This window comes from Salinigranum marinum (genome assembly GCF_024228675.1).
Lineage (GTDB): Archaea > Halobacteriota > Halobacteria > Halobacteriales > Haloferacaceae > Salinigranum > Salinigranum marinum.
Window position 1 is genome coordinate 57,672 of sequence record NZ_CP100462.1, and the last position, 56,973, is coordinate 114,644.

The following is a 56,973-nucleotide window of genomic DNA, read 5'->3' on the forward strand; positions in this document are numbered from 1 at the left end:
GGACCATCGCCGGGCGAACACACACGGTGAGCGCTGATAATCGTGACGGTCCCGCGACAATTGTCGCGGTGGATCGCGCGACGGGCGAGCCCGCACGGAGAACAGACGGTATAAGAGGCTGTGGGGACTGCGCCGAACCATGCAGGTCGGCTCCCGTCAGTGCGTGCTCAACCCCCAGAGCGGGACGGCCGACCACGCCGACTACGTCCGTCGGCTGATGGGTGCGCGCGGCTTCGCGGTCGACGAGACCGAGAGCAAGGCCCACGCGATCGAACTCGGTCGCGAGGCCGGTCGGGACGGCGTCTCGACGCTCGCCGTCTGCGGCGGCGACGGCACTGTCAACGACGTCCTCAGAGGTGTGTACGAGGTCGGTGCCGTCGAGGAGATCACCCTCGCCGTCGTCCCGACCGGCACGGCGAACCTCCTCGCGGGGACGGTCGGGATCCGCGGCGTCGACCACGGCATCGAGGTGGCCGACACCGGCTCCGTGCGGGGCGTCGACCTCGGCGTCGCGGCCGACCACCCGTTCGTCGTCTCGGCGATCGCGGGGCTCCCGGCCGACGCCAGCACCGCGACTTCCGACGCGCTGAAAGAGCGGTTCGGCACGCTCGCGTTTCTCCTGTCGGGCGCACGCGAGACGCTGGCGTTCGACGGCCTCGACATCCACGTCTCGACCGACGGCGAGACGGTCTTCGACGGGTCAGCGCTGTCGGTGCTCGTCGGCAACGCCCGGAAGTTCGTCGAGGAGGGCGGGCAGGCCGCCATGGAGGACGGCCGCTTCGACGTCGCCGTCGTCGAGGAGATGCCGCCGCCGACCGCCGTCGCCGAAGCGGTCGCCCACCGGCTGCTCGCCAGGGGGACCGAGGGCGTCACGCACCTCCGCGCGGGATCGGTGACGATCGAGAGCGCGGAGCCGATCACGTTCAGCCTCGACGGCGAACTGAAACGACACGACCGCCTCTCGCTGTGCGTCCGCCCGGGGGCGCTCGACCTCCGCGTCGGCAAGGGATACGAGCCGACCCCGTAGCGACCGCGCGGACACACGCACACGGGGACTACCGAGTTCACTCTCCCGTGGCTCCCGGCTCCACGCGGCTCCCGAGTTCACTCTCCCGTGGCCCGACTTCACGGCCCCGGCTCCCATGCGCCACGTGGCCGTCGTCCGGCGACCCCACTGACTCGATCCATCCGTGTCTGGCGGCAAAGGAGTCCGACAGCGGGCCGATTATCAGCCGGAGCGGCGAACCGGAAGCAGTGACAGAGAGCGCCGAGCGCGCGTCAGTGACGGCGGCGTCGACCGACCGCGGGGCCCGCGACCGATGGCTCCTCGTCGCCGGGGCGAGCCTCGTCTCCGTCGCCCTCGGCGCGTACGAGATCTCGCCGGCCAGCGTGACGCCGCTCATCCGCGAGTCGACGGGTGTGGGCCCGGCGGGCGCGGGACTGGTGGTGAGCGCCATGTTCGGGACGGCGGTGGTCGCGAGCCTGCCGGTCGGGGCGGTGCTCGACCGGGTGGACTCCCGGCGCGCGGTGGCGGTCGCCGTCGCCTCGCTGTTCGTCGCCGGCGCGTGGGGCTGGTTCGCCGGCGAACGCGGCGACTACGGCTCGCTGTTGGCTTCGCGGGTGCTCGGCGGGATCGGCTACGTCGTCGTCTGGAACGCCGCGATCGACATGGTGAGCGAGGCCGTCGCCCCGGAGCGACGAGCGACCGCCGTCGGTGTCTTCACCGCCAGCGGCCCCGTCGGCTTCGCGCTGGGCCAGAGCACCGCCCCGTTGATCGCCGCGCGCTTCGGCTGGCCGGCCATCTTCGTCGCGTTCAACGGGCTCTCGCTCGTCGGACTGGCGCTGTTCTGGCCGACCAGCCGGGGACTCGGCGCGGTCGGCGGCGAGGACCCGCCAACGCTGGCTGAACTCGGCGGTGTCCTCCGCCTGCGAGCCGTCTGGCTCGTCGGCAGTCTCGGGTTTCTCGGCTACTCGATCTACCTGTTCGTCAACAGCTGGGCTCCCTCGTACCTCGTCGAGACGCAGGGGCTCTCGCTCGGCGTCAGTGGCCTGCTCGTCGCGGTGTTCCCCGCGATCGGGATCCTCTCACGGGTCAGCAGCGGCCTGGTCTCCGACCGGCTGTTCGACGGCCGGCGCCGCCCGGTCGTCGTCGCCTCGTTCGTCGTCGCGACCCCGCTGGTGGCGAGTTTCGCCGTGGTCGAGTCGGTGGCGCTGCTCGTCGCCGTGCTGCTCGTCGCTGGGTTCGCGATCCAGCTGACCCTGGGGCTGTCGTTCGCGTACGCCCGCGAACTCGTCGCGTCGCGGGTCGGCGCGACGGCGGTGGCGTTCCAGACGAGCGTCGGTCTCGCGGGGGCGTTCGTCGCCCCGATCGCGGGCGGCGCGCTCATCGAGACGTGGGGGTACGTGGCGGCGTTCGCCGCCGCGAGCGTGCTCGCCGGCCTCGGCGTCGTACTCGCGTGGCGCGCGCCCGAGCCGTGACGGGAGCGCGGACACCGACGCCGGCCCACCGGCCGCTGCGCTCGCGAGGTGCGTATCGTCGCCGACTCGACGCCCCCTCGGCCCCGACAGTCTTTTGCTCGGTCCACCGCTAGCCCGGTCATCAGATGTCCTCCAGGACCGTCGTCGCGTTCGCCCTCGTGGTTCTCGTCGGGTCGACCCTGGCCGGAACGGCCGCGGCCGTCCCCGACGCACGGCTCACCGTCTCCGACGTCACCGTCACGCCGGGGACGCCCGTCACCGACGCGCCCGTCACGGTCTCGGTGACAGTGTCGAACGGCGGCGGCAGTCCCCAGGCGGTCGCCGTCGACGAGGTCCAGCTCGTCGAGGGCGACGACGTGATCGCCCGGAGCCTCGAACCTGGCTCGCTCTCCGCGGGCGGAACGCTCACCGTCCCGCTGACGACGAGCTTTTCGGAGCCCGGCGAGCGCTCGCTCTCCGTCCACGTCCGCGGCCGCGACGAGGACGGCGACACCGTCGACGTCCGCCGGCCACTGTCAGTCGCGGTCGAGGCGGCCCCGCCGCTGGTCGAACTCGACACGACCGAACTGGTCGCCGGGAGCGAGACCCAGACGCCGGTCGTGGTGTCGAACCCCACGACTGAGCCGGTGCGAAACGTCGTCGTCTCGCTGTCGACCGACAACGGCGAAGCGGTCGTCGACCGCCGGACGGTCGCCTCGCTCGCGGCGGGTGCCGAACAGCAGCTCAACTTCAGCGTTCGCGCCGCGACCCCCGGTGCGGCGACGCTCGCCGTCGAGGTCGGCTACACCACCGGGAGCGGCACCCGCGCGACCGAGACATACGACCACCCCGTCACGGTCGAGGAGCTGGTGGACGACGTGGGCGTGCGGGTCGCAACCGCACCCACGAGTGAGGAGTCCCAACAGCCGGCAGCCGGCCAGCTCGGCGTGTTGCTCGGGGGCAACACGGGCGGGGCGACCCAGCAGACCGACGACGACGAGGAGTCCTCGAGCGTGGCGGTGACGGTGACGAACTTCGGGAACGCGCCGATCACCGACGTGGTGGCGACCCCGCACGTTGGCGAGACGACGCTCGCCCGCGTCGGCGTCCCCGGCCCGCTCGCCCCCGGCGAGGAGCAGCGCGTGACCGTCCCCCTCGACCGCGCGCCCGGCGGCGACCTCGTCGTCGACGTCTCCTACGACGTCGGCTCGGGCACGTCGAACGCCACCGGCCGGTTCGACTTCCGCCCGCAGGCGGGCGCGGTCCGGATCACCGGCGTCGACATCGGGGTCGACGACAACGGCACCGTCCAGGTGTCGGGCAACGCCGGCAACGTCGGCCGCGGGAGCGTCACCGGGCTGGTCGTCGCGGTGGGCGACGCGCCGGACGTCGAGCCCGCGTACCCACAGCGCGACTACTTCGTCGGCACCGTCGAGGGGAGCGAGTTCGCCCCCTTCGAGCTCACGGCGAACGTGGGCCCCAACGCCTCGTCGATCCCCGTCGTGGTGACGTACGCCGTCGACGGCGACATCCGGGAAGAAACGGTGTCGCTCCCGCTGTCCGACGAAATCACCGGTGAGCAACGGTCCGACCGGAGCCTGCCGCTGTCGGTGTGGCTCGGGGTCGTCGGCGTCGCGATGGCGGCGGCGGCGGCCGTGGTGATCCGAACCCGATGACCCGCTCGCCCCCGCTCGACCTCGCGGGCGTCACCAAGCGGTACGACAGCGGAAGCGAGACCATCGAGGCGCTGTCGGACGTGGACCTCGCCGTCGCCGCCGGGGAGTTCCTCGCCGTGGTCGGTCCCTCGGGCTCGGGGAAGTCGACGATGCTGAACGTGCTCGGCCTGCTCGACGCGCCCACCGAGGGCGTCGTCCGCCTGCACGGCCGGGACGTCACGACGCTGTCGGACCGCGAACTCACGGACGCCCGCCGGACGGCCATCGGCTTCGTCTTCCAGGACTTCCACCTCGTGCCGACGCTCACGGCCGCGGAGAACGTCGAACTCCCGACGCTGTTCGCCCACGATCCCGAGGGGATGGCCCGCGCACGCGACCTGCTCCGGCGGGTGGGACTCGGCGACCGCCTCGACCACCGACCCAAAGAGCTGAGCGGCGGCCAGCAACAGCGCGTCGCCATCGCCCGCGCGCTCGTCAACGAGCCCGCGGTCGTCCTCGCGGACGAACCCACCGGCAACCTCGACCGGGAGACGGGTCGCGCCGTCCTCGAAGAGCTCCGGGAGATCTGCGACGAGGGCGTCGCCGTCGTCGGCGTGACGCACGACCCGCTCGTCACCGAGTACGCCGACCGGGTCGTCGAACTCGTCGACGGCCACCTCCGGGTGGTCGGCGAGGACGACGACTCCGTCGCCGGCACCGACGCCACGAACCTGGCGGGGGTCGTCGACCACGGGGGGATCGACACCGATGGGGGCGATGACCCACGCGATCCCACGCCCGAGCCGGGCGACGGACGCCGCGAGGGGACTGACGCCGCGGACGACCGCGTCCAGCGGGGAGACGAACCGTGAGCCGACTCGCGGCGTTCGAGCGGCGCGTCCCGGCCGTCCTGCTGGCGCGACGGAACCTCGCACGGACCCGTCTCCGGTCGGGGCTCGCGGCGCTCGGCATCCTCATCGGCGTCTTCGCCGTCGCCACCCTGGGGATCTTCGGGACCGTCCTCGAACTGTCGGCGACGAACGAACTCGGCGGTATCGGCAACCAGGTGATCGTGAGCCCCAACGCCGACTCCGGGCTCGAGACGCTCACCTCGCGCGACGTGCAGGCGGTCGAGCGCGTCGCGGAGGGCCGCGGGGAGGTGGTGCCGCTGAAGACCGACGGGACGGTCGTCCGGAGCGGCGGCGACAGCACGTTCGCCCAGCTGTACGGCCTCGGCCGGCCGCGGGCGCTGTTCGAGGCCGAGTCGGGAACCCTCCCCGAGACCCACCGCCAGGGGGCCATCGTCGGCCGCGAGGTCGCCGCGCGGCTCGACCTCCAGGTGGGGTCGGTGCTCGAGATTGAGTCCAACCGCTACCGGGTGATCGCCGTCCTCGCCGAGTCCGACAGCATCTCGCCGATCCGTCCGGACAACGCCGTGGTGCTCCCCCCCGAAGTGTTCGTCCAGCCGTCGTTCGATCAGGTGGTCGTCCAGGCCGACTCGGGCGCTGACGCCCAGGCGATCGCGGCGGGGGTCGACGAGCGGCTGAACGCCCGCGAACGGCGCGTGTCGGTGTTCGAGCTGGGGAGCGTCCTCGAACGGATCAACGAGTTCTTCGCCCTGCTCAACGGCTTCCTGATCGGCCTCGCGGCCGTCTCGCTCGTCGTCGCCGGCGTGAGTATCTTCAACGTGATGTTGATGAGCGTGAACGAGCGCCGCGCGGAGATCGGCGTGCTCCGCGCCGTCGGTGTCCACCGCCGCGAGGTGCTCTCGATGCTCGTCGTCGAGGCCGGCCTCCTCGGCGTCGTCGGCGGCTTCCTCGGCGTCGTGTTGAGCGCGCTCGTCACCCTCGGGCTCTGGGCGTTCGTCGACCAGATCGCCCTCGACGTGATCCTCGTCCCGCGCAACGGCCTCACGCTCCTCGGTGCGTTCGCCTTCGGTGTCGTCGTGAGCCTGCTCTCGGGGGCGTACCCCGCGTGGAAGGCGGCGTCGGAACGGCCCGTCGACGCCCTCCGCTCGTGAGCCAGCGGGGGGTCGCCGGCCTCAGCTCCCGTCGCGCTCGGTCCCTGAGTCGTCGTTTTCGACGTCGACGCCGGTGAACTCGAACCGGGCTCCGCCACCATCGCCGTCGCGGAGAGAGACGTTCCAGCCGTGGGCCTCGGCGACCTGTGCGACGATCGAGAGGCCGAAGCCGGTCCCGTCCTCGGCGGTCGAGTAGCCGCTCTCGAACACCTGCTCGCGCTCGCCGGCGGGGATCCCCGGACCGTCGTCCACGACGGCGAAACCGTCGGCGAGCGGTTCGACGCGTACCGTGACGCCGTCGCTCTCGTCCCCGTCCTCGCTTCCGTCCGTGGCGTCGGCCGACGGTCGACTGCTCGTGGAGCCGTGCTCCACGCTGTTCCGGAACAGGTTCGCGAACAGCTGTCGGAGTCGGCTCTCGTCGGCCACCACCGTCCGGTCGGCGTCGACGACGAGCGTCGCGCCGTCCGTCTCGGTCGTCCGCCAGGCGCGGTCGGCGACCGCCGACAGCGAGACCGGCTCAGGGTCGTCGATCGTCTCGCCCGCCCGGGCCAGCGACAGCAGGTCGTCGACCAGGCGGTCCATCCGGTCGATCGCGCGCTGGGCGCGCGCGAAGTGTTCCGCGTCGCCGGTCTCGGCGGCCAGTTCGAGCGACCCCTCGATCACGTTTATCGGGTTGCGGAGGTCGTGGGAGACGACCGCCGCGAACTGCTCCAACTGGGCGTTCTGCCGTCGGAGCCGATCGGTCGTCCGTCGGCGGGCGAGATCCACGCTCACCCACCGGCTCATGAGGTCGACGAGCGTCACCTCCCACTCCGAGAAGGGCTCCGCGCGAGGGGTGTCGTCGTAGAAACAGAACGTGCCGTACACCTCCCCGTCGACGGAGACTGGCGCGCCGAGGTAGCAGACGATCCCCCAGTCAGTGAAGCCCACACGGTCGGTGAGTTCGGGGGCGTCCCGGGCGACGTCCGCGAGCACCAGCGTCCGCTCGGCCGCGACCGCGCGCTCGCAGTTCGTGGCCGACAGCGACACGCTCTCGCCGGCCCGCACCGCGTCGTCGTCCGCCCGAACCACCTCGAAGACGTACTCCTCGCCGTCGATCGACGAGAGCGTCCCGTAGCTCGTTCCGAGTACCCGTCGACCGACGTCGAGCAGCGCCTCGACCCGGTCGGTGAACGACAGCTCGCGGTCCGCCATGATCTCGTACGTCTCGCGCAGCACCGCCTCGCGCTCGCCGACGTCGTGCAGCCGCGGCTCCGTGGTGGCCTCCCGACCGACGCAGACGACGAGGTCAGAGCCGTCCGTGTCGACGGTGCGGTCCGCCAGCCGGCCGACGCTGAGCTCGTACGGGAGCCGCTCGTCGTCGGCCGTCAGGAGCGTCACGGTCACCTCGACCGCCTCGCGCCCCGGTTCGCGGGCCGCGTCGAGCGCCTCACGAACCCGTTTTCGGTCACCCACCACGACCAGTTCCGGCAGCGTCGTCTCCGCCAGTACGTCGTCGTCGTAGCCGGTCACCCCACCGGCCGCGTCGTTCCACGCGACGAGCGTCGCTCGCCCGTCGACGGCGAAGACGGGGTCGTCGAGCACGTCGAACGCCGAGAGCAGTGAGCCCTGAGTCACGGTGCGTCGTCCCCCCGGTTTCCGGTCGCCGGAGTCGTCGCGAGGTAGCGTGTCCGCCGACATAAGTCCGTGGACGACCCCCGCCGACTGTGAAGGCCCGCCACGGTGTCGTCCGACAGCTGTGCGTGTTCGACCCACGATTGCACCGAGCTACTTATGGGTTCGGTCCAGTTCTCGCCCGGGGAGAACAGTCGAACCATCCATCGTCGTTCCGGCCCACGTTCACGTGTATGACACGTCCACGACTCGACTCCAGGCGTCGGTTCCTCCAAGTGGCGGGCGCGGCCGCGGTCGCCAGCGTCGCCGGCTGTGCGGGCGGTGGCGGCGGTGGCGGTGGTGGCGACGAGCCCGAAACCGAAGCCGCGACCGAAGCCGAACCCGAAACCGAGAGCGGTGACGGGGACGGTGGGCAGGCGACGGAGACGGAGGCCGGAGGGAGCGCCGGTTCGGTCCCCGACGAGTACGCCACGGCGACCGCCCAGGACGGCACCGAGCGCAACCCCGACAGCGTCGCGACGCAGGAGGCGGTGATGTACCAGTCCGAGCCGAAGGACGGCCAGCAGTGTTCGGGCTGTGCCTTCTACATCCCCGACAAGAACGGCGACGGCCTCGGCGCCTGTGCGGTCGTCGAGGGGACGATCGAGCCGCAGGCGTGGTGTTCGAGCTACGTCGCGTACGAGGGCTGAGCGCGGGCGGACAGCCGGGACAGCTTAGCGTCTCGGCGCCGTTTCGACACGTGATGCACGAACGGCTCCCCGAGGAACGGGCGGGTGTGGCGGACGTCGACCTCTCGGACCGAACGGTGTTCGTCACGGGTTCGACGAGCGGCATCGGCCGCGAGACGGCGCTGGCGCTCGGTCGACTGGGCGCGACCGTGCTCGTCCACGGCCGCGACCGCGAGAAGGGGCGAGCGACGGTCGACGCGCTGAGCGAGACGGGCGCGACTGCGAGCTTTTACGCCGCGGACTTCGCCGACCTCGACGCCGTTCGCGAACTGGCGGCGCGGGTTCGCGCGGCGCACTCGGTCGACGTGCTCGTGAACAACGCGGGCGGATACTTCCCCCGGAGCGGCACCGTCGGCGGGCTCGACTACACGTTCGTCGTCAACCACTTCGCCCCGTTCGCGCTCACGCTGGGACTCCTCGACGACCTCGGCGGCGCGAGCCGGCGACACGGCACGCCGGGACGCGTCGTGACCGTCTCGTCGGAGGCACACCGCGGCGGCCGGATCGATCTTAACCGGCTCCGGGCGGGCGACTCGTTCGGCGGCTGGAGCGGTTACAGCGCGTCGAAGCTCGCGAACGTGCTGTTCGCCTTCGAGCTCGCCCGGCGGGTCGACGACACGACCTCGAACTGCCTGCATCCGGGCGTCGTCCCCGGGAGCGGCTTCTTCCGAGCGGTGCCGTTCCCGCTCGAAGCGGCATCGGGACTGTTCGGCCTGGTTCCCGGCGTCGACACCGTCCGCGAGGCCGCCGCGACCTCGGTGTATCTCGCGGCCGCGCCCGAGGTGGCCGACACCACCGGGGCGTACTTCGACGACTGCGCCGAGCGTCGGGCCGCCCGGACGGCGTCCGATCGCGGGCTCGCGCGTCGGCTCTTCGAGTTCAGCGCCGAGGTGACCGGTGTTCCGGGCGATCGGGTCCCCACACTCCCGACCGACTGACCCGCTCAGCCGCCCGTCGACGGGTCGAAGTAGACGCTGATCGACGCCGGCGTGACGACGACGGTACACTCCTCGAACTGGAACGCGATCTTGAGCCCGTCGCGCCGACCGATGGGCCCGTTGAGGAGGTCGTCGAGCGCTTCGGGATCGACCTGCGCCGACAGCGGTTCGAGATCGAGCGGTTGCCGTTTGAGCGCCGTCGACACCGCGTGGACGATCGCCATCGCGCTCGGTTCGTCGCCGTCGAGACGGACGGTGTGGACACCGCTGTCGGACGCGTCCTTGGCCGATGGTCGGTCGCCGTCGTCGTGTGAGTTCATCGATCGGTATGCCCTGGTCCCTCCGACGCCGGCCCGCACCACGGGCGACCCTCGGGCCCCGTCGGCCGGGTTGATGCTACGACTGACACCAGCCACCGATATCAACTTACCCCCTCACGGTGACGGGAGCCGACGCCCGGGCGAGGATCGTTCGTGGGGGGGGCAAGCGGGCGGTCGGCGCGTCGTCAGTCGTCGGTGTCCGTGCGCGCGACGCGCACAGCGGCTGGGGTCGCCGCCACGGCACAGCCGGCGAACTCGAACGTGACGACGGGGGTGTCGCCGGACGCGTTCGCCCGGCCGACGAGCGCGTCGAGCGCCTCCGGATCAAGCCGGTCGAAGAGCGGTTCGAGGTCGAGCGGGGAACAGCCGAGGGACGTGGCAACCGCCGAGACGACCGTGTGGCTGCACGGGTCGGCCGGGTCACGGTCGTACAGACGGGTCTCACGGGGCAAGTCGGAGTCCGCCTCGGTCGGGTCAGCGCCGTCCATCCCGACCGCCCGTCCGAGTCGTTCGGTCCCCCCGCCCGGGTCCTCGGGTCGGCGGCGGACCCTCCCGTCCGGAGGGGTGTGCGAGGACGACCCGCCGGCTGGCGGGACACGACACGTCGACGGCGACCCGGGTGACGCGTTCGGCTTGCATACGTGCTCCCGTCACTGGATGGGTGGAACCCTTCTAACCGCGACACCTCATATATCAAGTGATACTGACCGTAGCGGCGCGACGAACGTTCTCTGGTCAGGCCCCGCCCGGCCCCTCGCCGGCCCGGAGATACTCCTCCAACAGCGTCGGGAACTCCCGCCCGCGGAGGTAGCGGAGGCCGAAGTCGTCGGCCCACGAGATGATGCCGGTGTCCTCGGTGACCACGCCCGCGTCGAGTTCCCGCGCGAGCAACAGCAGATCGAAGTCCTCGCGGGAGTCGATGACGCCACGGCGCAGCGTGGTCCGGTACTCGTCGCGGAGGTCGGAGATGACCTGGTCGACCTCCGTCTTCCCCCCGGAGCCGTCGGCCGGCGCGTCCCGCGACTGCTCCGCCCGGCGGACGGCCTTCTCGGAGACGCGCAACCCCCGGTCGATCCGGTCTTCGAGTTCGTCGACGAACCGGTAGACGAGTTCGGCGGGGACGATCAGTTCCAAGCGCGCGGGGCTCTTGCGGATGACCCAGGTGTTCAGCTTCGAGAAGACCTCCTCGCTCGCGCCGCGAGATTCGAGCATCACGGTCAGTTCGTCGGCGACCGACGGCGGCATGTAACAGGAGATGTTGTGGCGGAGTTTCGCGGTCGCGACGCTGTCGAGCAGTCGCGAGACGGCTTCGTCGACGCCCTCGTCCGCGCGACGGATCTCCTCGGTGAGGAACAGTGACGTGTCGAGGACGAACCGCTGCTTGAGCGGGCTCTCGGGCATACCGCCGGTACGCACGCCGGCGTAAAGACCTTCGCGTCCGGACACCGGGAGCCACGGCCGCCGAGTTCCCCGGCCGGGAACCGCCGCGCCGCACAGCGACGGCTCAGTCGGAGGGGAGAGCCGTCGGGCTGCGGGCGTCGGCGATGACGGTTGCGAGGCGGTCGACCGGCGGCGACGTGAGCCACCGGTCGCCGACCGATGGATGCCGCCAGTCCGTCACCGTCGCCGACCCGGCGTCGTACTCCAACAGCCCCGCGGCGGCCATCCGCGGGAGGTGTGAGTGGTGGAGCTGGGCGGTGAGGGTGTCGACGACCGACGCCGGCTGTTCGACCGGCCGCTCGTCGGGGCCAGGGACGACTGCGGCGGCGACGTCCGACGCAGTGGGATCGCACGCCGAGACCGCCCGCGCGAGGTCGACGACGGGGACCGGTGGCTCCTCGCTGTCGAGAAGCGCGATCAGGAGCCGACGGGGCGGGTGGTGCTCGATCGCGACGCCGTGTCAGGAACCGACGACTACGACACGACGGAACCTCTTTGCACACGGGGGACGGCCATCCGGCCATGATAGACGAGACCATCGCGCGGATCCGCGAGATGCGGACCCACAGTGAGTCCGCGGTGGCGGTGGACGCGACGCTGGCGCTGGAGGAGCTCCTCGATCGGGAGTACGTCGGCGTCGAGGAGTTCGAGCGCGACCTCGAACGGAACGCGGGGGCGCTCCGTCGGTCGAACCTCTCGCACGCCCTGCTCCACACGGCGATGCAGGAGACGATCCGCGGCGTCGTCGGCGAGGCCGAGACGCTCGCCGAGGCGAAGGCCCAGCTCCGCGACACCATCGACCGCCTGGTCGACACGATCGAGCGCTCGAAACACGAGGCCGCGACCAACGGTGCCGAGCGGATCGCGGACGGCGAGACGATCCTCACCCACGAGAACTCGTCGACGGTGATGGAGACGCTCAGGCGGGCGCTCGACGACGGCAAGAAGCTGACGGTGTACGTCACCGAGACCCGGCCGCGATACATCGGGCGGCTCACCGTCCGCGAACTCGCCACGTGGGACGGCGTCGACGCCCACCTCGTCACCGACAGCGCGGCCGGCTACTTCATGCACGAGGCCGACCGCGTCCTCCTCGGGATGAACTGCCTCGTCGACGAGACCTACTACAACCGGATCGGGACCTTCCCGCTCTGTGCGGTCGCGTCGGTGCTCGACTGTCCCGTGACCGTCGTCGCCGCGAGCCGGAAGATCGTCGACGAGGGGTTCGTCTTCGAGAACGACATGCGCTCGCCGAGCGAGGTGCTGTCGGAACCGGCCGAGGGTTTCACCGTCGAGAACCCCGCGTACGACGCCACCCCCCTGGCGCTCGTCGACACCATCATCACCGAGTCCGGCTTCCTGTCGTTCTGACGCCCTCGACTCGTCACGCCGCCACGTCGTGAAACGCGACCGCGCCAGTCTCGGTGTCGTAAATCGCGACGGTGTTGTGTTCTGCTGGCACTGTCGGGAACTGCGCGCCCGGATTGAGGACGACGCAGCCGTCGACCTCGCGGTGGTCGCGTTCGTGGTGGTGACCGTAACAGACCAGGTCGTACGCGCCCGACGAGGCGAGGTCCTCGACGCGCTCGCGGGACTCGCCGTGGAGGACGGCGACGCGTGCGCCGTCGAACGTGAGTTCGGCGAGGCGACCGTGGAGTTCGCTGCCGTTGCCGAGCGCTCTGAAGCCGGCTTCGAGCCCGTCGAGTTCGCCGTCGTTGTTGCCGAGCACGCCGTGGACCTCGAACCCCTCGAAGAACGGAAGCACCGGCGGGGCGATGACGTCGCCACAGTGGACCAGCGTGTCGACGCCCTCGCGCTCGAAGACGGCGACGGCGCGCTCGACGCTCGCGACGTTGTCGTGCGTATCGGAGATGACGCCCAGTTTCATGCCCGGTCGTTCGACCGCCGCGCGTAAAACCGTGGCTCCGCACTCCCGCATTCCCGTGGTTCCGTACCGGACGACCACGGACGGGACTGTGCCGTCGTCGTCCCGTGGCTGTTCACGCCCGCATAAGTAACTCGTCTCCGGAAGAGCGGGATTTTACCAGGGGCGTAACTAACGCGATCGGTCGCGTACGACCCCCGTGAGTACTGAGACGAACACACCGGCGGATAGAAGCGCGATGGGCGTCGCCGAGCGCCCGACCAGTCCGTTCGAGGCGTGGTACGCGACCGAGGTGCCGTCGATCGTGACGGGGCTGCAGGCGTCGCGGGCCATCTCGGTGTCGACCGCCGAGGTCGCGTGGCGACTCATCGACGAGCGGTCCTACGAGCGGGCGCTGGCACTCGTCCTCGGTGAGGCGATCTGAACCGGTGAGGCGATCTGAACGGGCGACCGACACAGCGTCGGTCGCCCGTTCCCCTACATTATTACCTCCCTGTGTGCTCCTTTTCGCGTATGCAAACAGTCGTACTCGCGGCCGGGGAAGGGACCCGGATGCGGCCGTTGACGGCCTCACGCCCCAAACCGATGGTGCCGGTCGCGGACCGCCCGCTGGTCGCGCACACGATCGACGCCGCGGTCGACGCCGGTGCCTCTCACCTGGTATTGGTCGTCGGCTACGAGGCCGACGCCGTTCGATCGTACTTCGGCGACCACTACCGCGGCGTCCCCGTGACGTTCGCCGTCCAGACCGAACAGCGCGGCACCGCCGACGCGGTCCGGGTCGCGGCGGCCGAGCTCGACGACGGCCCGTTCGTCGTGCTCAACGGCGACGCGCTGTACGACACGCCCTCGCTGACGCGGCTGTACGAGTCGGGGCCGGCCGTCGGCTCGTATCGCGTCGACAACCCCTCCTCGTACGGCGTGCTCGTCACCGACGGCGATGGGAGCGACGGCGGGGGGATCCGCGTGACGGGCGTCATCGAGAAGCCGGCGGAGCCGCCGTCGAACCTGATCAACACGGGTGCGTACCACTTCCCGAGCGAGGCGCAGGCCTGGCTCGACGTGGGCGAGTCCGAGCGGGGAGAGCTCGAACTCACGGACGTGCTCGAACGGACCTGCGACGCGTTCGACGTCCGGGCGATCCCGTTCGAGCGCTGGCTCGACGTGGGCCGCCCGTGGGAGCTCCTGGCGGCGAACGAGTGGAAACTGGACGAACTCTCCCCTCGGGTCGACGGCACGGTGGCCGACGACGCGGTGTTGGAAGGGCCCGTCGTCGTCGAGGCGGGCGCGCGGGTCCGGTCGGGCGTCGTGATCGAGGGCCCCGCGCTGATCCGGGAGCACGCGACGGTCGGCCCGAACGCCTACGTCAGAGGGGCGACGGTCGTCGGCGAGGAGGCGAAGGTGGGTCACGCCGTCGAGGTGAAGAACTCTATCCTCATGGAAGGGGCGACGGTCGGCCACCTCTCGTACGTGGGCGACTCCGTCCTCGGCCGCGACGTCAACTTCGGTGCCGGCACGAAGGTGGCGAACCTCCGCCACGACGGGGCCGACGTGAAGCTCACGGTGAAAGGCGAGCGCGTCGCGACCGGCCGGCGTAAGCTCGGTGTCGTGGTCGGCGACGGCGTCAAGACAGGAATCAACGCCTCACTGAACGCCGGCGTCGTCCTCTCGGAGGGGTCGCACGTCGCCCCGGGGGAGGTCGTCACGCGGGACCGCTAGTCGTCCGTGTACAGCCGGAGGAACGTCTGGAAATCGTCGTCGTCGAACGAGAGCGTGAGATCGACGGTCCCGGCGTCGCGGTCGTAGCTCAACCGCCGGAGGTCGACGGCCTCTGCGACGAGCCGTAGCGCCGACGCGAGCGCCTCGTCCGGCGAGCCGTCCGCCGTGACGGCGATCTGGCCCCCGTCGACCGCGACGTAGAGCCCCCGCATCGTCGTGCGGTACGCCCCCTTCGCCTCGGAGACCAGCGGGTTACAGCGTTCGACGAGACCGAGCGTGTTCAGGCGATCGAGCCGGCGGTAGACGGTCGACTCGGAGACGCCACAGATCGTCGCGAGCTGTTCGACCGTCACGGGCGCGCCGGCGGCGGCGGTGAGGATCTCGCGGGAGACGGCGTCGCCGAGCGCGTCGAGCACGGCGGCCGCCTCCGCGTCCCCCCCGAAACCGGGCGTCTCGGTCGGATCACCGAACACCATCGTCCCTGTGAGCGCACCGGTCCGTCTTAGGTGATGTGGTCACCAGCTATGTCGGGCGGTGCGTCGGACCACCCGGGCGGCGCACCCTGTGAGCGAGCGGTCCGGTTCTACACTATGTCTGGGCTCCGCCGCCGTACGCGGGAGCCAGTGGACTGTGCGGCCCGCTCTCCGCAGCGCGTGAGTGTCCGCTCACTCGACGGTGACGCACTTCGCGAGGTTGCGCGGCCTGTCGATCGGCCGGTCGAGGAGGCTCGCCGCGTGGTACGCGACGAGCTGGAGCTGGACGTTGCCGAGGACGCCGGCCACGTCGGGGTGACTCTCGGGGATCGAGAGAACGTAGTCGGCGGCGTCGATGATCGGCCCCTCGCGGGCGCTCGTGACCGCCACGACGGGCGCGCCGCGCGCCTGGACCTCTTTCACGTTGTTGAGCGTCGCCTCGTCGCCGCGGCCGGTGAACACCGCGAAGACGGGCGTCGCGGCCGTCACGAGCGCGAGCGGTCCGTGTTTGAGGTCGGAGGCGGCGAAGCCCTCGGCGTGTTCGTAGGAGATCTCCTTGAACTTCAACGCGCCCTCGAGGGCGACCGGGTGGGCGAGCCCCCGTCCGATGAAGAAGTACGCGTCGCTGCCGGCGAGCGCGGCGGCGACGGCGGCGGCCTCGCTCGTGTCGAGTACCGCCTGGACCTCCCCTGAGAGCCGGGTGATCGCCGTCAGGAGCGCCTCGCTGTCGACGCTCCACCGGCCCGTGACGTCGTAGACGAGCCGTTCGGCCAACAGCGTGAGCGCCGTCACCTGCGAGGAGAACGTCTTGGTCGCCGCGACGCCGATCTCGGGGCCGGCCCGGAGGTAGAGCGTGTCGTCGCACTCGCGCGTCACGGAGGAACCGACGACGTTGGTCACCGCGAGCGTCCGCGCGCCGGCGCTCTTGGCGCGCCGGACCGCGTCGAGAGTGTCGGCCGTCTCGCCCGACTGCGTGACGGCGACGACGAGCGTCTCCGGCGAGAGCGGCGGGAGGAGTTCGGCGTACTCGCCCGCGACGGCCGCGCGGGCGTCGAACCCGTGCCGGAGCAACAGCGACGACGCGAACATCGCCGCGTGGTAGGAGGTGCCCATCGCGACGAGGTGGATCGCGTCGACGTCGGCGAACGCACCTTCGGAGAACTCCGCGAGGTCGACGCGTCCGTCGAGGGTGTTGACCCGGCCGCGGACCGTCTCGCGCAGCGACACCGGCTGTTCGTTGATCTCCTTCGCCATGAAGTGGTTGTAGCCGGCTTTCGTCGCGGTCTCGGGGTCCCAGTCGACCGTCTCGACGGCGCGGTCGACGGGGAAACCGGCCGTGTCCGAAAGCGCGTAGCCGTCGGGACGGATCACGAGGAAGTCACCGTCGTGGAGGTAGACCACGCGGTCGGTGAAGTCGATGAACGCGGGCACGTCGCTCGCGAGGAACCACTCCCCGTCACCGGGGCCGAACACCAGCGGCGACCCCATCCGGGTGGCGTAGATGGTCTCCTCGTCGCCGATCAGCGCGGCGATGGCGTAGGAGCCGTCGATCCGGGCGACCGCGTCGCGGAAGGCCGTCTCGGGCGTCGAGCCGAGCGCCAGTTCGGCCTCGATCAGGTGCGCGATGACCTCGGTGTCGGTCTCGCTGGTGAAGACGTGGCCGGCGGCTGCTAGCTCGCGACGGAGCGCGGCGTCGTTGTCGACGATACCGTTGTGGACGACGGCGATCTCGCCGGCGCAGTCGAGGTGCGGGTGTGCGTTGCGATCGGTAACGCCGCCGTGGGTGGCCCAGCGGGTGTGGCCGATCCCGATGGTGCCGTCGCGCACGCGCCCGCCATCGGTGTCGTTCTCGACGGCGTCGACCAGGGCGTCGACCTCGCCGACCCGCTTGACGACGCCGACGCCCTCACCGTCGCGTACGGCGATGCCGGCGGAGTCGTAGCCGCGGTATTCGAGTCGGCGCAGGCCGGTCAGCAGGGGGGTGACCACACCGTCCGGTACGAGACAGGCGGTGATCCCGCACATCAGGCGGTCACCTCGGCGGGGTCGCGGGCCGGATCAGTCACGATCGACCCCGCGCGGACGGTGGCGTCGGCGTCGACCTGGGAGCCCGGTTCCAGCGTGACGTTCGGGCCGATCACCGCGCGATCGGCGACGACGCTCCCGAGCCGGCGGTTCGCGTGCAGCGTCCCGCCGAGGCGCACGTCGACGAGCCCCCCCGGCGAGACGACGCCGTCACCCAGTTGGACGCCGGGACCGACGACCGAATCGCGGACGACCGCGCCCGCGCCGACCCGCGCGTCGGTCAGCAGGACCGACCGTTCGACGACGGCGTTCGGGCCGACGTGGACGTTCTCCTGCAGGCAGGTCCCGCCGCGGACGACCGCCCCGGGGCCGAGTTCGCAGTCGGGTCCGACGACGACGTGTCCCTCGACGACCGCGGTCGGGTGGATGCGCGCCGACGCATGGACCGAGTTCGTGCCGTCGCGGGCGAGCAGGGCCTCCGTCACGGTGAGCAGTTGCCACGGGTTCGACGGGTCGAGCCAGCCCTCCCCGACCAGCACGGAGGTCACCGGGCCGTCGAGGTGGTCGAGGGCGTCGGTCAGGCGGAGCTCGTCGCCCCACCGCGGCGTGCGGTCAAGCGCGGCGAACACCGAGCGGTCGAAGACGTACACACCCGCGTTCACGAGGTAGGTGTCGCTCTCTGTGGGGTGCTCGTCGATGTCGGCGATCCGGCCGTGGTCGACGACGACGACGCCGTACGCCTCGGGCGTCTCCGAGTGGGCGACCGCGACGGTCGCGACAGCGTCGGTCTCTACCCCCCGGGCGATCGTCGCTCGGACGGTGTCCGCGTCGACGACGTTGTCGCCGTTGACGACGAGGAAACGCTCACCGACGTGCGCTGCGGCCGCGAGGAGCGCGTGGCCGCTCCCGAGTCGGCGCTCCTGGCGGACGAACGCGAGATCGAGATCGGGGTAGCGCTTCGTCAGGTGCGTCTGGATGCGGTCGGCGCGGTGGCCGACGACGCAGACGATTCGTTCGACACCGGCCGCGACGAGCGCGTCGACGACGTACTCGACGACGGGCCGGTTCGCCACTGGGAGCATCGGCTTCGGCTGGTACTTCGTCAGCGGGCGGAGCCGGCGGCCCTCACCCGCGGCGAGGACGACTGCCTCCGCGATCACGGTCTCTCGCCCCCGGCGGAGGCGGCTGGAACGGCCAGGACGCTCGTATGCATACTGCAGAAAGCGGCCTGAACTGGTATTGTTATGGACGCTGGACCAGCGCAGCCGCCGACCGTTAGGCACTTCAACACCGTCGCGATGGTGGTGGCGAGCCGCACGTCGCGGTCGATCCGGGCGGTAGGATGGTCGTAACCGTCGCCGGTGTACGACTGGAGTGTCGGGGCCCGGACACCCAGCCGAGGCGTGTGGTGTCACTCGCCGTCGCCCCGACGAACGGGGATCGAAGGGCGGCCGGCGGACAGAATAAAACTCTCGTCGAACCGGACCGGATCAGGCCCGGGGAGCGGGACGGTTCGCCTCCAGGGCGGTGAGTGCGGCGAGCGTCCCCACACTGAGGAGCGCCCAGGCGACGTCGGGAACGAGCACGAAACCCGGGACGCCGGCGATCGACGCGACGACGCTCGCACCCAGCCCGCCGGCGATCACGAGGTCGCGCCCGGCGTGAGTCCGCCGGCCGGCCGTCGTGCCCGCCCCGTCCTCGAGGTAGACGTCGAGCTGGGACGCCTCGGGTCTGAGCGCGATATCACCACGGTTCTTGTCGAAGTCGACGACGCCCGCCGTGGCCATCTTCGGGAGGTGACACTGGTAGAGACCGATGTACACCCGCTTGCGCTGTTTGGACGACAGCGCGCCCAGTTCGACGCCGTTCTCCCTGGCAGCGATGTACTCGGCCATCTCGCCGAGCTTCGCCGTTCCCCCGTTCAGTTTCAGATACGCGAGTGCCTCCCGGCGGCGTCGGTTCTTCAGGATCTCGAAGAGCGTATTCTTCGAGAGGCCGGCGGCGGTGGTCGAACCGCCCGCTTCGGTCGGCTCGACCGACCTGGTGTTGGCTCCGTCGGTCGCGGTCGTCGGTCGGATCGGTTCGTTGGTATCAATAGCTGTCTGACTCATATCGTGTTCCCCCTCGGCAGACAAGACAACGCGACGCACACCCCCATGTGCAGTCAGGACGGGACCGACCGGGGTCCCGTCCTCGCGTCGTATACGCTCGTACCGCACGAGGTCGACTATACGTTCTCTCGGTGATAATAAATACGTTGCTGACGGTCGCAAGAACTGAATCGTGGGTCGTGCTGACCAGTAAGTTTAGCAGTATATCGTGATGAATTAACTGTCCCGGGCCCCGAGAACCGAGAGCCGGTGGGGAACCGAGCGAGCCGTCCCTGCTCCTCTCAATCCGTGCGATTCCGGCGGCCGGTTGGGTGAGGTGGCGATCGGAATCCGCGGGAAAGAGAGGGACCATCGCTGATCACCCCGTCCGACGTGACGGCACGCGGCGGCGGAGCCACGCGCCGGAGACGGCTTCAACTGTCGGAGCGGACGGCCGGGAGGTAGTCGTCGAGCGACAGCGCGAACGGTTCGGCGGTCGGGAGGTCGACCCAGAAGTACTCGAACCGCTGTCCGCGTTCGTCCCCGGAGCCGGTGACGACGTGGACCCACCGGTCCCGGCGCTCGTCGATCTCCGCGTGGTAGAAGTGGCGGACGTACTTCGTCGGCGGGCCGGGTCGGCGGGTCCAGACGTCCGAGACGACACGGCGCGGGTGGTCGACGGTGAGGCCGCTCTCCTCTGTGACCTCCCGCCGGAGTGCCGCCTCGAGCGACTCACCCGGCTCGACTGTCCCCTTGGGCACCTGCAGGCCGTCGGAGCCGGGGGCACGGAACACGAGCAGTTGGCTCCGGCCGCGGCGGGTGAGATACGCACACACCTTGGGCACGTACGTCGCCTCACGGCGGGGGTCCAGCGGCGGCGTCCGCGTGACGACAAGTGGGCTGTCGGTGTCCATACCGGTCTGTGGCGCGAGTGTCTCATAGTTACACCCGGTGTAACACGGTGCAGGTGTGGGTTACCGGCCGTTACACGGCTGCTAACGCGAGCGTGACGGCCGCTGGGGCGACGACTTACTCGACGAGCATCTCGTAGCCGCCCGTCTCCTCGTCCGACTCCCCGCGTTCGTCGAGGTACTGGAGCGTCACGAGCACCGACAGCCCGAGCGAGACGGCCAGCGCGACACCGGCCCACCCGAGCAGGGAGACGGCCGGAACCGCCAGCCAGACGCCGACGACGAGCAGCCAGCTCGCGACCGAGAACGCGAGGTAGTACCGGAGCCACCCCGGCGACTCTCCCGCTGTCTCCATCCAGAAAAAGCCCGACTCGCGGAGGTCGTTCGTGAGCACGACCGTCCGTTCGTCCTCGTCGTAGACGGCGATATCCGCCTCTTCGAGCTTCGGGAGGTGCGTCTGGTACAGCGATATGTAGACGCGCTGTCGCTCCTCGGACGTGATCTCCGACTCGGGCGTCCCGCTCTCGGCGGCAGCGATCTTCGTCGCGAGCTCCTTGAGGCTCAACTCCTCGTCCGCCTGTGAGAGGTAGTAGATGATGTAGCGGCGTCGGGAGTTGCTCAGTATCTGGAAGAGGTCGTCTTTTGATCGTGTCGTCATCGATGTAGTGTCCTTGATCGGCCCCGTTCTTCGATGAGAGGCGAGACGAGCGGGTGACATTGTTGATACCACACGTGATTTTAAAGCTTTGTTATCGGTGAGCTATCGGTAGCCTATCTGGAACACGCCGTCGCGACTGCTGGCGGCGATGCGAGTCGACATGGGGGCAGAGCGGTACGTCACGCGTCGAGAACGTCTCCGCGAGCGGGAAGCCCCGTCTTAAAGCCCGAATCGGAGATGTTCCCGGGTGGCTAACAAAACCGGTTGGGAGAGAGTGATATACAGAGAGACACATGAGTATGTTCGATCTGACAGGGTTCCAGCGAGACCTGCTGTACGTGATCGCCGGTGCGGACCGGCCATCGGGACAGCAGATCAAAGAATCGATCAGCGAGGACGTCGGCGAGGTCAACCACGGCCGCCTCTACCCGAACCTGGACACGCTCGTCGAGCGCGGATTCGTCAACAAAGGCCAACACGACCGTCGGACGAACTACTACCAGATATCCGACGAGGGGCGAACGGCGATCAGCGAGCGGCGCGAGTGGGAAGAGCGGTACGTCTCGTTCGACGAGTAACGCGCCTCGCTCCCCCGCCCACTTGTGTAAGAATAGCTGTACGTTCGACGAAATCTGCTCGCAACGCGTGCGAACTGGGGGCGCGGGGACACAAATCACTCTTCATTATGATACCATTAAAACGCGCTGAGAGTCCTCAAAACACGATTTTCTTCGATTTGCACACTTACCGAGCGGATCGTATGTTCGTCGGCTTCTAATTTTCTAACCGGACAATCAGGAGATCCAACTACTGTAACCACCGCAACACTTATTTTGTTAATCCCTCATTAGTGGAGTATGGCACGCGAACAGGCGCGGAAACAGACGCGTAGTACCAACCCAGTAAGTCGGCGAAACTACCTCCGGTTGAGTGGCGCACTCACCCTCGGCGTCGCCGGCGCGGCAGCGAGCGAGCGAGTCGAGAACTACGACGCGGGTCCGGGGAACGTCCTCTCGATCGTCGGAACGACCCCCGCACCGACTACCTACGAAGTGACGGTAAGCGATGAGATCGTCCCCGGACGGCACACGGACGCGCTGAGCGTCCTCGGGACGACCGGCCAGAGCGCGGAGGACGCGATCGGTGACGGCGTCCGGAGCTACCGGTTCAGCGGCGAGATCACGGACCTCAGACTCGACGACGGAGCGACCGTCTTCGTGAACGGCGCGCGGATCGCCCCCAAGGCGCTCGACCAGTAACGATCGCTTCTGTGCCACCACGCTCCGTGGTGGTGTGGGCCCGGACCGCCGAGCGGCGCGACCGACCACCATGTTTCGAGACCCAGAAAACGACGCCGCGACGACCGACCGGTCCGCGCGGATCAGTTCTCTGTGACCTGGGCACCCCGGACGCCCCGGTCGGTCGCGCTCGTGTCGACCGCGTTGAGTCGGCGTTCGGCCTCGTCGCGGTCGGCGGGGTAGCCGACGTCGATGCGCCACCCCTCCATCCGGATAGCGTCGATCGTCCGGCCCGATCGGAGCAGGAGTCCGATCGCGTCGGGGAGTTCGTACTCGCCGCGGGCCGACGGCTGGACGAGGTGACAGGCGTGGAAGATCGCCGGCGTGAACGTGTAAAAGCCCGTCATGACCAGGTTCGACGGCGGGTCAGCGGGCTTTTCGACCACCCCGACGACAGCGTCGTCCTCGTCGGTGAGACAGACGCCGTAACGCGAGGCTTCCGCCCAGGGGACCTCCTCGACGAGGACCGCGGCGTCGACGTCACCGCACCGCTGTCGGGCGACGACCGCCGCGAGGTTCGCCTCGAAGACGTTGTCGCCGAGCATCAGGACGAACGCCCCATCGACGTGTTCCTCGGCGGTGAGGAGCGCGTGGGCGAGCCCCAGTCGCTCGCGCTGGTAGGTGTACGTTACCGGGATCCCCTGGAACTCGTCACCCAGGTAGTCGATGACCTGTTCGGCCCGGTAGCCGACGACGACGACGAAACCATCGACGCCGAGCGCGGCGAGCTGTTCGAGACAGTGCACGAGAATGGGCTTCCCGGCGACTTCCACGAGTGCCTTCGGCCGCGTCTCGGTGAGCGGGCGGAGCCTGGTGCCTTCACCGGCGGCGAGCACAACGGCTTGCATGACCGACTGACGCGCCGACGAGACATTGTTATGCGACTGATACTCGCCGGGACCGGAACCGACACACGCGGCTCGTCGAAGCCCCGGAGCCGTCGCTCACGTATCGAAAGCGGGTGTTCCGGGGAAAGAAGCGCAATTCGTTGGCACGCGAACCAGCGCACGAGACCCGGAACGTCTGGTATGACGACGTATGCAGATATAAATGTTGTGCGAGCGGTGAGTGTCTGCCGTGACCGGTAACCAGCGGTGTCGGGGCCGAGCCGCGGGCGGTCAGCCCTCGAGTTCGACGGCCTCGTCGACGACCCCTTTCGCCACCGAGTGGAGCCGTTCGGCGGCGGCCGCGTCGCGGGCTTCGGCGGTGACGCGGACGAGCGGTTCGGTGCCGCTGGCTCGGACGAGGAACCAGCCGTCCTCGGCGTCGACGCGGATCCCGTCGAGCGTCAACACGTCGTCGTCCGTCTCCGTGAGCCGAGCCGACACCCGCTCCATGACCGCGCGCTTGCGGTCCGTCGGGACGTTCTCCCGGCGGGTCTCGTAGCTCGGCACGTCGGTCACGAGCGCCGAGAGTGGCCCCGAGTCGGCGACCAGCGCCGCCAGTTCCAAGGCGGCGAAGTGCGCGTCCGGACAGAGCGTCTCGGTCGGCCAGATCCACGCACCGCTTGGCTCACCCCCGAAGACGTACCCCGCCGTCGCGACCTGCTCGGCGACATGGACGTCGCCGACGCGGGTGTACGTCACCGTCCCGCCGGCGTCGCTCACGACGTCGCTCACCAGGAGGCTCGTGTCGACCGGAACCGCGACACTGCCACCACTCTCGGCGAGCGCCCGCCGCGCGAAGAGCGCTAGGAGCACGTCGCCGGGGACGAACGTCCCCTCGTCGGTGACGGCCATCATCCGGTCGGCGTCGCCGTCGTGGGCGACGCCGAGGTCGGCGTCGAGGGCCGCCACCGTCCGACAGAGGCCGCCGAGCGAGTCGGCGTTCGGCTCCGACTTCCGGGTTGGAAAGCGCCCGTCGGCCTGCGCGTTGAGCGTCGTCACCTCGGCGTCGAGCGCGACGAGCGCGTCGACGGTGGGGCGACCGGTCCCGTTGCCGAGGTCGACCACGACCGACAGCTCCTCGAACGACGGGAACCGCTCCGCGAGGTGGGCGACCTGCCGGTCGGCCGCCCCCTCGTGGCTCGTCTGTGTGCCCAACGTCCGGTACCCCTGGAGGTCGTACGCGCCGTCGTCGATCCGGCGCTCGACCGCGTCGGTCGCGGCCGCGTCGAACGCCTGACCGCTCGGCGTCCACAGTTTGAGTCCGTTGTCGGGCGCGGGGTTGTGCGAGGCGGTCACGCCGACCGCGGCGTCCGCGTCGAGCCAGCCGACGTGTCGGGCGAGCACCGGCGTCGACACGACCCCGAGTCGGACGACGTCCGCGCCGCACTCCCGGAGCCCCGCGCTGACGGCGTCGGCGAGGAGCGCACCGCTGTCGCGGACGTCGCGCCCCACGAGGACCCGCTCGGCGTCGGAGCCGACCGCACGGCCGACCCGCAGGGCCAACTCGGCCGTGATCTCCTCGCCGACGGTGCCGCGAACGCCGCTGGTTCCGAACATGTCTGGTACGGTGTAGACGAGACGAGTATAAGAGTCCGGGCGGTCGTTCACGCCGACCGATCGGGCGGCGTGGCGGACGCGCTAGTTCACCAGCACTTCGGCCGCCGAGATGGCCCGTTCGGCCTCGCTGTCGGCGACACCGTGGGGGCTGAACGCCGCCCGCTCGTACGCCGTGGTCAGCGCGCTGACGGCGTCGGCCACCTCGTAGCCGCCCTCGCGGACCGCACGCAGGAACTCGCGGTGGGTGACCCGTCGCGGAAGCGGGCGCTCCGCCGAGAGCTGTCTGCGGGCGGCGACGTAGGCGTACTCGGTCGCGAGCCGTGGGTTCGAGGCCGCGAGCGCGCTCCGGGCCGCCCGGAGATACACCCCCGGCGGTGTCGGATCCGTCGCGTCGGTCGGGTCCGGCCGGCCGCCCCGGAGGAGTTCCGCGGCCGCGGCGTCGCCGAGTCGCCGTCGACCGGCTACGCTGACCGGGCCGGTCCGGCGACGCCGGGAGGCGACGGCCACGAGCACGCCCAGCCCGACGACGACGAGGCCGACGGTCCCGGCGAGCAGGTCCGGAGAGACGCCGAGGTCGACGACCGGCAGGACCACGAGCACCTCGCCGACGCCGAGCGCCTCGCGGAGTCGGGCGACGGCCGGGACCTCCGCCGCCGGCTCCACGCGGGGCTCGGGAAGCCCGACCACCGCCGGCGCGCTCTCGGCGGGCGCGAGGTTGGTCGTCGGGGTGTCGAAGCCGGCGACGACACTGACGGTCGTGCGCACCCCGTCGCGGTCGGGGAGCGAGAGCGACGCCGCGAACGCGCCGTCGTCATCGGTCCGGGCCGTCTCGACGACCCCGCCGTCGACGCGGAGTTCGACCTGCTGGCCGGGGAGCGGCGTTCCGTCCGCCGTCGCGAGCGTCCCGGCGACGAGCAGCTCACGGCCGCGCGTCACCGTCTCGTCGAGCCGAACCCGCGTCGGCGTCGTCCGGACGGCCACGCTCGTCGCGGCCGCGGTCGGCGCGAGCGCCCGGTCGGCGTCGACGAGCACGACGCGGACGGGTTGGCTCCCACGGCGGATGTCGGGCGGGACCGTCGTCGTGAACCGGTAGGTGCCGTCGGTCCCGGTCTCGGCCGTCCCGAGACGGCGGTCGCCGACGACGACAAGCAGGCTCACGTTCGCCGCACCGACGAACTCCGTCGGGAGGGGCTCGCGCAACGCCGGCGGGAGCGGGATGGCCTCGACCGCGGTCTCGTTCACGACGACGGTCGCGTTTTCGGCGGTCAGCACGGAAGGATTCGTGACGGTCGCGAGGTCGGTCACGTTCACCGCGACCGTCACCGGTCCCGCCGTACTGACCGTCGAGAGGCCCGTCGTGTCTACCACCAGCGTCCGAGTGACGGGTGGCGTCGCGTTCGTCGCGGCCGCCATTCGTGCCTCGGCTTCGACCGCCGCCCGGAGCCTGTCGCGGAACACGTTGCCGTCGCGGGTCCGCTCCTGGAGGCGGGTCGCGTTCGGAACGTCCCCGCCGACGACCCCCGAGACGACGAGTTCGTCGCCGAAGCCGACGGTGGGCTGCGTCGCGACGGTGACCGTCGGCGTCTCCTGCCTGACGAAGAGCTCGACCGTCGTCCGGTCGCCGAGATACGCCGACTGCTCGTCGACGACGAAGCGCGCCTCGACCGTGACAGGCCCGTCGGGGACGGTCGTCGGGCGGTAGAGCACCGCGAACGTTCCGTTCGCGTCCGTCTCGACCGCAGAGCGCTGCCCGCCGACGGTGAGCCAGCCCGTCTCGTTCGAGAGCGGCGTGCCGTCGGCGGTGGTGACCCGCCCGAGCAGCCGGTACGGGGACGCGAACGACCCCGTGGTGTTCGGGACGCTGATCTCGAGTCGGGTGTCGACGAACTGCTGGTCGCGGACGGTCGACTGGAGCGCGCGCACACGGTCGGCCTGTCGGTCGACGAGCCGGACCGTCTCGTTCTGTCGGTCCCCGCCCATCGCCGTCATGAGCGTGTAGTTGGCGACGAGGTTGTCGCGGCTCTCGGCCACGGTTTCGGCCTGCAGTTCCATCTCGCGCGCCAGCCGTCGCGCGTGGAACGAGTCGGCGTCGCGCCTGGCTTCGAGGTAGTCCTCGCGGACGAGCCCGTAGCGCTCAACGGCGTCGATGTACCGGAGCTGTTCGTCGCGGACGACCGCGAAGCGCGCCGCGTCCTCCGGACGCGTCCCGACGTCGCCCCGGACGTCGTCGTACCGCTCGTAGAGACTCTCGTAGTCGGCTCCGAGGACGGCGCGGGCCTCGGGATACTCGCCGCGGTTGAGGAGGCGGGTGCTCCCCGCGAGCCGGTTCGACATCGACCCGACGAGGTAGGCGTCGACCGACTGGACGCTGCCGCGACCGAGCGCCGTCCGCGGGTCCTCGTGGTCGACGACGGGCACCGTCTCGTTCGGAGCCGTGCCGTTCGCTGCGGTCGTCTCGTTCACCGCCGGCGGGGCCACCTGTTCCCGACTGGTCGCGCCGGACGCGCCGGACGCGCCGGACGCGAGATCGCCGTTCGACGCGGGGTCGGACGCGAACGGTGCACCCGCCGCCGCGCCGACGGTCGATCCGACCAGCAGGACGCAGACGAACAGGGTCGCGAGGGCGGTCACCGACCGGGCGACGCCTCCGGAGTGACCGCTCGGCGTGGTGCCGGATGTCGTGCCGTTCGGGGCCGGGGTCACGGCTCGGCCGACCCGGCCGCGGTCGCGGTCTCGTTAGTCGCGGTCCCGTCGGTCGCGGGATCGGCCGGGAGTCGCGTCGTTCCGGCCGCGGTCGTGCCGCCGGCGGCGGTACCGAGCCCCGGCACCGGCCCGTCCAGCGGGTCAAGCACGTCCATCCAGAGGTGGACCGAGTCGTCCGCCGCCGCCTGCGAGACGGCGGTCGGCACGCGGTCGACGTAGAGGAGGTACGCGACGCGGACGTTGACGCCGGTCCACGCGGGCGTGAACTCGTGGCGGACGCCCCACGCGTCGCCGTCGGCGACGGTCGTCGTGTAGCGCTGGAACTCCTCCTGGCGGAGGACCTCGCCCGTGTCGAGGTCGACCTGTTGGGCGACGGCGACGACCGTGTAGGTCGTGTCGGTGCCGCGGTGGTTGTCGAGGCCGACGTACAGTCGGGCGGGCTCGCCCAGGGTGAGGCTGCTGGGGTAGTTGTCGGCCAGCAGGCTCCCGTCGTCCTGGACAGCGAGCACGTAGAACTCCGTGATGTCCTCGCCGCCGCGGGCGGTCGTCGTCGCGTAGCCGACGCTGCTGACGGCGACCACGACCGCGACGGCGACCACGACGACGAGCAGCCGGTCGGCCATCGTGCTCGCACGGAGCGGCGCGACGGTGAACTGATACCGGAGTCCGGGCGGGAGCGCGCGCCAGCGGACGGCGGCGACGGCCGTCGCGGCCAGGGTGAGCGCCCCGAGGACCACGAGGACGGGCGTGCGGTCGATCCCCACGACGGTCGTCCGGAGCGCGAACGCGACGAACGGGGCGACGACGACGCTCGTCCCGACGCCGAGCGCCAGCCGCTCGGGGAAGTCGAGCCCGCGCACGTCGAGTCGGTGGCCCTCGCTGGTTTCGGCGGCGCGACGGGCGGGGAACAGCGCCGAGACGATGGCGTAGCCGGGGGCGACGAGGACGAAAATGACCGCGATGGGGACGACGAGCGGGTTGCCCGGCGAGAGCGCGAACGGGATCGTCAGCCAGGTGACCGCGACGACGACCACGAGCGCGGCGAGATCCGGCGGAACCGCCCGGCCCGCGCGGGAGAAGCGACGACGTGGAGAACTCATTGGGTGAGACACACCGGCGGGGAGAAAAAGTATGGAGCGACTATCGCCCGAATCCGGCCGGTAGGCTTTTGATAACCGGGAAGAACGGGGGGCGAGCAGACCGGCATCGACAGCATATTGATCTACCTGCCCGGCGTCCACTCAGCGAATGAACTACACTCGGCGTCTCTGGGGGGTTGTCGCGCTGATCGGCCTATTCGCCGTCGCCGCGGCCGCCCTGGTACAGCCCGTCTTTCTCCTCTGTGCCGCCGGCCTCCTCGCGTGGCTCCTCGCGGGCGGCTACCGGTTCGTCTCGGCGGTCCGGTGGCTCGACGGGGCGCTCGTGGTCGAACAGACGCCCACCTCGCCGACGTTCGTCGACGAGGGCCGCCCGTTCGCCGTCGACGTGTCGCTTCTCCGACCCGCCGACGTCGGCCTCCGCGTCGAACCGCGCGTCCCCGTCGCGGGCGACACGGGCGTGGTGCCCGTCGAACTCGGCCCCGACGAGACGACCGGGACGTCGACGGGCGAACTCACCTGGCGTGTCGCCGGCGAACACCACCTCCCGCCCGCGGTCGTCCACGTCACCGACCGCTGGGGCCTGTTCGCGACGTCGTTCCGCGCGGGGTCGACCCCGACGGTCCGGGTCGGCCCACCGCGACCGCGCGCCAGAGACGTCACCGCGGGCGGTGCCGACCTCCTGACGACGCTCGGGCGGCGACGGACCGTCCTCCGGGGGAACGGCTTCGACCTCGGCGAGGTCCGCGAGTACGTCCCCGGCGACCCGATCACCCGGGTGGACTGGAAGGCGACGGCGCGGCTCGACGACCTCCACGTCCGCGAGTTCGAGTCCGAGACGGCCGTCGTCACGACGATGATCCTCGACGCGCGGGTAGGGATGGGCGCGGGACCAGCGGGGTCGACGAAGTTCGACTACCTCCGGCAGGTCGCTCTGGCGCTCGTCGGCGAGTCGCGGCGGGCGGGCGAGCCAATCGGCCTGTACGTCGTCGACGACGCCGGGGTCTCGGGGCTCCCCGCTCGCGCGACCCAAGCGCAGTACGAACGTCTGCGCGAGCGGCTGTACACGACCGTCCCCGGCGGCGGCGACGCCACGACGGGGCCGCGTCGGATCCACCGACGGAGCCGCCGGATGGCGCGCCGGATGGCCGGGACGCTCGACGACGACAGCGCGTTCGCCCGGACACTCCGGCCGTTCCTCGCGGACCGGGGGAGCGCCACGGGCGTCGCGGACGATCCCCTCTACCGAGTGATCGCGAGCGGCCGAGCCCGGACAACGCTCGCTGGCGGCGGGACGGTTCTCACCGTGGTGTTGACCGACGACGAGAACCGCGCCGCGGTGCGAGAGAGCGCCCGTCTCGCCCGGCGGCGCGACGGCCGCGTCGTGGTGTTTCTCACCCCGACGGCGCTGTTCGGGGCGGACGCGACCGACGCCGACGCCGAGACGACGTACGACCGGCTCCGCGAGTTCGACCGGTTCCGGCGCGAACTGGCCGGGATCGCGGGCGTCTCCGCGTTCGAGGTGGGGCCGGGCCACCGCCTCGAACGCGCCGTCACCGAGGCGGCGCACCGACGACAGCCCGTGGAGGCGCGCCGATGACCGGGCGAGGCGCGTTCGCGACACCGCACCCCCGAAGCCGGGCGGCGCGGCTCCGGGAGCTGGTGCTCGGGCTCTGTGGGACCGTCGTGCTCGGGGCCGTGTTGTTCACCGCCTTCGGCGCCGACGGCCTCGGCGGTGCGGCCGCCGTCGGCCTCGTCTGGCTCGTCCTGGGCGGGCCGTACGGCTACGCGGTCGGGCAGGTGCTCGTCGCGACCGTCCTTTCGATCCCCCTCGATGCACCCGCGTTCCTCCCCGTGCAGGCCGCGCTGCTGGTCGTCTGTTTCGGGCGGCTCTTAGCGTCGGTCCGCCCGCTGGCGGCGGTCGCGAGCGCGGTCGCGAGCGTCGTCGTCGCGGGTGCACTGGTCGTCGTCTCGCTCGGGTCGGTCGGGTCGCTCTGGGGAGCGAGCGCGGCGCTCGTGGCGGCGACCGCCGTCGTGGTCGCGCTGTTCCGCTGGTACGAGCCCGTGACCGGAGCCGCGGCCGTGGAGGGGTCGCGGTGAGCGAGACAGTCGCGGACGCGAGCGCGAGAGACTCCGAGACGCAGGTGTCGGAAGTCGACCTCACGCGCGAGGAACTCCTCGGCGAGGTGCAGTTACTGGCCGAGGAGAACGCCCGACTCCGCGCCCAGCGCGAGACGCGGGTCCGGCGGTCGTACCGCCGGGCCGCAGTCGGGTTCGCGGTGCTCGGCCTGCTCGCGGCCCTTGCAGCCGTCGCCATCCCCGAGTCGCAGTCGGTGCTGTTCTCGCTCGCCGGCGTCGGCCTCTTCACCGCCGTCCTCACGTTCTGGCTGACGCCGTCGCGGGTCATCGCCGCGCCCGTCGGCGACCGGGTGTACGGCGCGTACGCGGCGACGGGCCGTGCCCTCGTCGCGGAGCTCGACCTCCAGGAGACGTCGGTCTACGTTCCGGCGGCGACCCACTCCCCCGACACGGCGGACGTCCGGCTGTTCGTCCCCCAGTCACGGGAGTTCGTGATCCCGGACCCCATCGCGCTCGAATCGCTGTTCATCGTCGCCGACGACGAGCGCGCACGGGGCATCTCGCTCGTGCCGACGGGCGCACCGCTGGTGACCGAGTTCGAGCGCGGCGGGGAGCGGGCGGGCACGACGGAGGAGCTCGCGAGCCAGCTGGCGGACGCGCTCGTCGAGGGGTTCGAGCTCGTCGACCGGGCGACCGCGACGGTCGACCCCGACGGCGGCGCGGTCACCATCGGCGTCCGCGGGAGCACCTTCGGCGCGATCGACCGCTTCGACCACCCGGTCGGCTCGTTCGTCGCGACGGCGCTCGCGCGCGAACTCGGCGTCCCCGTCAGCATGGAGATCCGACCGGCCGACGACCGTCGTGCGGAGGTCGTCGTCGACTGTCGGTGGGGCGACGTGGCGGCGTAGACCGGGAGTCGCAAGACGGGAGTGTGTAGCGAGCCGTCCAGCCCGTCGAGATCGAGACGGCGTTCGCAGCTGTGACCCGGAGGTGACTGAGGAGCGTCGGGAGCGAACGGAAAGCGAAACGACCGCCGGAGCGGTGTCAGCCTCGATCCTCCCCAGCCGGGTGCTCGCGCACGGAGGCGCGAGCACAGTCCCCCCGCGCGCCGCGCGTTCGTCGTACTCACTCGCCCGACCGTTACGCGGTGGTGCGTGACGGCGCGACCCCTGCGGGAGCGCCTCACGCGCGAGGGGTGAGGAGCACAGGGCACGACTGAAGAGAGTGCCCGAGCACCACGATCGGCTGGGGAGGCCGTGGCCGCGTCGCGCGCCGGATACCGTGCGGTCTTCCCGCTGTTCCTGCTGTTGTTCGGTCGGTCGAGGCTCTCTCGATCGTGCGTCTGCGAACGATCACAGTCGTCCACGGCAAGCCGCCACACCGTCCACTCACGCGGACACCGGTGGGTTCGATGGCGCGTACGGACTGCTGTCAGTCACGACCGGATCGATCTGGGTACGGCCCGCGATCAACCGGGATCCAGTGACAGCAGTCCGTATCACGCCGAGTCGGGGGCGACCTCGTCGACGCTCGGCGGCGCGACCCGCTCGGTGATCTCGGCGACGACGTCGCGCTCGCTCGCGTCGCCCAGCAGCGCGTCGGGGGTGAGCCCGAGGCGGTGGGAGAGCACCGCGGGCGCGAGCGCCTTCACGTCGTCGGGGACGACGTAGTCGCGGCCCTCGATCGCGGCCAGCGCCTTCGAGCCGTGGAGCAACGAGAGCGACCCGCGGGGGGAGACGCCGTAGGCGACGTCGGAGTGACGGCGCGTCTCCGTGACGAGGTCGAGGATGTACCGCTTGACCTTCGCGTCGACGTAGACGGCCTGTACTTCCGCCCGAGCCCGATCGATCGCCGCGGGAGTGACGACCTGCTCGACGTCCGACGCGTCGAGCTCCGGGTCGGCGTCGAACCGGTCGAGCATCCGGAGTTCCTCCTCGGCCGTGGGGAGGTCGAGGACGTACTTCAGCATGAAGCGGTCGCGCTGGGCCTTCGGGAGCTCGAAGGTGCCCTCGATCTCGATCGGGTTCTGCGTCGCCACGACGACGAACGGCTGTGGCAGCGCGAACGTCTCCCCTTCGATGGTGACCGTCCCCTCCTCCATCGCCTCTAAGAGGGCGGACTGGGTCTTCGGCGTCGCGCGGTTGATCTCGTCGGTGACGACGACGTTGGCGAAGACGGGACCTTTCGTCACCTCGAACGTCCCGGTGCCCTGGCGGTACACTTTCGTCCCGGTGATGTCGGCGGGGAGCACGTCGGGCGTCATCTGGATGCGGCGGTGATCGAGGCCGGACGCGCGGGCGAAGAGGCTCGCAAGCGTCGTCTTCGCGACGCCGGGCACTCCCTCCAAGAGGACGTGCCGGCGCGTGAGAAGCCCGATCGTCAACCCTCTGACGACCTCCTCGCGGCCGACGAGCACGACGCCGATCTCGTCGACGAGGCGGTCGTACAGCTCGGATGCGGCGGTCATTGGCGTCGGTTCGCCACACCGGAAGATAAGCGTTGGCGACACGTTCCGCCCGCCGGACGGGACGGCCGACCCATCAGTCGGCCCCCCCGCGTACGTCACGCTCGTCGCGCCGGGCGTCCGTCATTCGGCGGGCGACGACCATCGCGACCCGGTCGACGTTCGCCTCGTCCCAGTCGGGGTGTGCGCGGCGGAGCGACGCCCGGAGCGTCGACTCGTCGCCGATCGCGAGGGGCGTGGGCCGGCGAGCGCGGCCGCGGCGACGCGCGCGGATCCCGGGGACGACGACCCAGCCAGCGACCACGCCGACGCCGCCGACGAGGACGAGCGCCTGCAGGAGCGGGGCGTGCTGGAGGACGTCGACGGCGACGACGAACGGCGGGACGGTCGCGCCGTGAGAGAAGTCGAGGATCACGTGCTCGTCCGCCGACACGACGTTGTCGGCGAAGCGGGCGTTGTCCGATCGATCGAGCATCCCGTTGAGGAAGAGGCTCGGGTCGGAGACGACGACAACCCGCCCGTCGCCGATCCGCTCGGTCGTGACGACCGGGTACGACCGTAGCTCCTCTTCGAGATCGAGCACCGCGTTGCGTTCCGTGTCGAGGTACGCGAAGCCCGAGGTGGCCGCGAGCACGCGTGCACCGTTCGGCTCGACCGCGGTGGGGTGGTTGAACACGAGTTCGTCGACGCCCTCGGTGAGCGGGTCGTCGCGGATGTCGCGGACCACGGGCAGCGCGGCGGTCCGGAAGAAGGCGCGCTCGTCGCGGAGCGGCCGCCCGTCGACCCGCGCGGCCGCGCCGACGCCGTCGAGCAGTCGGTTAGCGGCGGCCGAATCGGCGGCGACGACGAGCGTCCCGCCGGCGGTCACGAACGAGCGGACCGTCGCGAGTTCGCCCGCGGTGTACGGCTCCGTGGGCGCGACGACGACCGCGACGGTCGCCTTGGCGTCGGCCGTGCGGTACGCGCGCGTCCCGGCCGCGACCGTCTGGTCGCCGGCAGCGGCGTTCGCACGGAGTCTGAGCTCGGAGGTGCCGTCCCAGTCGCTGTTGTACGCGCTGTACGTCGTCGGCGAGGTGGTCGCCCCCGCGGTGGCGGCCAGCAACAACACGACCGCGAACAGCGCGAGCGCCGCTCGCGGCGGGAGCGTCTCCCGGTTCACGTCGGCACCGCCAGGATCGCCTGGATCCGTGTGACGACGAGGTACGCGAAGCCCAGAAAGCCCGCGACGGCGATCAGGCCGAGCCGCGAGCGCCACTGCTGGATCCGGTTCAGCGGCGCCGTCAGCTCCGTCACGACCAGGAAGCCGATGAGCGAGACGACGTAGAACAGGTCGTAGTTCAGCGATCCGAACCACGACAGCACGACCAGCGCCACGAGCAGCCACGCGACGAGCAGGTAGAGGAACCGGAGACGCGCAGAGAGCATGCGAACAGTCACGCTCGCCGGAAGCTTCTCTCTTGCTGGCCCCGTGTCCGCACGGCACACGGGCGGGGCGGCGCGGAGTGAGCGGCCGCCGGAACAGACCCGGTTCGGGGGTGAACGGTCGGGTCCATCACCGGCTCGGCGGGGTGGGAGACGACGGCTGTGGTTCGTGCTCGCCGGTCGGGCCACGCACGGGGCGGGGGTCGACACGGGCGGACGGGCCGACGCGGAGGTACTTCGCCCGGAGCCGCCAGCAGGAGGCGTGGAAGAGGAGCCGTGAGAGCCGGGGGACGAACGTCGAGTAGCGGATGCCGGACTCCTCGTCGCCGTAGCGGGCACGCATCGCGACGTTAGTGACGCGGAGGTCGTGGACGTTCAGGTGGACGAGCAGGTCGTTGAGGAAGCCGTACCCGTCGTACAGTTCGTCGAGGTCGATCGTCTCCAAGGCCCGCCGCGAGATCGCCGTATACCCGTTCTGGGGATCCGACAGCGACCAGTAGCCGCTGGCGGCGCGGGTGAGCAGCGTGAGGACGAGGTTGCCGAACAGGCGGAACGGCGGCATTCCTACCCACGCGCTCGGCCCGCCGAGGCGGTTGCCGACGGCATAGTCGGCCTCGTCGCGGACGACGGGGCTGACGATGTCGTGGAGGATCGCCGGGTCCATCTGCCCGTCGGCGTCCATCACGGCGACGACGTCAATACCGTCGGCGAGCGCGCGGCGGTAGCCGTTCTTGATCGCGGCGCCACGCCCCCGGTTCGCGGGATGGTGGACCGTGACGATCCGCGGCTCGAACGAGACGCCGCCGTCGCCGACGACCCCGACGGGGAGCGACTCGGCGTCGGCCGACCGGTTCGCGGCCTCGGCGTGGGCGATCATCTCGATCCACGTCCCGTCCGTCGAGCAGTCGTCGACGACGTACGCACGGTCGACGAACGACGGGAACGTGTCGATGACGCGGCCGACGAACGTCCCCTCGTTGTACGCGGGGACGACGACGCCGACGGTCTTACCGGCGAGCACGCCGAGCCTCCGAGGACGTGAGTATAACGGCAGTGGTCATGTTCTCTCGGACACTCCGAGGACGAGGACGGACTTTGTTAGTTCCACCCGTCTACCCCTAACACCGGGCTAACCGGTTCGAGACGGCCGTTTTTGAGGAGTTAGTCGACTCCTGAGGGTGACGAGGCGGAGACACGACATAAAAAAAGAGTCGGCGGGCTCAGCGCGCCGCCGCGCGCGGGTCGTTCGGCGTCTCGGGGACGCCGACACGGCCGTCGTCGACGCCGACGAGGTCGGCGTACAGCGACTCGATAGTGGCGGCGATGGTGGTCCAGTCGAAGCGCTCGCGGACGAGCGCCTGGTTGCGAGCGCCCGCGAGCGCGCGGACGTCCGCGTCGGCGAGGAGCGGGTCGAGGGCCGCCGCGAGTTCGTCTGGGGTCGCGTCGACCGGGACGATCGCGCCGTGGTCCTCGGTGAGGAACTCGGGGACGGCACCGACGGGCGTCGCGACGACCGGGAGTCCCGCGTTCATCGCCTCGAGGACGACCGTCGGGAGCCCCTCCGAGACCGAGAGGAGGACGAAGACGTCGGCGGCGCCGTACGCGGCGAGCACCTCGTCGTACGGGAGCGCGCCGGTGAACCGGACGCGGTCGTCGGCGCTGGCCGCCAGCCGGTCGGCGTACGCGTCGTCGCCCACGCCGACGACGACCGCCTGACAGTCGACGTCACACAACGGGCCGGCGAGCGTCTCGACGAGTAGTTGCGGGTTCTTCTCGGGGACGAGCCGACCGACGAACAGGACCGTCGGGACGGCGGGATCGAGGTCGTACCGGCGGCGGAACGCGTCGACCGCCTCGGGGGGAGCCGACGTCGCGTCGAGGTCGATCCCGTTGGGCACGACGACGACCTTCGAGGCCGGCACGTCGAACTCGCGGTGGAGCCGCGCGGCGTCCGTCTCACCGAGGACGATGACCGCGTCGGCACGCGCGAACACGCGCTGGGCGAACGGACGGTACGCGCGCGAGACGAGGCGAGCGAGCCGGCCGGGAAACGGCTGGAAGCCGTGGAGGGTGACGACGACGGGCACGTCGCGCGGCAGGGCGGCCACCGCTTCGAGCGACGAGAGCGTCCACGGGCTGTGGAGGTGGTAGACGTCGGCGTCGCTCGCGCGGAGCCGGCGGAACAGTTCGAGCGAGAACGGGTTGCGGAGGATCGAGGCGTTCGTCCGGCAGTAGGTCACGTCGCCGAGTTCGACCGGGGGGTACGCCCGGCCGAGACTCTCGTCGGTCGTGAGCACCGTGGTCCGGTGGCCCAGCAGATCGAGCGACGCACAGAGCCGGTGCGTGTAATGTTCCAGCCCCCCGACCATCGGTAGGTAGTGGTGAGCGACGTGCGTGATCTTCATCGACCACGGGAGGCGTCCGAGACACATTGTAAGCGCGTCGGTAGCGCCCGTTAGCGGCGTACTACCGCCGGAAGGCGCCGGCACGGCGGCGGCGGTACGAGTAGAATAACTAACGCGCTCACGGCCGATCGAGCGGGTGAGCATGAACCAACGGATCAGCGCGGCCGACAGGCCCGAAGCCGACCGCCGACAGTCGGGAACGGTGACGCTCTGGTACTTCATCGGCGCGCTCGCCGTCGGCGGTGCCGAGCGAACGCTCGTCGACCTCGTCAACAACGTCGACCGCGAGCGGTACGACGTGACAGTCTGGACGCTGTTCGACGAGAACGTCCTCGCCCCCGACGTCGACCCCGCGATCCCGATCCGGACGCTCGGCGTGCGGAGCGTCGGCGGGGGCGACACGTTCGTCGGCGGGGTCGCGAACCCACTGGACTACGTCCGTGGCCCCCTGCGGTTCCTGCGGGCCGTGCGCCGGGAACGACCCGATGTCGTCCAGTCGTTCCTGTTCGTCGATAACACGATCGCCCGCGTCGCCGGCCTGTTCTCCCCCGAGACCGTCGTGGTGACCGGCGCGCGCGGCCTGCAGAACCGGACGAACCCGCTCGTCCGCGCCGTCGACCGTCTGCTCATTCCGCTGTCGGACTACATCGCGTCGAACTCGGCGTCGGGCGCGGCGGCGTACGTCGACCGCGGGGCCGCCCCCGACCGGGTCGGCGTCGTGTACAACGGCCGCGACCTTGACGCGTTCGTCGACGCGGAGCCCGCACCGCTCCGCGAGCAGTTCGACGTCCCCGCCGACGCGCCGCTCGTCGGCATGGTGAGCCGACTCCACCCGATCAAGGGCCAGCCGGATCTCGTCGCCGCGTGGCCGGCCGTCCGGTGCGCGGTCCCCGACGCCCACCTCGTGTTCGTGGGTGATGGCCCCGAGCGCGCGGCGCTGGAGGCGGCGGTCGCGGCCACGGGCGAGACCGCGTCCGTCCACTTCACCGGGAACCGCGACGACGTCCCGGGGGTGCTCGCGGCGCTCGACGCGTTCGTCTTCACCTCCTACCGGGAGGGGCAGTCGGGCGCACTCTTGGAGGCGATGGCCGCCGGCAAGCCGATCGTCGCCACCGACATCGTGGAGAACCGTGAACTCGTCTCCGATGGAGAGACGGCGGTGCTCGTCCCGACCGCCGAGCCGGCGGCGCTGTCGGCGGCGATCGTCGGACTGCTCCGCGACCCCGCCCGCGCCGCCGCACTCGGGGCGGCGGCGCGGGCCGACGCGATCGCACGCTTCTCGCTCGATCGGATGGTCGAGAACTTCGAGGCGTTGTACGAGTCGGTCGTCGCCAGCGACGACTGACCGACCGACTTGCCCGGCGCGACCCGACGTGTCGGCGTCTCACTCGCCGACCGGTCCGTCCGCTCGTCCCGTATCCGGGCCGCCGCGCTCGGGGGAGAACGGCCCGCGAATTCGCACCTCCAAGAGAATCACATGTGAGAACTACAGGAGTTCGAAGAGATCAACGAACGTGAAAGTCAGTCGATAGTAAAACAGGTTATTCGATAATTATAGTTCTAATGGTCGTCGAAAACCGTTGGATAGCGCCGGTGCCGACTGAAATCACACACGGCCGTGAGAATTACACTATTACTTGAAATTCACGGATCTCTGAATACTTTTCGAACAATAAGTTTATGTAATTAAGGTCGTCATAACCGAGTGGATGGCACGCGACACGCAACGAGACTCCAGCCGATCCAAACCGGAACGCATCCGGCTGAGCCGCCGCTCGTACCTGAAGATGAGTGGGACGGCACTCGCCGTGACGGCGGCCCTCGCCGGCCACGACGCCGCCACGGCCGTTCCCGAAGAGGCGGCGCTCTCGCTCCACGGCTACGGGGGGATGCCCGTCGTCGAACAGCACGGCTCCGAAACCACCAACGCCCTCGCGGGTGCGACCCGAGCGGACCTCTCGACAGTAAGCGAGACCGAACCGAACGACACCAAAGCGACCGCACAACACGTCGGGGTCGGCTCCACGGTCGACGCGACGCTCGCGGACGCCGAGGTCGACTGGTACGCCTTCGAGGCCGCGCGGGGGAGTCGGGTCGTCCTCGAACTCGACCGGGCGACCGCGTCGGGCATCGCCGCGCTGATCCTCTACGGGCCGGAGGGCGACTACGTCGACTTGCGCTACACGGGCAGCGACGCCCCCGCGCGGGTCGACCTCGACGACGCGCCGGTGTCGGCGACCTACTACGCACAGGTGGTCGACATCCAAGACGGTAGCGGCGACTACACGCTCGGCGTGACCGACGGGGAGGAGGCAACATCCACCGCGACGCCCACCCCGACACCGACACCGACGCCCACCCCCACCCCCACCCCGACGCCGGTCGACGACTCGTTCGGGGAGCAGGGCTACGGCGAGTACGGCTACGGCGGCATCACCCAGTAAGACACGATCCGCGACGGCACGCGGATCACGACGAGGCACGCGAACCAGCAAGACGGCACACGAACGCACGAGACCATGACGGACAACCACGAGTACACGACACCCGAGCCCGGAACGCTCGACTGGCACAGACCCCTGAACGACAACTTCGCCAAACTCGACACGGACGTCGAGATCCGCGGCCCGGACGCGGACCGATCGGCCTACGAACCGAAGGCGGGCGCGAAGTACTTCGCGACGGACACGCGGCGGGTGTACGTCGGCGACGGCAGTTCGTGGAGCCACGTGGGCGACGTCGCGAAGCTCCCCGGCGACGTCTACGTCGGCTCGACGGAACCCGCCGACGCGTCCGAGGGCGACATCTGGATCCAGACCGAGTAGTTCGCCATGACGACGTACTACATCGACCCGGCCGACGGGAGCGACGCGAACGGCGGGACCGCGGTCGACGACGCGTTCGCCAGCTTCGGCCCCGTCGAGAGCGACGGCGCTCACTCGCTGGGCCCGGGCGACACGGTCAAACTCCGCGACACTGCGGTGCTGTACCCGTCCTCGAAGCCGGTGTGGTGGCAGACTGCGGGCACCGCCGCCGAGCCGATCACGGTCGAGGCTTACGGGGACGAGCGCCCGGTGGTCGACTGCTCGAACTACGACGGCCACGGCATCGACCTGTGGGGCGTCCAGCACATGATCTGGCGCGGCATCGAGGTGCGCAACGTCGGCGAGAACGCCATCCGGTGTTCGGGCACCGACGGCCAGGCCGCCCGCGAGTGCACGTTCGAGGGGATGGAGATCCACCACTACGGGAAGACCTCCGAGTGGAACGGCAACGCGCTCATCTTCTACGGCCGGTCGTACGACCACACAGTGCGCGACGTCGTCGCCCACCACGGCGGCGACAGCGGCGACTCCGACGGCTTCTACATCGGTGGCTCGAACAGCGCCGGCCGGAGCGGCGGACACACGTTCATCCGGTGTGAAGCGTACCGCAACGCCGACGACGGCTTCGACTTCTTCGACAACGACCCCGACCGACCCTCGGTGCTGATCGACTGTCTCGCCCACCACAACGGGACGGACGGCGAGGGGGCGACGGGCGACGGCAACGGCTTCAAGACCGGCGGCGGCTGGGAGACGGGCGGCAACGTGCTCAAGCGCTGTCTCGCCTGGGAGAACACCACGCGCGGCTTCGACACCAACGGCTCGTCGGTGCGCAACGAGTTCCTCCACTGCACCGCGTGGAACAACGGCACCTACGGGTTTCACTTCACCGGCGACGACGTCCACTACGCCCGCAACTGTGCCTCCTTCGGCAACGGGAACGCGGCGGTCGGCTCGCTCTGGAACGCCGACAGCGCCTCGAACACGTGGGACCTCGACATCGAGCGCGCGTCGTTCGTCACGACCGACGCCGACTCGTCGGACTTTCTCAGACCGACCGCGGACAGCCCGCTCGTCGACGCCGGCACCGACGTCGGCATGGACTTTTCCGGTGATGCGCCGGACCTCGGTGCCGTCCCCGCGGGGGAGGCGGTCGAACCGGCCCCGGCGGCGACGCTCATGGTCGGCGACGGCGGGAGCTACGTCGAACCGGTCGGCGTGCGCTACTTCGACGGCGACTCGTGGACGGGTGCGGCGATGAGCGTGATGAACGACGGGGGGTTCGTCGGGGCGATCGAGTCGGTTCCGTACGACGGGGCGACGGACGGCTCGTCGGGATCGGGCTCCGGCGACGGTTCGGACGACGGCTCCGGTACCGAGCCGTCGGGCGTGCTCGAAGACTTCGAGGCCGCGGATCCGCTGTCGAACTACGCCGGCGACACCGGGACGTTCTCGGTCTCGTCCAGCCGTCCGTTCGCGGGCGACGGCTTCCTCGAGTCGGCCGGCAAGGGCGCGGTCTGGCACACGGGTCTCGACACGGAGCTCGGGGCGACGTACGACGCGCGCGTCTGGCAGTTCGCCGGGACGTTCGCTCGGCTGCTGTGCTGTATCGACGAGGCGTCGACCGGCGCGGCCGACCTGTCGGGCTACGGCGTCGAGGTCGACTTCGGCTGGAGCAAGGAGCTCTCGATCGTCCGGTACGACGACGGGGTGGCCACGACGCTGGCCACCACGACGTGCGAGCAGTACCCCGAAGACTGGAACCGGGTCACGTTCTCCGTCGGCGCGGACGGCGCGATCACTGCCACCGCGTTCACCGAGGGCGGGAGCGAGTTCGCGACCGTCTCGGCGACGGACACGACGTACGCTGGCGGAACGCTCGGCTTCGGTACCGACAACTCCTCGGTCGGCTTCGACGACCTCCGGAAGCGCTGAGTTCCGACGCCGACGGGCCGCTCCGAACCCGAACGACCGAGCCGATCAGGCGGCCCCGGTCGGACGGGCCGTGGCGTTTTCACTCCCGGTCCCGACCCCGACCCCGACCCCGACACCGGCAGCAGCGGCCGCCGGCGCCGGCTTGTCGTCGGTCCAGCGGACGAACCAGCCCTCGAACCCGCCGTTGGAGTAGATCTTCTGGACCGTCCGGTCGCGGCTCATCCGGTCGAGCGTCGCCCGATCGTGGAGGAACAGTTCCTCCCGCTGTGTGTCGGTGAAGAAGGACGAGTCGAGGTACCGCCGGTCGAACTCCTGGGTGGCGAGGTACCCCGTGCCGTAGCTGACCGACGCCGAGGTGGCGGTGTCGTAGCCGAGCCCCGGCGTGAGCGAGAAGCGCTCGTACCGCGGGTCGTCGTCCGTCCGCATGAGCGTCCGGTCGTGTCTGACGTCGCTCGCGGCGGTGGTGTAGTACTGGGTCTTCTGGGTGAGCGAGTGCGACCGGACGACGTGGTCGCCGGTAGCGTGTTCGAGCAGGAAGAACGCGCCCTCGTACTCGCTTTGGGTCATGTGTTTGTTCGGGTCGTACACCGTGAAGGCCCCAAGAACCGACGCCGAGAGCAGGAGACACGTCACCGCCACGGCGACGGCGGTGCGGACGAGACCCGGCCGCCACGACAGCACCCGGACGAACAGCAGCGCCGTCAGGATCATCGCCATCAGGATCATGTACCGCGAGATCCGGATGGGGCCGTTGGCGACGAGCGACAGCCCGATGAACGCGACGGCGATCCCCGCGCCGATGACGAACTCGGTGGCGACGTAGCTCTCGGCGTACCGCGGACGGCGACGCAGCTGGTCCGCGAGCACGAGCAGACAGACGACACCGGCGATCGCGAAGAGAACGAAGACTGCGCCGTACAGTTCGACGAACCGGACGACGATCTCGTCGGGGGTGAGCACCGTGTTCGCCAGCAGGTCGGCCTGTTTGTCGGCCGCGCTCTCGCCCTCGGCGGCGAAGACCTCGCGGATGTTCTCCTGGGTGCGGGGGAAGCCGATATACCAGATGAACGTCGCCGGGAGGATGGCAAAGGCCAGCCGGGCACGGAGGGTGCGGACGCGGTCGCCGCTCACGAGCCGGTAGCCGTGGCCGAAGGCGTAGGTGCTCGTGATGAGCACCACGAGGAGCATCGCGGTCACTGGGTGGAAGAAGACCATCGCGAGCCCGTACACCGTCGCGAGCGCGACGTAGCGCTGGGCGTTGGTCCGGCGACCCCGTTCGAGCATCAGCAGGACGAGCGGGAAGAGCAAAAACGAGAGGATCGACGGGTGTAGCTGGGTGTAGAACTTCGAGAAGACGAGCGGCATCCCCGCGGCGATGCCGAAGGGGAGGCCGGCGGGCGTCCCCGTGAGTTCGCGGACGAACAGCCCGACGCCGCCGATGAACACCAGCGCGAAGACGAACGGAACGAGGCTCACGAGCGACTCGACGGGGACGCCGACGAGCACGAGTTCGGTGAAGAGGAAGTGCTCGTGGGGGTAGAAGACGCGTTCGGAGAGCAGGCCGCTGTAGACGAGTTCTTTCACCGCGGTGAGGTGAAACAGCGAGTCGGACTTGCCCCGGCCGTAGAGGAAGTAGCCGCGGACCATCGGCAAGGAGAAGAGGACGCCGTACTGCGCCGCGAGCAGGACGAAGCCGTGTTTCCAGTAGCCGCTGCCGGTCGCGCCCGAGCCGACGAACGTGACGAGGAGCGCGGCGAGGCCGACGCCGAACGCGACCCAGAAAGTGAGGGGAAACGCCTCGATCAGCGACGGCTCGTACGCCGTCGCCGCCGGGAGCGCCACGACGTAGCCCGAGAGGACGACGACGCAGACGGCCGCGGCGACCACGGCCGCCCGCTGGGCGGTTCGGCCGTAGAGCACGGAGACGGTCGTGGGGATGAGCGTCACCTGCCGCCGCGTGGGCGTCAGGAGATCAGGAGCCACGGTCGACGCCTCCGGAGATGGGTGTCGGGCCGCGAGAGAGGAGAGTCACGGCGGGAGTAGGGCGGAGTCGGGCATTGTAATGGAGCGAGTAACCGTCCCGGATGCCGCGTACCGCCCGCTCTGGCCACCGGCAGGGACGCCGTACCACCGGCTCGGGACGCGGATCGTGTCCGCCGCGAGCGCGTGGGAACAACGCCGGCGGTGGACCGGACCGCGGACACGTTCAAAAAGGACAAATCTCAGAATGATATGCTACCGGCCGTCGCCTCGGCCGGTGCCGAAATCGGGCAGTGTCGTACAGAACCGACCGGAGAAAACACAGAACGGTCCATCGACAACCACGACCGGGTTGTGTTCACGGCCGTACCGTCGTGAACGACCGTGACAGAAGTGTCAGGGAGATAGAAAACTTATATCCGAGTAAATCTTTTGTGCGAGTGTAATGTACTGGAAGCACAAGCGAAACCGGTCGACGGCCGAGGCGAAGAAGCACGAGCCCCGCACGGGAACCAGGTGGTCCTTCGTCGCGGCGGCCGTCACCATCGCGTAGACGCCCCCCGGCCCTCGACAGTCCGGAACGCCCTTTCTCACCGGAGTGAACCAGCGCGACGAGCGGCGGCGCGGTCGCGGCCGACCGGAGCGACGGCCACGCGCCGGCGCGCCTCAGAACTGGTCGCGTCGCCAGTGGGCAACGAGTTCGCGGTCGCCCGTCCGCACGACGACCCCGGGAGCGAGCGCGAGACCCCGCGGGCGCGTGTCGATCGGCGGGCGCCAGCGCTCCGTCCCGTCGGGAGCGACGCCGAACAGTCGACGGTCGGTGGCGACGAACACCCCCGCGGACGTCGCCACGGGACCGGCGCTGAAGCGCCGACCGACGTCGCCGCCGTCGGGGAGGCCGAACGTCCAGCGCTCGCGGCCGTCGAGCGAAACCGCCGACAACCCTGAGCGTTCGAGGAGGTAACACCGGTCGCCGGCGACCGCGAGCCCGGACGGGGACGCGACCGGCACCGACCACTGGTCGACACCGTCTTCGAGCGACACCGAGACGAGGCCACGCTCCGAGGCGGCGAGGAGCCGGCCGTCCGTCACGACCGGCGGGATCCGACGGACGGGACCGAATCCCGCGTCGCGTCGCGTCCACCGCACGGTGCCGTCGGCGGCGACGGCGACGACTCGTGGGCGCGAGTGTCCGAGTTGGACGACGGCGACGCCGGACGAGACCGCGAGCACGGCGTCGCGGGCGACCGCCGGGGACGACCCCTCCGTGTCCGTGTCGTCGGATGCGGCCGCGGGCGCCCGGTCGCTCTCGACGACCGGCGTCGTCCACCGCCGCGTCCCGTCGGTGTCGAACGCCGCGAGCCTCCCATCGTCGGCGAGGGCGACGACGCGGTGGCCGTCGCTGTCGACCGCCACGGGCGACGCGTCGAGGGCGGTCCGCCAGCGCTCCGTTCCGTCTGCCCCCACCGCGACGAGCGCGGTCTCGGTGCCGAGGTAGGCGCTCGACTCGCCCGCACAGTCACGGCGGATGACTTCGGTGGTGGTCGCCGCTCGCCGCTCCCCGTCCATGGGGTCGTACGCGGTGACGACGCCGCCGTCGAGCCACGTCTCCCGCTCGACGTCGTACCGCCGGACGGAGCGCGAGACGGCGAGCACCCCACCCGACGGCCCGTAGACAGCCTCGCCGTCGCCGAACGCTCCCGTCGCGTCCGACGTGGTCCAGCGGACGTCGCCGCCGCCGGGGCGGTAGCCACAGCCCGCGAGTGCCGCCAGGCCGAGCGCGCCCGCGAGGAGCCGACGGCGGGGGACGCGCCACGTCACGGGCCGGCCTCGGCGGACGCCGCGAGCTCCTCCAGTCGGTCGATCCGGTCGCGGGTCGGCGGGTGCGTCGCCGGGAAGATGTCGCTGGAGAGCAGTTCGCGGTCCCCCCCGAACTGGTAGGTGTCGATCGGCGCGACGTACAGCGCCTCCAGCCCGCCGTCCTGTTCGCGGAGGTCGGCGTCGGGGAGATCGCCCATCGACTCGTCGAGCGTCCGGAGCGCGCTCGACAGCGCCAGCGGATCGCCCGTGATGGCGGCCGCCCCGCGGTCGGCGGCGTACTCGCGGTACTGCGACAGGAGCCGAAAGAGCAGGAAACTGCCGGCCCAGAACAGCGCCGATACCGCGAGCGTGAGGATCGCGCTCACCACGAGGACGACGATGATCGCCACCAGCCCCTTCGCGCCGTCGCCGTCGACGTCCTCGAACGCGCCGGCGGTGTGGAACACCCCGCGAAGGACGAAGAACGCCGCGATCGCGACGGCGTACGTCAGCGTCGGCAGGAAGTACGCGAGCGTCATCACGGTCACGTCGCGGTTCTTCACGTGGGCGAGTTCGTGTGCCAGCACCGCCTCGCGCTCGCGCTCGGCGAGCGTGTCGAGCAGGCCGCGCGTGACCACCAACGTCGCCTCCTGGGGGCGGCGACCGACGGTGAAGGCGTTGGGGACGGAGCTCTCGGTCACGGCGAGATCGGGGACGGGCGCGTCGGCTTGGGCGGCCAGCCGCGAGAGCGTCGCGTGCAGGGCCGGCTCCGACTTCTCGGAGACGCGACGCGCGCCGACGGCGCGGAGCGCCATCCGCTCGCCGAAGACGTACTGGACGACGAACCCCCCGGCGACGACCGGGACGACGGTCCACAGCGGCACCACGAGCCGACCGTTCCACGGCCGGTCGGTTGCCCACGCGAGGAGTTCGAAGCCGACGGCGTTGACGAGAAAGACCATCGTGTAGACGAACGCGACCGGCATGACCGCGACGACGACGAGCGCACCGAGGACGCGCAGTCGGAGGCCGTCGTCGCGTTCCCACTGCATCACGACCACCGCCGCGAGTGAGGGGCGTTCGCGGGCCGCAGTGTGAGCCGACCGACGCCACGGCGGCCACGACGCGTGCGGTTCGGACGACTGCCGGGGGGAGGGACGGAGACCATGTCGGTCCGAGGGTGTGAGGGCGACGCAAATAAATCGTCGTGACTGTCCGCGTTCGATGGATGCCCGCGCGACCCCGGGGCGGTCGTTCCGTCGGCGCATGAGGTGCGAAGAGGGGCGTCCATCGTGCCGGAGACGCAACGCCGAACACCCCGGGGACCGAACCCGTCGGTAGATGAATCCGACCGAACTGCGTGCGTCCATCCCCGCCCTCGAAGAGGTCGTCTATCTGAACACCGGCGCGAGCGCGCCGCTCCCCCGGCCGATCGCCGAGAGTGTCCAGCAGTGCGTCGAAGGGCACGGCTACGACTCGCCGACGGGCGAGGGGATGTACCAGTACGCCTTCGACGTGTACGACGAGGCACGGGCGGCGGTCGCCGGCCTCGTCGGCGCGACGGAGTCCGAGATCGCGCTCACGCAGTCGACCACCGACGGGATCAACCGCATCGCCTGCGCCAGCGAGTGGGAGCCCGGCGACGCCGTCGTGACGACCGACGTCGAACACAGCGCGGGCGAACTCCCGTGGCGTCGCCTCGCGGACATCCACGGCATCGAGGTCCGCGTGGTCGAGACCGACCACGGCCGACTCGACCCCGACGACGTCGCCGCCGTCCTCGACGACGACGTCCGGCTGGTGTCGCTGTCGGCCATCGACTGGGAGTACGGCCGCCGGTTGCCCGTCGAGGCCGTGGCCGACCTCGCACACGACGCCGGGGCGCGCCTCCTCGTCGACGCGGTCCAGGCCGTCGGACAGCGCCCCGTCGACTTCGCCGAGTGGGGCGCGGACTTCGTCGCCGCCGCCGGCCACAAGTGGCTCCTCGGGCCCTGGGGCGCGGGCTTCCTCTACGTCAGCGCGGGCGCGGAGGAGTGGCTCACGCCCCGACAGATCGGCTACCGCAGCGTCGCCGCCCACGGCGACGGAGCCTACGAGTACAAGTCCGGAGCCCAGCAACTCGAAGTCGCCACCGCCAACCCCGCCCCCTACGCCGGACTCGTCGAGGCGATCGAGCACGCACGCGCCAACGGGGTCGACGCCCGCGCCGCGCGGATCGAAGAGCTCACCGACTACCTCAAGTCCCGGATCGCCGACGACCACCTCCTGAGCCCGCGGGCGTACCACTCGGGGCTCGTGACCGTCGAAGTCGACGACCCCGCGGGCGTGGTCGAGCGGCTCGACGAGCGCGGGGTGAAGGTCCGCGTCATCCCCAGCATCGACTGCGTGCGCGCCTCGGTCCACGCGTTCAACACCCGCGACGACCTCGACCGGTTCGTCGAGGGCGCGGGTCTGGCCGAGTGAACGAGGCGGCCGAGTTCGGGGCGGCCCCGACAGGACGCCGCTAACCACCCGCTGGAGCCGACGCCGGTGAACCGTTAGGCAGTCCATGTTAATGCCGAGATCACGCCTCTGAGGGGCAATGACCCGGCCAACGGTCCTCCTCATCGGTGTCGACGCCGCCTGTTTCGAGCAGCTCGACCCACTCGTTGCGGCGGGCGAACTCCCGACGATCGAAGCGCTCGTGGCGCGCGGGGCCGCCAGCGAACTACGGACGACGTTCCCGCCGTGGACGCCCTCGGCGTGGCCGTCGGTCGTGACGGGCGTCGAGCCGTGGCGGCACGGCGTCTACGACTTCCACTCGTACGACGGCCCGACGCGGCTCGTCAGCGCGGCCGACGTCCGCGTCCCGTTCCTCTGGGAGACGCTGTCGGCGCACGGCCACTCGTCGATCGTCGTGAACGTCCCAGTGACCCACCCGCTGCACGCGTTCGACGGCTCGCTCGTCCCCGGCTACCTCGCGCCGGAGGGGCCGACGGTGCTGGTCGACGGCGTGGAACGGACGCTCGCTGAGCTCGGACTGGACGACTACAGCGTCTACGGCCGCGACGCCGGGTCGAGAGGGGAGCGCGTCGCCGAGTACGAGCGGCTGGTCGACTCGCGGGTCGCCGTCGCCGAACGGCTCGCCGCCGAGCACGACTGGGCGTTCATGATGGTACAGTTCCAGGCCCCCGACTCGGTGTTCCACACCGACGGCACCGACCCGGAGGCCGTCGCCCGCGTCTACCGCCGGGTCGACGCCGGTGTGAAGCGCCTGGTCGACCTCGCGGGCGAGGACTGCGACGTGTTGCTCGTCTCGGACCACGGCATCCAGCAGTACTCGCGGGTGCTCTACCTCAACGCATGGCTCCGCGACCGCGGCGACCTCGTCACCGCCGTGGCCGCGACGCGACACGTCTGGAACGAGGGCGAGAAACACGCACTCAGGGAGGGGGACGCCGGCGGCGACGACCGCGGGAGGGGAACCGATCGGGAGCGAGCGACGCGACGTGGACGGGTCGCGCCCCGCGCGCTCGCCGGACTCGCCCGCGTCGGCTTCACCCCGGCGCGGGCCGAACGCCTCCTCGCCCGCGTCGGCCTCGACGAGGTCGTCGCGCGGGCACTGCCCGAGTCGGTGCTCCTGGAAGTCGTCGACGCGAGCGCGCACGTCGACACCGAGCGCTCGGCGGCGTACTGCCGCTCGCTCTCGTCGCTCGGGATCCGGTGTAACGTCGCGGGCCGCGATCCCGGCGGCGTGATCCCCGCGGCGGCGTTCGACGCGTTCCGCGCCGCGCTCGTCGACGACCTCCGCGCGCTCCGCGCGCCCGATGGCTCGCCCGTGTTCGAGGCCGTCGAGGACCGCCACGCCCTCGTCGGCGCCGTCGCGAACGAGGCGAGCGCCCCGGACGTCCTGCTCCGGCCTGCGGGCATGCGCTGGAAGGTCTCCGACGTCGTTCGTGAACGCGTTTTCGGCGAGACCGACGAGTTCAGCCACACCTGGACCGGGCTCGTCGTCGCCGCGGGGCCGAGCGTGACTGGCGAGTTCGCCGTCGAGTCGCCCTCCGTGGTCGATATCGCCCCGACCGTGCTCCGGCTGTTCGGCATCGACCCGAGCGGACTCGACGGCAGGTCGCTCCTCGCCGACGGGGACGGCGTCGAACCGCGGGCCGACGACGGGGTGGAGCGACGGTTCATCGGCGGCGCGGGCACGAGCGACGGGGTGGCCGCGACCGCCGGAGTGAGTGGGGACGACGGCGACGAAGACGACTACGACGTCGTGGCCGATCGACTCAAACAGATGGGGTATCTCGACTGAGCCGACGGCGACCGATCGACCCGCCGACACGGGCGTGACCGCCACCGCGGCCGCCGAGGTGGTCACTCCTCGACGTCTGCGGTCGTGACATCGATGTCGACGACGTCCCTCGCGGTCGTGTCCTCGGGGAGTCCGATCTCGTACAGCATGACGAGCCGTTTCGGTGCCGCGTCGTTCGCGCCGAACGCGAAGACGACGATCGCCTGGTTGCTCGCGAGGGTGAAGGTGTCGTTCGCGTCGACGAGCGCGTCGCTCGTGCCCTGTTTGAGCGTATCGTTGCGGATGTCGCCGTCCCACCAGGCGCTCGACTCGTCGATCAGGGGGCCGGCGTCGTCGCCGTCCAGATACACCGTGACGTTCGAGGGCGGCACCTCGGTGCCCGACGACTCGTCGATGTCGGTACAGCGCAGCTCCACCAGGTCGGCCGCAGTGGCGTTCTGTTGGACGATGTCGGTGACACCGTACTCCTCGCAGTTGTACGACGTCGCGTTGATGTCGGTGAGGTTCCCGTCGGCCGCGGTCAACGAGAAGCGGAAGTCGGGGGCCGTCGGGTCGTTCACGTTGACGTTCGGCGCTCCGTCCTCGGTGACCGTCGCGACGTAGTCGGCGTTCCCGCCGAGCGACGGCTGGTAGACGCTCCCACCCGTGCCCGCCGACAGCGTCACCGGCTGGTTCACGACGACGTCCGTCTCCGCGATCGTCGCGAACACCTCGGAGAACACGTCGCTGAGGTCGTCGTCCTCGGCGGCGTAGTGGTACGTCCCGCCGGTCTCGTCGGCGATCGCTTCGAGCGTCGCGTTGTCCGCGCCGTCGCCGAAACCGACCGTGTGGATCGTGACGTTGTTTTCGGCCGCGACCGCCGCCTCGTCGATCGGGTCCGATGCGTCGTAGTCGTCCTGTCCGTCGCTCAGGAGGACGACGATCGGCTCGCCGGCGCTTTCGCCCTTGAGATCGTGGACGACGTTCGCACGGTGGATCCCGGTCGCGCTCTCGGTCCCGCCGCCGGTGACCAGCCGGTCGATGCTGCCGTTGAGGCCCGAACTCCCGAAGTCGTCGGTCATGTACTTCCCGTTCGGCGTCGTCACGTACCGCGTGTACTCGCTGCTGGAGAAGCCGACAACGCCGCCGCGATCGCGGGACTCGTTCATCAGGCTGACGAACGTCTTCGCGGCCGCCTTCGCGCGGTCCATCCGCGTCTCACAGCCCGGGTCGTTGGTCTGTCCCCAGCGGTTCCCCGGGCCGTTGATCGGATTGAGCGACGAATCGGTGCAGTAGGTGTTCGCGTCGTCGTCGTAGTTCATCGATCCCGACTCGTCGAAGACGAACACCACGTCGATCGGCCGGCGGTACGCGACGTTCGTCTCGAACTTCTTGACCGAGCTCACCTGCACTCCCTCGGCGAGCGGCCGAGCCGTCGCAGTGTACCGGTTCGAGGCGTTCTTGTCCACCATGATCGCCGCCCTCGTCGTTTCGACCGTCGTGTTCGGGTTCGAGACCGAGAGGTTGACCACCGCGTTGCGGCTGTCGTCGGTGCTCGCGGGTAGGTCCGCGCTCGTGAGCTCGACCGCGACCGTGTTGGGACCGGTAGACTGCGCGGGGTTTCCGGTCTCCCGTTCGAGGTACGCCGCCCAGCCGCGGTGGTACTCGCTGGTGACTGCGATCGTGACGTTGTCAGGCCGGCGACACTCCTGCGCTCCGGTGAACAGCCTGTCCTCGAAGGTGGCGCTCTGCGTCGCCGAGAACGCACCGCGTTTGATCACGGTCGCGCGGTCACCCCCGACGCCGCTGGTGAGGTTCAGCAACGAGACGTCGACCGTCCCGTCCGCGACCGTGATGTCGGGCGGAGAGACCACCGCCACCCCGAGCCCGCCGTCGGAAACGCGGAAGATGCCGCCACCCTCGTAGACGGTCGTCTGTCCACGCTCGTCGTAGCGGATCGAGCTCATTGGGAGCGTCACGCTGCAAGCCCCGCCGCTGACTGACACGCTGACCGTGCCCCCGGCGCTGCCGTTCCGCACGTCGATTGATTCGACGGAGTTCTGTGCGAACGACAGTTCGGCGGAGGTCGCTCCACTCCTCGACAGTGACGAGAGTCGGCTGTCGACCTCCCGGACCTGGAGCTCGTTTTCCTCCTGGTCGATGTCGGTCTGCAGCGAGTTGAGCACGCCCGCGCCCGCGACGGAGACGACGACGATGCCCGTGGCGACCATCCCGATGAGCAACACGGTCCCGACCGTCTCGCTGGCCGCCCGGACGTCCGACCCGAAGTCGGGTCGCGTCCCCGAGTCGTCTACTCCCGGCGGAGTCTCGTCGTCGGTGCGGTCGTCGTCTGCCGTCGAGTGTGTGGGTTCGTCCATATACGTTCACTCCAGCGTGACCGAGACCGTCGTCCGTCGCACGAACACGCGGTCGGTCGAACACGTGTACGTGTCGGGCCCCGAGACCGTCCACGAGGGCCGTGAGTCGAAGTACTGCTGCCACCGCGGGTCCGACGTGGTGACGGAGACGCCGGTCACCGACTGTGGGGCGCGGGACTCGGGGAACACGAGGGTCGACTCGGACCGGAAGAACGCGGCCTGTGCGGTCCCCCCGCCGACAGAACTGGTGTCGAGGGTGTCCAGCCGGACGATCGACACCGTAGCGTGGTCGGCCGCACACCGGATCGACGGTGACGAGACGACGACCGTCCCGCCGTCTTGCGTGCGGAAGACGGCTCCCCCGACGTAGGAGACGACCGTGTCGCTCGTCCGGTACGCCAGCCCGCCGGTCTGGATCGTCTCGGAGACGCCGGTGCCGCCGACGTCGACGGTGAGCGAGGTGCCCGTCGTCACGGCGAGCGAGGCGTCGGTCAGCGAGATCTCCCCCGTCCGGGCCGGGCTCTGACCCGCCTCCAGTTCGTCGACGCCCTCGGCGAGCGTGACGAACCCCCGTTCGGCGGCCTCCGCGCTGGCCCCGTCCCTGACGTCGGTCAGCGATGACATGCCGAACACGGTCACGAGGCCGACGCCGCTGACGATGAGCGCGAACACGAGGACGAACGAGACCGTGTCGCTGACCGCGCGGTCGTCGCGCGGGGAGCGATCACGAGCCATCGTCGACCTCCCGGACGACGACCGCGGAGAGGGTAGCGTGGCCGCCCCCGTAGTACGAGGCCCCCTCGACCGTGATCGTGAGGCCGTTCTCCACGTCGACGGTGAACGTCCGGTCGTACGCGGTGTTCTGTCCGCCGGCCACCCCGCTGATGTCCTGATACGAGCCCCGTTGCTGGTCTTCGATTTCGACGCCGACGTAGCCGTAGGCGTCGACGTCGGACGGGTCGTTGAACTTCAGCGTAACCTCGTACGTGCCGTCCGGAATCGCCTTCGAGTACGTCAGGTCGTTGTAGTAGTCGCTCTCGCCGGTCTGATACACGTAGTCGTCCTGGGTGTCGGCCACCGGCTGCGAGGTGGACCAAGCGTCGTACCACGGGACCGGCAGCGCCTCGTACCTGACCCCGTCCTGTGAGGTGTACTCCCCGCCGTTGACGTTCGCCGCCCAGACGATGTCGTCGTCCTCGACGAACACGAGCCGCGTCGTCGAGTCCCGGTAGCCGTCGTCGTCGGTGACGGTCAGCTCGACGACGTAGAGCCCCGGCGAGGTGTAGTTGTGGTTCGTCGTCTGCCCCGTGCCGGTCGAGCCGTCGCCGAAGTCCCACTCGTAGGCGGTGATCGACCCCTGGGGGTCGTCAGAGCCGGCCGCGTTGAACGTCACGGGGTTGTCGACCGTCGGACCCCCGGGAGCGAAGCCGAACTCGGCGTTCGGCCCGCTGATCGGCTCGATGACGAACCGCGAGGCGTAGTACGTCCCGTTGACCGAGTAGCGGAGCCCGACGGTGACGTTCCGGCCGACCATGCTGACGTTCTCGCGGAACTCGGTGAGCTCGACGGTCCCGACGGAGTTCTGCGTGATACGCGCGCGCTCGTCGTCGGTCTCGATCCGCGGTGACGACTGGTCGTCCGTCAGCGCGACGAGCTTCCCGCCCGCGTCGAGCGACATCCCCGCGGCGTCGTCCGTGTCACCGTCCTGGCCGTAGTCGGCCCAGCCGGCGTCGTTGCCGCCCACGTACACCTCGACGCTGTCGCGTGCGGTCCCGTCGCTGAGGAGTTCCCGTGAGTCGCGGTCGCTCAACGAGCCCACGGTCGAGACGTTGGCCTCGGGGTCGACGAGGACGTCCTCGACGTACACCGGCTGGTCGAAGTCGTTCCGGACGCTGAAACTCACGCCGCCCTGGAAGCCGTCGCCGTCGGCGTCGAACGCGAGCGCATCCTTCTGGTAGACGAGCCCCGACACGACGACCTGCTTCGTGACGTTGTCGGTCGCCCCCTCGCTGTCGGTCGCGGTGAGCGTGACCGTGTACCGACCCGGCTCGTCGTACGAGTGGGTGACGACCCCGCCGCTCGTCTTCGGGGAGCCGTCGCCGAAGTCCCACGTGAACGAGTCGAGGTTGCCGTCGAGGTCGGCCGTGTCGTTGACGAACAGGACCGTCTCGTTCGGGAAGGGGATGTACGGATCGTAGGCGAAGCCGGGGATCGGCGCGCGGTTCGTCGGGTCGACGGTGTCGCGGAGCGAGCCGCGCCGCGAGACGCCCCGACCGATCCCGACGTTCGGCCCGACCGTCTCCGTCCGGGGGACCGCCTCGGTCGCCACCCCCGTCGCGTTCGCGGTGATCCGCCACCCGTCGGTCAGCCGGCCGAGCGACAGCGGCGTCTCGTTGGCGACGGGCACGACGACTGTCACCGACGGACCGGCGCTCCGGAGTTCGAGACACGTGTCCGCTCCGGGCGGGCAGTCCGTCGTCAGGGCCGCGGTGTAGGACGCGGCCGTCGACAGGTCGGGCTGGTCGGCCCGGAGCGTGACGTTCGTCCCCTGCTGCCCGAGCCGGTCCGCCTCGGCGATGTCCGCCGCGAGCGCGTTGCCGACCGTCTCCAGCTCCGCGCGGACGGCCCGCTCGCGCCGGTCGTCGACGTAGCCCGAGGCCGTGACGAGGAGGCTGCTGACGAGGATCGTCGTGAGCGCGATCGCGAGCACGTAGTTGACGGTCGTCGCCACCGCGCGGCCGTCGCGCCGGAACGCGCGCGGCGGGCTCACGGATACACCGCCACCGTCCGGGTCGTGTTCGCGGTCGTCTCCCCCGTCTCGGACGTCGTCGTGATCGTCGCTTCCCAGACGACGGGCGCGTTGCAGGGACCGGTGCCGACCGGACACGACGACAGCCCGTTCGGCGGCGACCCCTCGGTGACGAACGCGTACTTCCCCGTCGCGTTCTCGCCGTTCTCGATCCGGATGTCGTAGGTGTCGTCGAGGGGTTCGGTCAGGTTGAACGAGCAGTCGCCGCCGAAGGCGGTGCCGCGCCGCAGGTCGAGCAGGAGCCGCCCCCGCGACGGCGTACACGGCTGTGCGGCGGTCCCGTTGCCGCTCGACAGCGCCGTCTCGACGTCGACTGTCTCGGAGTCCGCCCCGGTCGTCGTGTTGCGCGAGAGGTACAGCACGCTGGTGTCGGTGCCGTCGTCGAGGACCACCCTGGCCCGGTCCGAGCCGGTCGCGTCGGAGACGTTCGCCGCGTCGAGGTTCAGGACGGCCCAGCCGACGCGCCGGGACGTATCGACAGGCTCCCAGTCGGTGGCGCCGCCCGCGGAGCCGTCCGCGGTGAACGCCCCGTCCGTCGACTGGAGGACGCGCGTCCCGTCCGCCCAGTCGTGCAGGGAGACGTTCACCACGCCCGGCCGTTCGCGCAGCCGCGACTCCGCGTGGAGCCGCGCGTACGTCGACACGTTTGCCCTGACGGCCGCGTCGAGCGCCGCCTGGTCGGCGTACGGCCTGCGGTGGTTGACGTACAGCAGGAGCCGCGGAACCTCGCCGGCGGCCGCCCGGTCGAACCCCTCCGCGACATCGAGGTCCGCTCGGGCCTCCGAGTCGGCGAGCGAGTCTGCGAACAACACGCCGTTGAACGCGACGGCGAGCGTCACCACGACGAACGCCAGGGCGATGCTCCCGACGAGGATGAGCTGGCCGGCGTCGTCGTCGCGGAGGCTCACCATACGGTCAGGCGCACCTCCACGACGTTGTAGATCGGGCTGGCCGGGGCCGCGTCCGGGATCGGGAAGTACCCGTCACCGTCGTCCGGGTCGGTGTCGTACTCCCAGAGCTGGCGCTCGTCGTCGTTGACCGCCTGGTCGAGCGTCGTGTTGTCGAACAGCGTCACGCGCTGGCTCGCCGACACCGCGTCCGGCCCGGGCGGTCCCCGGTACACCAGCGGGATCGATCCCCCGCCGTCGCTCACGTTCGAGACGTTCCCCCCGCGGTAGTGGAGCACCAGGTTGTAGGTGTAGCCGTTCTCGGCGAACGTCTCCTCGAACGCACCGTCGAACAGCTCCGGTGGGGGGCCGTCGGCCCCGTAGCCCGACGACGCGTCGACGGCCCCCGCGAACGTCTGGTCGGTCGCGTCCCACTGCCGGATCGCCGCCGCGAAGTTCGTCTCGGGATCGTCGGCGAGCGTGCGCAACAGGTCGGTCGCCTCCGTCGAGAGCTGTGCCCGCGCCGACTCCGACACCTGTCCGCCCGTCGTCGGCGTGGCGACCGTCGCCTGGAGCGCGAACAGGACGGCCGAGAGGAGGACGATCGAGCCGACGAACCCCTCTAGCGTGAACGCCTGGCCGCGCTCGTCGGGAGTCACCACACTCTCACCACCAGTCGGTAGCGGACGTCGTCGACCACGACGAGCCGCGTCGTCGTCGCGGCCCGCTGGTCGTGGTAGTCGGCTCCCGCAGTCACGTCCCGCCCCGCGACGGCCGTCCCGTTCGCGTGCTCGAGGGTGACGTTCGCGAGCGTCGTATCGCGCAGGTCGTAGTCGCTTCGGAGCGCCGACATCGACCCGTTCGCGAAGAACGCCGTGACCGACGAGGAGTCGAGCCTGGTCGGGTAACCCTCGACGGAGAGGTTCGCCACCAGATCGGTCGAGAGCCGGTCGGCGACCGCCGCGTTGGAGCCGCCGGCTCCGGCCTCCACCGTCCCAAGCGCGGAGGGGACGTACGCGAAGACGAACGCGACGGTGAGGAGGAACACGCCGATCCCGACGGCGAAGTCCTGGGTGGTCTGAGCGCGATCAGTCATCTGACGGTGGATCGTGATCGCCCCCGTGTCGGGGAGCAGTCGATCGCCCGCCACCGGAGCCACGGCGGGGTGTCGGTCCACTCGGGGACGGAACGCTCGCTGTCTCGCGGTTACCGGGGGAGGGCGGTCCGCGTGCCCGGTTCAT

Annotated in this window: 50 protein-coding genes and 2 pseudogenes; 21 read left to right on the forward strand and 31 right to left on the reverse strand. The window is 70.5% G+C overall.

Annotation, left to right across the window (positions count from 1 at the left end):
• Positions 1-139 precede the first annotated feature (139 nt).
• From NKJ07_RS20410 to NKJ07_RS20430, 5 genes are all read left to right on the forward strand, one after another.
• Positions 140-1,027, forward strand: a complete 888-nt coding sequence (locus NKJ07_RS20410) for a diacylglycerol/lipid kinase family protein (RefSeq protein WP_318570758.1) — start codon at positions 140-142, stop codon at positions 1,025-1,027.
• A 227-nt stretch (positions 1,028-1,254) separates the two neighbouring features.
• Positions 1,255-2,478, forward strand: a complete 1,224-nt coding sequence (locus NKJ07_RS20415; protein WP_425504787.1) for an MFS transporter — start codon at positions 1,255-1,257, stop codon at positions 2,476-2,478.
• A 125-nt stretch (positions 2,479-2,603) separates the two neighbouring features.
• The gene (locus NKJ07_RS20420; RefSeq protein ID WP_318570759.1) at positions 2,604-4,133 is read left to right on the forward strand and encodes a COG1361 family protein; all 1,530 of its coding nucleotides are present in this window, start codon (positions 2,604-2,606) and stop codon (positions 4,131-4,133) included.
• A complete protein-coding gene (locus tag NKJ07_RS20425) occupies positions 4,130-4,984 on the forward strand; it encodes an ABC transporter ATP-binding protein (protein WP_318570760.1) in 855 nt (284 codons plus the stop codon). The genes NKJ07_RS20420 and NKJ07_RS20425 overlap by 4 nt, the downstream gene beginning before the upstream one ends.
• A complete protein-coding gene (locus tag NKJ07_RS20430) occupies positions 4,981-6,132 on the forward strand; it encodes an ABC transporter permease (RefSeq protein WP_318570761.1) in 1,152 nt (383 codons plus the stop codon). Before NKJ07_RS20425 ends, NKJ07_RS20430 begins: the two co-directional genes overlap by 4 nt.
• A gap of 21 nt (positions 6,133-6,153) precedes the next feature.
• Here NKJ07_RS20430 and NKJ07_RS20435 read toward each other — a convergent pair whose 3' ends face one another.
• Entirely contained in the window at positions 6,154-7,749 is a 1,596-nt protein-coding gene (locus tag NKJ07_RS20435) for an ATP-binding protein (protein ID WP_318570762.1), read from the reverse strand.
• A 230-nt stretch (positions 7,750-7,979) separates the two neighbouring features.
• Between NKJ07_RS20435 and NKJ07_RS20440 the strand changes: the two genes are divergently transcribed.
• Together NKJ07_RS20440 and NKJ07_RS20445 are read left to right on the forward strand one after the other, a co-directional pair.
• On the forward strand, positions 7,980-8,435 hold the full coding sequence (locus tag NKJ07_RS20440; protein WP_318570763.1) for a high-potential iron-sulfur protein: 456 nt from the start codon (positions 7,980-7,982) through the stop codon (positions 8,433-8,435).
• Positions 8,436-8,488: 53 nt separating this feature from the next.
• On the forward strand, positions 8,489-9,412 hold the full coding sequence (locus NKJ07_RS20445; protein ID WP_318570764.1) for an SDR family NAD(P)-dependent oxidoreductase: 924 nt from the start codon (positions 8,489-8,491) through the stop codon (positions 9,410-9,412).
• 5 nt (positions 9,413-9,417) lie between these two features.
• Here the strand turns inward: NKJ07_RS20445 and NKJ07_RS20450 are convergent, their stop codons facing one another.
• From NKJ07_RS20450 to NKJ07_RS24475, 5 genes and pseudogenes are all read right to left on the reverse strand, one after another.
• A complete protein-coding gene (locus NKJ07_RS20450) occupies positions 9,418-9,732 on the reverse strand; it encodes a HalOD1 output domain-containing protein (RefSeq protein WP_318570765.1) in 315 nt (104 codons plus the stop codon).
• Positions 9,733-9,917: 185 nt separating this feature from the next.
• Entirely contained in the window at positions 9,918-10,220 is a 303-nt protein-coding gene (locus NKJ07_RS20455) for a HalOD1 output domain-containing protein (RefSeq protein ID WP_318570766.1), read from the reverse strand.
• Between the two features lie 247 nt (positions 10,221-10,467).
• Positions 10,468-11,133: an RNA ligase partner protein gene (locus tag NKJ07_RS20460; RefSeq protein WP_318570767.1), complete on the reverse strand. Its 666-nt coding sequence runs from the start codon at positions 11,131-11,133 to the stop codon at positions 10,468-10,470.
• 103 nt (positions 11,134-11,236) lie between these two features.
• Positions 11,237-11,398, reverse strand: a complete 162-nt coding sequence (locus tag NKJ07_RS20465) for a hypothetical protein (RefSeq protein WP_318570768.1) — start codon at positions 11,396-11,398, stop codon at positions 11,237-11,239.
• Between the two features lie 9 nt (positions 11,399-11,407).
• Positions 11,408-11,620 (reverse strand): annotated as a pseudogene (locus tag NKJ07_RS24475) (hypothetical protein); the annotation flags it as partial.
• Positions 11,621-11,694: 74 nt separating this feature from the next.
• Here NKJ07_RS24475 and NKJ07_RS20475 point away from each other — a divergent pair.
• Positions 11,695-12,543 (forward strand): eIF2B alpha/beta/delta subunit family protein, encoded by an 849-nt coding sequence (locus tag NKJ07_RS20475; protein WP_318570770.1) that lies wholly within the window; start codon positions 11,695-11,697, stop codon positions 12,541-12,543.
• Positions 12,544-12,556: 13 nt separating this feature from the next.
• Here the strand turns inward: NKJ07_RS20475 and NKJ07_RS20480 are convergent, their stop codons facing one another.
• Positions 12,557-13,060 (reverse strand): metallophosphoesterase, encoded by a 504-nt coding sequence (locus tag NKJ07_RS20480; protein WP_318570771.1) that lies wholly within the window; start codon positions 13,058-13,060, stop codon positions 12,557-12,559.
• Between the two features lie 196 nt (positions 13,061-13,256).
• Here NKJ07_RS20480 and NKJ07_RS20485 point away from each other — a divergent pair, with 196 nt between their 5' ends.
• Positions 13,257-13,481, forward strand: coding sequence for a hypothetical protein (locus tag NKJ07_RS20485; RefSeq protein WP_318570772.1), 225 nt, complete (start codon positions 13,257-13,259; stop codon positions 13,479-13,481).
• Between the two features lie 89 nt (positions 13,482-13,570).
• Positions 13,571-14,776, forward strand: coding sequence for a bifunctional sugar-1-phosphate nucleotidylyltransferase/acetyltransferase (gene glmU / locus NKJ07_RS20490; protein ID WP_318570773.1), 1,206 nt, complete (start codon positions 13,571-13,573; stop codon positions 14,774-14,776).
• On the opposite strand, the gene NKJ07_RS20495 is transcribed toward glmU, so the two are convergent.
• The 6 genes from NKJ07_RS20495 to NKJ07_RS20520 all read right to left on the reverse strand — a co-directional run bounded on the left by NKJ07_RS20495 (position 14,773) and on the right by NKJ07_RS20520 (position 20,933).
• Positions 14,773-15,252, reverse strand: a complete 480-nt coding sequence (locus NKJ07_RS20495; protein ID WP_318570774.1) for an ArsR/SmtB family transcription factor — start codon at positions 15,250-15,252, stop codon at positions 14,773-14,775. The two genes, glmU and NKJ07_RS20495, sit on opposite strands and share 4 nt — an antisense overlap.
• A gap of 189 nt (positions 15,253-15,441) precedes the next feature.
• The gene (glmS, locus tag NKJ07_RS20500) at positions 15,442-17,274 is read right to left on the reverse strand and encodes a glutamine--fructose-6-phosphate transaminase (isomerizing) (RefSeq protein ID WP_318570775.1); all 1,833 of its coding nucleotides are present in this window, start codon (positions 17,272-17,274) and stop codon (positions 15,442-15,444) included.
• Positions 17,274-18,434, reverse strand: coding sequence for a sugar phosphate nucleotidyltransferase (locus NKJ07_RS20505; protein WP_318570776.1), 1,161 nt, complete (start codon positions 18,432-18,434; stop codon positions 17,274-17,276). Before NKJ07_RS20505 ends, glmS begins: the two co-directional genes overlap by 1 nt.
• A 330-nt stretch (positions 18,435-18,764) precedes the next feature.
• Positions 18,765-19,385, reverse strand: a complete 621-nt coding sequence (locus tag NKJ07_RS20510) for a DUF7344 domain-containing protein (protein WP_318570777.1) — start codon at positions 19,383-19,385, stop codon at positions 18,765-18,767.
• Positions 19,386-19,798: 413 nt separating this feature from the next.
• Positions 19,799-20,236 carry an NUDIX hydrolase gene (locus NKJ07_RS20515; protein WP_318570891.1) on the reverse strand — a complete coding sequence of 146 codons (438 nt, stop codon included), beginning with the start codon at positions 20,234-20,236 and terminating at the stop codon, positions 19,799-19,801.
• Positions 20,237-20,393: 157 nt separating this feature from the next.
• On the reverse strand, positions 20,394-20,933 hold the full coding sequence (locus NKJ07_RS20520) for a DUF7344 domain-containing protein (RefSeq protein WP_318570778.1): 540 nt from the start codon (positions 20,931-20,933) through the stop codon (positions 20,394-20,396).
• Positions 20,934-21,232: 299 nt separating this feature from the next.
• On the opposite strand from NKJ07_RS20520, the gene NKJ07_RS20525 reads away from it, so the two are divergent.
• Positions 21,233-21,511 (forward strand): PadR family transcriptional regulator, encoded by a 279-nt coding sequence (locus NKJ07_RS20525; protein ID WP_318570892.1) that lies wholly within the window; start codon positions 21,233-21,235, stop codon positions 21,509-21,511.
• A gap of 279 nt (positions 21,512-21,790) precedes the next feature.
• Positions 21,791-22,192, forward strand: coding sequence for a hypothetical protein (locus NKJ07_RS20530; RefSeq protein ID WP_318570779.1), 402 nt, complete (start codon positions 21,791-21,793; stop codon positions 22,190-22,192).
• Between the two features lie 122 nt (positions 22,193-22,314).
• Here NKJ07_RS20530 and aglF read toward each other — a convergent pair whose 3' ends face one another.
• The 4 genes from aglF to NKJ07_RS20550 all read right to left on the reverse strand — a co-directional run bounded on the left by aglF (position 22,315) and on the right by NKJ07_RS20550 (position 28,478).
• Complete coding sequence (gene aglF / locus NKJ07_RS20535) at positions 22,315-23,079, reverse strand: UTP--glucose-1-phosphate uridylyltransferase AglF (RefSeq protein ID WP_318570780.1); 765 nt, start codon at positions 23,077-23,079, stop codon at positions 22,315-22,317.
• Positions 23,080-23,349: 270 nt separating this feature from the next.
• Positions 23,350-24,675 (reverse strand): phosphoglucosamine mutase, encoded by a 1,326-nt coding sequence (gene glmM, locus NKJ07_RS20540; RefSeq protein WP_318570781.1) that lies wholly within the window; start codon positions 24,673-24,675, stop codon positions 23,350-23,352.
• 81 nt (positions 24,676-24,756) lie between these two features.
• Positions 24,757-27,306 (reverse strand): DUF4129 domain-containing protein, encoded by a 2,550-nt coding sequence (locus NKJ07_RS20545; RefSeq protein WP_318570782.1) that lies wholly within the window; start codon positions 27,304-27,306, stop codon positions 24,757-24,759.
• A gap of 68 nt (positions 27,307-27,374) precedes the next feature.
• A complete protein-coding gene (locus NKJ07_RS20550; protein ID WP_318570783.1) occupies positions 27,375-28,478 on the reverse strand; it encodes a DUF1616 domain-containing protein in 1,104 nt (367 codons plus the stop codon).
• A 148-nt stretch (positions 28,479-28,626) separates the two neighbouring features.
• Here NKJ07_RS20550 and NKJ07_RS20555 point away from each other — a divergent pair, with 148 nt between their 5' ends.
• Genes NKJ07_RS20555 through NKJ07_RS20565 form a run of 3 tightly spaced genes read left to right on the forward strand, consistent with a single transcriptional unit; the run spans position 28,627 to position 31,462 of the window.
• Entirely contained in the window at positions 28,627-30,075 is a 1,449-nt protein-coding gene (locus NKJ07_RS20555; RefSeq protein ID WP_318570784.1) for a DUF58 domain-containing protein, read from the forward strand.
• Positions 30,072-30,575, forward strand: coding sequence for a hypothetical protein (locus NKJ07_RS20560; RefSeq protein WP_318570785.1), 504 nt, complete (start codon positions 30,072-30,074; stop codon positions 30,573-30,575). The genes NKJ07_RS20555 and NKJ07_RS20560 overlap by 4 nt, the downstream gene beginning before the upstream one ends.
• On the forward strand, positions 30,572-31,462 hold the full coding sequence (locus NKJ07_RS20565; protein ID WP_318570786.1) for a DUF7982 domain-containing protein: 891 nt from the start codon (positions 30,572-30,574) through the stop codon (positions 31,460-31,462). Before NKJ07_RS20560 ends, NKJ07_RS20565 begins: the two co-directional genes overlap by 4 nt.
• Before the next feature lie 590 nt (positions 31,463-32,052).
• Here the strand turns inward: NKJ07_RS20565 and NKJ07_RS20570 are convergent.
• The 5 genes and pseudogenes from NKJ07_RS20570 to NKJ07_RS20590 all read right to left on the reverse strand — a co-directional run bounded on the left by NKJ07_RS20570 (position 32,053) and on the right by NKJ07_RS20590 (position 36,845).
• A complete protein-coding gene (locus NKJ07_RS20570; RefSeq protein WP_318570787.1) occupies positions 32,053-33,021 on the reverse strand; it encodes an AAA family ATPase in 969 nt (322 codons plus the stop codon).
• 73 nt (positions 33,022-33,094) lie between these two features.
• On the reverse strand, positions 33,095-34,177 hold the full coding sequence (locus NKJ07_RS20575; RefSeq protein WP_318570788.1) for a DUF4350 domain-containing protein: 1,083 nt from the start codon (positions 34,175-34,177) through the stop codon (positions 33,095-33,097).
• Positions 34,174-34,443 (reverse strand): DUF8044 family membrane protein, encoded by a 270-nt coding sequence (locus NKJ07_RS20580; protein ID WP_318570789.1) that lies wholly within the window; start codon positions 34,441-34,443, stop codon positions 34,174-34,176. The genes NKJ07_RS20575 and NKJ07_RS20580 overlap by 4 nt, the downstream gene beginning before the upstream one ends.
• A gap of 217 nt (positions 34,444-34,660) precedes the next feature.
• Positions 34,661-35,461 (reverse strand): annotated as a pseudogene (locus NKJ07_RS20585) (glycosyltransferase family 2 protein); the annotation flags it as partial.
• Between the two features lie 199 nt (positions 35,462-35,660).
• Positions 35,661-36,845 carry a glycosyltransferase family 4 protein gene (locus NKJ07_RS20590; RefSeq protein ID WP_318570790.1) on the reverse strand — a complete coding sequence of 395 codons (1,185 nt, stop codon included), beginning with the start codon at positions 36,843-36,845 and terminating at the stop codon, positions 35,661-35,663.
• Between the two features lie 142 nt (positions 36,846-36,987).
• Here NKJ07_RS20590 and NKJ07_RS20595 point away from each other — a divergent pair, with 142 nt between their 5' ends.
• The 4 genes from NKJ07_RS20595 to NKJ07_RS20610 all read left to right on the forward strand — a co-directional run bounded on the left by NKJ07_RS20595 (position 36,988) and on the right by NKJ07_RS20610 (position 41,605).
• Positions 36,988-38,190: a glycosyltransferase gene (locus NKJ07_RS20595; RefSeq protein ID WP_318570791.1), complete on the forward strand. Its 1,203-nt coding sequence runs from the start codon at positions 36,988-36,990 to the stop codon at positions 38,188-38,190.
• Positions 38,191-38,554: 364 nt separating this feature from the next.
• Positions 38,555-39,289, forward strand: coding sequence for a carbohydrate-binding protein (locus tag NKJ07_RS20600; protein ID WP_318570792.1), 735 nt, complete (start codon positions 38,555-38,557; stop codon positions 39,287-39,289).
• Positions 39,290-39,364: 75 nt separating this feature from the next.
• Positions 39,365-39,670: a hypothetical protein gene (locus NKJ07_RS20605; RefSeq protein WP_318570793.1), complete on the forward strand. Its 306-nt coding sequence runs from the start codon at positions 39,365-39,367 to the stop codon at positions 39,668-39,670.
• A gap of 6 nt (positions 39,671-39,676) precedes the next feature.
• Positions 39,677-41,605, forward strand: coding sequence for a right-handed parallel beta-helix repeat-containing protein (locus NKJ07_RS20610; protein WP_318570794.1), 1,929 nt, complete (start codon positions 39,677-39,679; stop codon positions 41,603-41,605).
• A gap of 45 nt (positions 41,606-41,650) precedes the next feature.
• Here NKJ07_RS20610 and NKJ07_RS20615 read toward each other — a convergent pair whose 3' ends face one another.
• From NKJ07_RS20615 to NKJ07_RS20625, 3 genes are all read right to left on the reverse strand, one after another.
• Complete coding sequence (locus tag NKJ07_RS20615; RefSeq protein ID WP_318570795.1) at positions 41,651-43,588, reverse strand: hypothetical protein; 1,938 nt, start codon at positions 43,586-43,588, stop codon at positions 41,651-41,653.
• A 663-nt stretch (positions 43,589-44,251) separates the two neighbouring features.
• The gene (locus tag NKJ07_RS20620; protein WP_318570796.1) at positions 44,252-45,406 is read right to left on the reverse strand and encodes an outer membrane protein assembly factor BamB family protein; all 1,155 of its coding nucleotides are present in this window, start codon (positions 45,404-45,406) and stop codon (positions 44,252-44,254) included.
• On the reverse strand, positions 45,403-46,437 hold the full coding sequence (locus NKJ07_RS20625) for a M48 family metalloprotease (protein ID WP_318570797.1): 1,035 nt from the start codon (positions 46,435-46,437) through the stop codon (positions 45,403-45,405). The genes NKJ07_RS20620 and NKJ07_RS20625 overlap by 4 nt, the downstream gene beginning before the upstream one ends.
• 289 nt (positions 46,438-46,726) lie before the next feature.
• Here NKJ07_RS20625 and NKJ07_RS20630 point away from each other — a divergent pair, with 289 nt between their 5' ends.
• Together NKJ07_RS20630 and NKJ07_RS20635 are read left to right on the forward strand one after the other, a co-directional pair.
• On the forward strand, positions 46,727-47,848 hold the full coding sequence (locus NKJ07_RS20630) for an aminotransferase class V-fold PLP-dependent enzyme (RefSeq protein WP_318570798.1): 1,122 nt from the start codon (positions 46,727-46,729) through the stop codon (positions 47,846-47,848).
• A 118-nt stretch (positions 47,849-47,966) separates the two neighbouring features.
• Positions 47,967-49,679, forward strand: coding sequence for an alkaline phosphatase family protein (locus tag NKJ07_RS20635; protein ID WP_318570799.1), 1,713 nt, complete (start codon positions 47,967-47,969; stop codon positions 49,677-49,679).
• 62 nt (positions 49,680-49,741) lie between these two features.
• On the opposite strand, the gene NKJ07_RS20640 is transcribed toward NKJ07_RS20635, so the two are convergent.
• From NKJ07_RS20640 to NKJ07_RS20665, 6 genes are read right to left on the reverse strand one after another with little or no spacing between them, the layout of a single operon-like run.
• Positions 49,742-52,036 (reverse strand): vWA domain-containing protein, encoded by a 2,295-nt coding sequence (locus NKJ07_RS20640; protein WP_318570800.1) that lies wholly within the window; start codon positions 52,034-52,036, stop codon positions 49,742-49,744.
• Positions 52,037-52,042: 6 nt separating this feature from the next.
• Positions 52,043-52,771, reverse strand: a complete 729-nt coding sequence (locus tag NKJ07_RS20645; protein WP_318570801.1) for a DUF7289 family protein — start codon at positions 52,769-52,771, stop codon at positions 52,043-52,045.
• Positions 52,761-54,806, reverse strand: a complete 2,046-nt coding sequence (locus NKJ07_RS20650) for a DUF7266 family protein (protein WP_318570802.1) — start codon at positions 54,804-54,806, stop codon at positions 52,761-52,763. Before NKJ07_RS20650 ends, NKJ07_RS20645 begins: the two co-directional genes overlap by 11 nt.
• Positions 54,803-55,756: a hypothetical protein gene (locus NKJ07_RS20655; RefSeq protein WP_318570803.1), complete on the reverse strand. Its 954-nt coding sequence runs from the start codon at positions 55,754-55,756 to the stop codon at positions 54,803-54,805. The genes NKJ07_RS20650 and NKJ07_RS20655 overlap by 4 nt, the downstream gene beginning before the upstream one ends.
• Positions 55,750-56,394 (reverse strand): DUF7288 family protein, encoded by a 645-nt coding sequence (locus NKJ07_RS20660; RefSeq protein WP_318570804.1) that lies wholly within the window; start codon positions 56,392-56,394, stop codon positions 55,750-55,752. Before NKJ07_RS20660 ends, NKJ07_RS20655 begins: the two co-directional genes overlap by 7 nt.
• Positions 56,388-56,891: a DUF7287 family protein gene (locus NKJ07_RS20665; RefSeq protein WP_318570805.1), complete on the reverse strand. Its 504-nt coding sequence runs from the start codon at positions 56,889-56,891 to the stop codon at positions 56,388-56,390. Before NKJ07_RS20665 ends, NKJ07_RS20660 begins: the two co-directional genes overlap by 7 nt.
• Positions 56,892-56,973 lie beyond the last annotated feature (82 nt).

Bases quoted from the DNA above. Each gene is read 5' to 3' on its own strand.
- NKJ07_RS20475 (WP_318570770.1), top strand. From the start codon at position 11,695: ATGATAGACGAGACCATCGCGCGGATCCGCGAGATGCGGACCCACAGT.
- NKJ07_RS20530 (WP_318570779.1), top strand. From the start codon at position 21,791: ATGGCACGCGAACAGGCGCGGAAACAGACGCGTAGTACCAACCCAGTA.
- NKJ07_RS20510 (WP_318570777.1), bottom strand. From the start codon at position 19,385: ATGAGTCAGACAGCTATTGATACCAACGAACCGATCCGACCGACGACC.
- NKJ07_RS20625 (WP_318570797.1), bottom strand. From the start codon at position 46,437: ATGCAGTGGGAACGCGACGACGGCCTCCGACTGCGCGTCCTCGGTGCG.
- NKJ07_RS20410 (WP_318570758.1), top strand. From the start codon at position 140: ATGCAGGTCGGCTCCCGTCAGTGCGTGCTCAACCCCCAGAGCGGGACG.
- NKJ07_RS20560 (WP_318570785.1), top strand. From the start codon at position 30,072: ATGACCGGGCGAGGCGCGTTCGCGACACCGCACCCCCGAAGCCGGGCG.
- NKJ07_RS20640 (WP_318570800.1), bottom strand. From the start codon at position 52,036: ATGGACGAACCCACACACTCGACGGCAGACGACGACCGCACCGACGAC.
- NKJ07_RS20465 (WP_318570768.1), bottom strand. From the start codon at position 11,398: ATGGCCGCCGCGGGGCTGTTGGAGTACGACGCCGGGTCGGCGACGGTG.
- NKJ07_RS20645 (WP_318570801.1), bottom strand. From the start codon at position 52,771: ATGGCTCGTGATCGCTCCCCGCGCGACGACCGCGCGGTCAGCGACACG.
- NKJ07_RS20610 (WP_318570794.1), top strand. From the start codon at position 39,677: ATGACGACGTACTACATCGACCCGGCCGACGGGAGCGACGCGAACGGC.
- NKJ07_RS20555 (WP_318570784.1), top strand. From the start codon at position 28,627: ATGAACTACACTCGGCGTCTCTGGGGGGTTGTCGCGCTGATCGGCCTA.
- NKJ07_RS20635 (WP_318570799.1), top strand. From the start codon at position 47,967: ATGACCCGGCCAACGGTCCTCCTCATCGGTGTCGACGCCGCCTGTTTC.
- NKJ07_RS20520 (WP_318570778.1), bottom strand. From the start codon at position 20,933: ATGACGACACGATCAAAAGACGACCTCTTCCAGATACTGAGCAACTCC.
- NKJ07_RS20480 (WP_318570771.1), bottom strand. From the start codon at position 13,060: ATGAAACTGGGCGTCATCTCCGATACGCACGACAACGTCGCGAGCGTC.
- NKJ07_RS20440 (WP_318570763.1), top strand. From the start codon at position 7,980: ATGACACGTCCACGACTCGACTCCAGGCGTCGGTTCCTCCAAGTGGCG.
- NKJ07_RS20605 (WP_318570793.1), top strand. From the start codon at position 39,365: ATGACGGACAACCACGAGTACACGACACCCGAGCCCGGAACGCTCGAC.
- NKJ07_RS20655 (WP_318570803.1), bottom strand. From the start codon at position 55,756: ATGGTGAGCCTCCGCGACGACGACGCCGGCCAGCTCATCCTCGTCGGG.
- NKJ07_RS20455 (WP_318570766.1), bottom strand. From the start codon at position 10,220: ATGGACGGCGCTGACCCGACCGAGGCGGACTCCGACTTGCCCCGTGAG.
- NKJ07_RS20525 (WP_318570892.1), top strand. From the start codon at position 21,233: ATGTTCGATCTGACAGGGTTCCAGCGAGACCTGCTGTACGTGATCGCC.
- aglF (WP_318570780.1), bottom strand. From the start codon at position 23,079: ATGCAAGCCGTTGTGCTCGCCGCCGGTGAAGGCACCAGGCTCCGCCCG.
- NKJ07_RS20460 (WP_318570767.1), bottom strand. From the start codon at position 11,133: ATGCCCGAGAGCCCGCTCAAGCAGCGGTTCGTCCTCGACACGTCACTG.
- NKJ07_RS20630 (WP_318570798.1), top strand. From the start codon at position 46,727: ATGAATCCGACCGAACTGCGTGCGTCCATCCCCGCCCTCGAAGAGGTC.
- NKJ07_RS20420 (WP_318570759.1), top strand. From the start codon at position 2,604: ATGTCCTCCAGGACCGTCGTCGCGTTCGCCCTCGTGGTTCTCGTCGGG.
- NKJ07_RS20495 (WP_318570774.1), bottom strand. From the start codon at position 15,252: ATGGTGTTCGGTGATCCGACCGAGACGCCCGGTTTCGGGGGGGACGCG.
- glmU (WP_318570773.1), top strand. From the start codon at position 13,571: ATGCAAACAGTCGTACTCGCGGCCGGGGAAGGGACCCGGATGCGGCCG.
- NKJ07_RS20595 (WP_318570791.1), top strand. From the start codon at position 36,988: ATGAACCAACGGATCAGCGCGGCCGACAGGCCCGAAGCCGACCGCCGA.
- glmS (WP_318570775.1), bottom strand. From the start codon at position 17,274: ATGTGCGGGATCACCGCCTGTCTCGTACCGGACGGTGTGGTCACCCCC.
- glmM (WP_318570781.1), bottom strand. From the start codon at position 24,675: ATGTTCGGAACCAGCGGCGTTCGCGGCACCGTCGGCGAGGAGATCACG.
- NKJ07_RS20425 (WP_318570760.1), top strand. From the start codon at position 4,130: ATGACCCGCTCGCCCCCGCTCGACCTCGCGGGCGTCACCAAGCGGTAC.
- NKJ07_RS20580 (WP_318570789.1), bottom strand. From the start codon at position 34,443: ATGCTCTCTGCGCGTCTCCGGTTCCTCTACCTGCTCGTCGCGTGGCTG.
- NKJ07_RS20590 (WP_318570790.1), bottom strand. From the start codon at position 36,845: ATGAAGATCACGCACGTCGCTCACCACTACCTACCGATGGTCGGGGGG.
- NKJ07_RS20570 (WP_318570787.1), bottom strand. From the start codon at position 33,021: ATGACCGCCGCATCCGAGCTGTACGACCGCCTCGTCGACGAGATCGGC.
- NKJ07_RS20445 (WP_318570764.1), top strand. From the start codon at position 8,489: ATGCACGAACGGCTCCCCGAGGAACGGGCGGGTGTGGCGGACGTCGAC.
- NKJ07_RS20550 (WP_318570783.1), bottom strand. From the start codon at position 28,478: ATGAGTTCTCCACGTCGTCGCTTCTCCCGCGCGGGCCGGGCGGTTCCG.
- NKJ07_RS20600 (WP_318570792.1), top strand. From the start codon at position 38,555: ATGGCACGCGACACGCAACGAGACTCCAGCCGATCCAAACCGGAACGC.
- NKJ07_RS20450 (WP_318570765.1), bottom strand. From the start codon at position 9,732: ATGAACTCACACGACGACGGCGACCGACCATCGGCCAAGGACGCGTCC.